This is a genomic window from Bradyrhizobium sp. WSM2793 (assembly GCF_000379585.1).
GTDB lineage: Bacteria > Pseudomonadota > Alphaproteobacteria > Rhizobiales > Xanthobacteraceae > Bradyrhizobium.
Genome location: NZ_KB902824.1, coordinates 1 through 55476 on the forward strand (window position 1 = coordinate 1; position 55476 = coordinate 55476).

General features: G+C 64.0%; 57 protein-coding genes, 1 tRNA gene and 1 riboswitch (1 of these 59 only partly in view). Of the genes, 30 read left to right on the forward strand and 28 right to left on the reverse strand.

What is annotated here, in order from left to right:
* Positions 1–389 precede the first annotated feature (389 nt).
* Positions 390–1142, reverse strand: coding sequence for an SDR family NAD(P)-dependent oxidoreductase (locus A3AS_RS0137500; RefSeq protein WP_026202769.1), 753 nt, complete (start codon positions 1140–1142; stop codon positions 390–392).
* Positions 1143–1168: 26 nt separating this feature from the next.
* Positions 1169–1810: a pyridoxamine 5'-phosphate oxidase gene (pdxH, locus tag A3AS_RS0137505; protein WP_018322567.1), complete on the reverse strand. Its 642-nt coding sequence runs from the start codon at positions 1808–1810 to the stop codon at positions 1169–1171.
* Between the two features lie 113 nt (positions 1811–1923).
* Here pdxH and A3AS_RS0137510 point away from each other — a divergent pair, with 113 nt between their 5' ends.
* Both A3AS_RS0137510 and A3AS_RS0137515 read left to right on the forward strand, forming a co-directional pair.
* Positions 1924–2331 carry an RT0821/Lpp0805 family surface protein gene (locus A3AS_RS0137510; RefSeq protein WP_018322568.1) on the forward strand — a complete coding sequence of 136 codons (408 nt, stop codon included), beginning with the start codon at positions 1924–1926 and terminating at the stop codon, positions 2329–2331.
* A gap of 109 nt (positions 2332–2440) precedes the next feature.
* Complete coding sequence (locus tag A3AS_RS0137515) at positions 2441–3403, forward strand: DnaJ C-terminal domain-containing protein (protein WP_018322569.1); 963 nt, start codon at positions 2441–2443, stop codon at positions 3401–3403.
* A gap of 321 nt (positions 3404–3724) precedes the next feature.
* On the opposite strand, the gene A3AS_RS0137520 is transcribed toward A3AS_RS0137515, so the two are convergent.
* Complete coding sequence (locus tag A3AS_RS0137520) at positions 3725–4495, reverse strand: anti-sigma factor (protein ID WP_018322570.1); 771 nt, start codon at positions 4493–4495, stop codon at positions 3725–3727.
* A 106-nt stretch (positions 4496–4601) separates the two neighbouring features.
* Positions 4602–5090, reverse strand: coding sequence for an RNA polymerase sigma factor (locus tag A3AS_RS0137525; protein ID WP_018322571.1), 489 nt, complete (start codon positions 5088–5090; stop codon positions 4602–4604).
* A 173-nt stretch (positions 5091–5263) separates the two neighbouring features.
* Here A3AS_RS0137525 and fabI point away from each other — a divergent pair, with 173 nt between their 5' ends.
* The 4 genes from fabI to A3AS_RS0137545 all read left to right on the forward strand — a co-directional run bounded on the left by fabI (position 5264) and on the right by A3AS_RS0137545 (position 9234).
* Positions 5264–6079, forward strand: a complete 816-nt coding sequence (fabI, locus tag A3AS_RS0137530; protein ID WP_018322572.1) for an enoyl-ACP reductase FabI — start codon at positions 5264–5266, stop codon at positions 6077–6079.
* A 12-nt stretch (positions 6080–6091) separates the two neighbouring features.
* Complete coding sequence (locus A3AS_RS0137535) at positions 6092–6691, forward strand: histidine phosphatase family protein (protein WP_026202770.1); 600 nt, start codon at positions 6092–6094, stop codon at positions 6689–6691.
* 183 nt (positions 6692–6874) lie between these two features.
* Complete coding sequence (aroC, locus tag A3AS_RS0137540) at positions 6875–7963, forward strand: chorismate synthase (RefSeq protein WP_018322574.1); 1089 nt, start codon at positions 6875–6877, stop codon at positions 7961–7963.
* An 80-nt stretch (positions 7964–8043) separates the two neighbouring features.
* Complete coding sequence (locus A3AS_RS0137545; protein WP_018322575.1) at positions 8044–9234, forward strand: adenylate/guanylate cyclase domain-containing protein; 1191 nt, start codon at positions 8044–8046, stop codon at positions 9232–9234.
* 21 nt (positions 9235–9255) lie between these two features.
* Here the strand turns inward: A3AS_RS0137545 and A3AS_RS0137550 are convergent, their stop codons facing one another.
* From A3AS_RS0137550 to A3AS_RS0137575, 6 genes are all read right to left on the reverse strand, one after another.
* Positions 9256–10017 (reverse strand): hypothetical protein, encoded by a 762-nt coding sequence (locus tag A3AS_RS0137550; RefSeq protein WP_018322576.1) that lies wholly within the window; start codon positions 10015–10017, stop codon positions 9256–9258.
* A 78-nt stretch (positions 10018–10095) separates the two neighbouring features.
* Positions 10096–10401 (reverse strand): ATP-dependent Clp protease adapter ClpS, encoded by a 306-nt coding sequence (gene clpS / locus A3AS_RS0137555; protein WP_018322577.1) that lies wholly within the window; start codon positions 10399–10401, stop codon positions 10096–10098.
* Between the two features lie 43 nt (positions 10402–10444).
* Positions 10445–10786, reverse strand: a complete 342-nt coding sequence (locus tag A3AS_RS0137560) for a DUF190 domain-containing protein (RefSeq protein WP_018322578.1) — start codon at positions 10784–10786, stop codon at positions 10445–10447.
* A 2-nt stretch (positions 10787–10788) separates the two neighbouring features.
* Positions 10789–11211, reverse strand: a complete 423-nt coding sequence (crcB, locus tag A3AS_RS0137565) for a fluoride efflux transporter CrcB (RefSeq protein WP_018322579.1) — start codon at positions 11209–11211, stop codon at positions 10789–10791.
* Positions 11212–11217: 6 nt separating this feature from the next.
* Positions 11218–11607: a fluoride efflux transporter CrcB gene (crcB, locus tag A3AS_RS0137570; RefSeq protein ID WP_026202771.1), complete on the reverse strand. Its 390-nt coding sequence runs from the start codon at positions 11605–11607 to the stop codon at positions 11218–11220.
* A 19-nt stretch (positions 11608–11626) separates the two neighbouring features.
* Complete coding sequence (locus A3AS_RS0137575; protein ID WP_018322581.1) at positions 11627–12835, reverse strand: MFS transporter; 1209 nt, start codon at positions 12833–12835, stop codon at positions 11627–11629.
* Positions 12836–12947: 112 nt separating this feature from the next.
* Positions 12948–13038: riboswitch (Fluoride riboswitch) on the reverse strand.
* Positions 13039–13310: 272 nt separating this feature from the next.
* On the opposite strand from A3AS_RS0137575, the gene A3AS_RS0137580 reads away from it, so the two are divergent.
* Positions 13311–14174: a DUF1194 domain-containing protein gene (locus A3AS_RS0137580; protein ID WP_018322582.1), complete on the forward strand. Its 864-nt coding sequence runs from the start codon at positions 13311–13313 to the stop codon at positions 14172–14174.
* Between the two features lie 167 nt (positions 14175–14341).
* Positions 14342–14977 (forward strand): hypothetical protein, encoded by a 636-nt coding sequence (locus A3AS_RS0137585; protein ID WP_018322583.1) that lies wholly within the window; start codon positions 14342–14344, stop codon positions 14975–14977.
* A gap of 37 nt (positions 14978–15014) precedes the next feature.
* Here the strand turns inward: A3AS_RS0137585 and A3AS_RS0137590 are convergent, their stop codons facing one another.
* Positions 15015–15788, reverse strand: coding sequence for an enoyl-CoA hydratase/isomerase family protein (locus A3AS_RS0137590; protein ID WP_026202772.1), 774 nt, complete (start codon positions 15786–15788; stop codon positions 15015–15017).
* Here A3AS_RS0137590 and A3AS_RS0137595 point away from each other — a divergent pair.
* From A3AS_RS0137595 to A3AS_RS0137605, 3 genes are all read left to right on the forward strand, one after another.
* Positions 15775–16038 (forward strand): hypothetical protein, encoded by a 264-nt coding sequence (locus tag A3AS_RS0137595; protein WP_157644502.1) that lies wholly within the window; start codon positions 15775–15777, stop codon positions 16036–16038. The two genes, A3AS_RS0137590 and A3AS_RS0137595, sit on opposite strands and share 14 nt — an antisense overlap.
* Complete coding sequence (locus A3AS_RS0137600) at positions 16035–16418, forward strand: VOC family protein (RefSeq protein WP_018322586.1); 384 nt, start codon at positions 16035–16037, stop codon at positions 16416–16418. Before A3AS_RS0137595 ends, A3AS_RS0137600 begins: the two co-directional genes overlap by 4 nt.
* A gap of 77 nt (positions 16419–16495) precedes the next feature.
* Positions 16496–17128 carry a hypothetical protein gene (locus A3AS_RS0137605; RefSeq protein ID WP_018322587.1) on the forward strand — a complete coding sequence of 211 codons (633 nt, stop codon included), beginning with the start codon at positions 16496–16498 and terminating at the stop codon, positions 17126–17128.
* Here A3AS_RS0137605 and A3AS_RS50245 read toward each other — a convergent pair.
* From A3AS_RS50245 to A3AS_RS0137615, 3 genes are all read right to left on the reverse strand, one after another.
* Positions 17125–17460 carry a hypothetical protein gene (locus A3AS_RS50245; RefSeq protein WP_371260747.1) on the reverse strand — a complete coding sequence of 112 codons (336 nt, stop codon included), beginning with the start codon at positions 17458–17460 and terminating at the stop codon, positions 17125–17127. The genes A3AS_RS0137605 and A3AS_RS50245 overlap by 4 nt on opposite strands.
* Before the next feature lie 18 nt (positions 17461–17478).
* On the reverse strand, positions 17479–18234 hold the full coding sequence (locus A3AS_RS0137610; RefSeq protein ID WP_371260748.1) for a hypothetical protein: 756 nt from the start codon (positions 18232–18234) through the stop codon (positions 17479–17481).
* Positions 18235–18314: 80 nt separating this feature from the next.
* On the reverse strand, positions 18315–19319 hold the full coding sequence (locus tag A3AS_RS0137615) for a GntR family transcriptional regulator (RefSeq protein WP_244550723.1): 1005 nt from the start codon (positions 19317–19319) through the stop codon (positions 18315–18317).
* On the opposite strand from A3AS_RS0137615, the gene A3AS_RS0137620 reads away from it, so the two are divergent.
* The 5 genes from A3AS_RS0137620 to A3AS_RS0137640 are packed head-to-tail and all read left to right on the forward strand — an operon-like array spanning position 19313 to position 24247.
* Positions 19313–20248, forward strand: a complete 936-nt coding sequence (locus tag A3AS_RS0137620) for a hydroxymethylglutaryl-CoA lyase (RefSeq protein ID WP_026202774.1) — start codon at positions 19313–19315, stop codon at positions 20246–20248. The genes A3AS_RS0137615 and A3AS_RS0137620 overlap by 7 nt on opposite strands.
* Positions 20245–21459: a CaiB/BaiF CoA-transferase family protein gene (locus A3AS_RS0137625; RefSeq protein WP_018322589.1), complete on the forward strand. Its 1215-nt coding sequence runs from the start codon at positions 20245–20247 to the stop codon at positions 21457–21459. Before A3AS_RS0137620 ends, A3AS_RS0137625 begins: the two co-directional genes overlap by 4 nt.
* Before the next feature lie 42 nt (positions 21460–21501).
* On the forward strand, positions 21502–22548 hold the full coding sequence (locus tag A3AS_RS0137630) for an ABC transporter substrate-binding protein (protein WP_018322590.1): 1047 nt from the start codon (positions 21502–21504) through the stop codon (positions 22546–22548).
* Complete coding sequence (locus tag A3AS_RS0137635; protein ID WP_018322591.1) at positions 22545–23393, forward strand: ABC transporter ATP-binding protein; 849 nt, start codon at positions 22545–22547, stop codon at positions 23391–23393. Before A3AS_RS0137630 ends, A3AS_RS0137635 begins: the two co-directional genes overlap by 4 nt.
* Before the next feature lie 2 nt (positions 23394–23395).
* Complete coding sequence (locus A3AS_RS0137640) at positions 23396–24247, forward strand: ABC transporter permease (protein ID WP_020508811.1); 852 nt, start codon at positions 23396–23398, stop codon at positions 24245–24247.
* 10 nt (positions 24248–24257) lie between these two features.
* Here A3AS_RS0137640 and A3AS_RS0137645 read toward each other — a convergent pair whose 3' ends face one another.
* The 8 genes from A3AS_RS0137645 to A3AS_RS0137685 form a co-directional block, all read right to left on the reverse strand.
* Positions 24258–25505 carry a class I SAM-dependent RNA methyltransferase gene (locus tag A3AS_RS0137645; RefSeq protein WP_018322593.1) on the reverse strand — a complete coding sequence of 416 codons (1248 nt, stop codon included), beginning with the start codon at positions 25503–25505 and terminating at the stop codon, positions 24258–24260.
* Positions 25498–26232 carry a TlyA family RNA methyltransferase gene (locus A3AS_RS0137650; protein WP_018322594.1) on the reverse strand — a complete coding sequence of 245 codons (735 nt, stop codon included), beginning with the start codon at positions 26230–26232 and terminating at the stop codon, positions 25498–25500. Before A3AS_RS0137650 ends, A3AS_RS0137645 begins: the two co-directional genes overlap by 8 nt.
* 51 nt (positions 26233–26283) lie before the next feature.
* Positions 26284–26838 (reverse strand): nucleoside 2-deoxyribosyltransferase, encoded by a 555-nt coding sequence (locus A3AS_RS0137655; RefSeq protein WP_018322595.1) that lies wholly within the window; start codon positions 26836–26838, stop codon positions 26284–26286.
* A gap of 187 nt (positions 26839–27025) precedes the next feature.
* The gene (gene dxs, locus A3AS_RS0137660) at positions 27026–28954 is read right to left on the reverse strand and encodes a 1-deoxy-D-xylulose-5-phosphate synthase (RefSeq protein ID WP_026202775.1); all 1929 of its coding nucleotides are present in this window, start codon (positions 28952–28954) and stop codon (positions 27026–27028) included.
* Between the two features lie 606 nt (positions 28955–29560).
* A complete protein-coding gene (locus A3AS_RS0137670) occupies positions 29561–29812 on the reverse strand; it encodes an exodeoxyribonuclease VII small subunit (protein ID WP_008132970.1) in 252 nt (83 codons plus the stop codon).
* 74 nt (positions 29813–29886) lie between these two features.
* The gene (locus A3AS_RS0137675) at positions 29887–30816 is read right to left on the reverse strand and encodes a histone deacetylase family protein (protein WP_026202776.1); all 930 of its coding nucleotides are present in this window, start codon (positions 30814–30816) and stop codon (positions 29887–29889) included.
* Between the two features lie 133 nt (positions 30817–30949).
* The gene (locus tag A3AS_RS0137680; protein ID WP_018322598.1) at positions 30950–32611 is read right to left on the reverse strand and encodes a bifunctional UDP-sugar hydrolase/5'-nucleotidase; all 1662 of its coding nucleotides are present in this window, start codon (positions 32609–32611) and stop codon (positions 30950–30952) included.
* A gap of 185 nt (positions 32612–32796) precedes the next feature.
* A complete protein-coding gene (locus A3AS_RS0137685) occupies positions 32797–33555 on the reverse strand; it encodes an enoyl-CoA hydratase-related protein (RefSeq protein WP_018322599.1) in 759 nt (252 codons plus the stop codon).
* A 205-nt stretch (positions 33556–33760) separates the two neighbouring features.
* Between A3AS_RS0137685 and A3AS_RS0137690 the strand changes: the two genes are divergently transcribed.
* Complete coding sequence (locus tag A3AS_RS0137690; protein ID WP_018322600.1) at positions 33761–34999, forward strand: MFS transporter; 1239 nt, start codon at positions 33761–33763, stop codon at positions 34997–34999.
* Positions 35000–35089: 90 nt separating this feature from the next.
* Here A3AS_RS0137690 and A3AS_RS0137695 read toward each other — a convergent pair whose 3' ends face one another.
* The gene (locus tag A3AS_RS0137695; RefSeq protein ID WP_018322601.1) at positions 35090–36868 is read right to left on the reverse strand and encodes an acyl-CoA dehydrogenase; all 1779 of its coding nucleotides are present in this window, start codon (positions 36866–36868) and stop codon (positions 35090–35092) included.
* A 256-nt stretch (positions 36869–37124) separates the two neighbouring features.
* Here A3AS_RS0137695 and A3AS_RS0137700 point away from each other — a divergent pair.
* Positions 37125–37199: transfer RNA gene (locus tag A3AS_RS0137700), tRNA-Gln, on the forward strand.
* 360 nt (positions 37200–37559) lie between these two features.
* Here the strand turns inward: A3AS_RS0137700 and A3AS_RS0137705 are convergent.
* Complete coding sequence (locus A3AS_RS0137705) at positions 37560–38075, reverse strand: helix-turn-helix domain-containing protein (RefSeq protein ID WP_018322602.1); 516 nt, start codon at positions 38073–38075, stop codon at positions 37560–37562.
* A 242-nt stretch (positions 38076–38317) separates the two neighbouring features.
* Here A3AS_RS0137705 and A3AS_RS0137710 point away from each other — a divergent pair, with 242 nt between their 5' ends.
* Both A3AS_RS0137710 and A3AS_RS0137715 read left to right on the forward strand, forming a co-directional pair.
* Positions 38318–38950, forward strand: a complete 633-nt coding sequence (locus A3AS_RS0137710; protein ID WP_018322603.1) for a 2-hydroxychromene-2-carboxylate isomerase — start codon at positions 38318–38320, stop codon at positions 38948–38950.
* 100 nt (positions 38951–39050) lie between these two features.
* Positions 39051–40250: a CaiB/BaiF CoA-transferase family protein gene (locus A3AS_RS0137715; protein ID WP_018322604.1), complete on the forward strand. Its 1200-nt coding sequence runs from the start codon at positions 39051–39053 to the stop codon at positions 40248–40250.
* Between the two features lie 25 nt (positions 40251–40275).
* On the opposite strand, the gene A3AS_RS0137720 is transcribed toward A3AS_RS0137715, so the two are convergent.
* Entirely contained in the window at positions 40276–40953 is a 678-nt protein-coding gene (locus tag A3AS_RS0137720; RefSeq protein ID WP_026202777.1) for a glutathione S-transferase family protein, read from the reverse strand.
* 1 nt (position 40954) lies between these two features.
* Positions 40955–41698, reverse strand: a complete 744-nt coding sequence (locus tag A3AS_RS0137725; RefSeq protein WP_018322606.1) for an SDR family NAD(P)-dependent oxidoreductase — start codon at positions 41696–41698, stop codon at positions 40955–40957.
* Between the two features lie 227 nt (positions 41699–41925).
* Between A3AS_RS0137725 and A3AS_RS0137730 the strand changes: the two genes are divergently transcribed.
* From A3AS_RS0137730 to A3AS_RS0137760, 7 genes are all read left to right on the forward strand, one after another.
* The gene (locus A3AS_RS0137730; RefSeq protein WP_018322607.1) at positions 41926–43530 is read left to right on the forward strand and encodes a class I adenylate-forming enzyme family protein; all 1605 of its coding nucleotides are present in this window, start codon (positions 41926–41928) and stop codon (positions 43528–43530) included.
* Positions 43531–43547: 17 nt separating this feature from the next.
* A complete protein-coding gene (locus A3AS_RS0137735) occupies positions 43548–44285 on the forward strand; it encodes an SDR family oxidoreductase (protein ID WP_018322608.1) in 738 nt (245 codons plus the stop codon).
* 14 nt (positions 44286–44299) lie between these two features.
* On the forward strand, positions 44300–45481 hold the full coding sequence (locus A3AS_RS0137740; protein WP_018322609.1) for an acyl-CoA dehydrogenase family protein: 1182 nt from the start codon (positions 44300–44302) through the stop codon (positions 45479–45481).
* Between the two features lie 23 nt (positions 45482–45504).
* Complete coding sequence (locus A3AS_RS0137745) at positions 45505–46635, forward strand: acyl-CoA dehydrogenase family protein (RefSeq protein ID WP_018322610.1); 1131 nt, start codon at positions 45505–45507, stop codon at positions 46633–46635.
* A 14-nt stretch (positions 46636–46649) separates the two neighbouring features.
* Positions 46650–47837: an acetyl-CoA C-acyltransferase gene (locus A3AS_RS0137750; RefSeq protein WP_018322611.1), complete on the forward strand. Its 1188-nt coding sequence runs from the start codon at positions 46650–46652 to the stop codon at positions 47835–47837.
* 24 nt (positions 47838–47861) lie between these two features.
* Entirely contained in the window at positions 47862–48875 is a 1014-nt protein-coding gene (locus tag A3AS_RS0137755) for a nitronate monooxygenase family protein (RefSeq protein WP_018322612.1), read from the forward strand.
* A gap of 127 nt (positions 48876–49002) precedes the next feature.
* Positions 49003–49656: a flavin reductase family protein gene (locus A3AS_RS0137760; protein ID WP_018322613.1), complete on the forward strand. Its 654-nt coding sequence runs from the start codon at positions 49003–49005 to the stop codon at positions 49654–49656.
* Between the two features lie 127 nt (positions 49657–49783).
* Here A3AS_RS0137760 and A3AS_RS0137765 read toward each other — a convergent pair whose 3' ends face one another.
* Together A3AS_RS0137765 and A3AS_RS0137770 are read right to left on the reverse strand one after the other, a co-directional pair.
* Entirely contained in the window at positions 49784–50986 is a 1203-nt protein-coding gene (locus tag A3AS_RS0137765; protein ID WP_245283385.1) for a multidrug effflux MFS transporter, read from the reverse strand.
* Between the two features lie 92 nt (positions 50987–51078).
* Positions 51079–52275: an acetyl-CoA C-acyltransferase gene (locus A3AS_RS0137770; RefSeq protein ID WP_018322615.1), complete on the reverse strand. Its 1197-nt coding sequence runs from the start codon at positions 52273–52275 to the stop codon at positions 51079–51081.
* A gap of 160 nt (positions 52276–52435) precedes the next feature.
* Between A3AS_RS0137770 and A3AS_RS0137775 the strand changes: the two genes are divergently transcribed.
* The 3 genes in view from A3AS_RS0137775 to A3AS_RS0137785 are tightly spaced (at most 17 nt apart) and all read left to right on the forward strand, a layout consistent with a single transcriptional unit that may run on beyond the window.
* Entirely contained in the window at positions 52436–53059 is a 624-nt protein-coding gene (locus A3AS_RS0137775; protein ID WP_018322616.1) for a TetR/AcrR family transcriptional regulator, read from the forward strand.
* A gap of 14 nt (positions 53060–53073) precedes the next feature.
* Positions 53074–55395, forward strand: coding sequence for a molybdopterin-dependent oxidoreductase (locus tag A3AS_RS0137780; protein ID WP_018322617.1), 2322 nt, complete (start codon positions 53074–53076; stop codon positions 55393–55395).
* A gap of 17 nt (positions 55396–55412) precedes the next feature.
* Positions 55413–55476: the beginning of an SDR family NAD(P)-dependent oxidoreductase gene (locus A3AS_RS0137785; protein ID WP_018322618.1), read on the forward strand. 641 nt of this gene lie beyond the right edge of the window; 64 of the gene's 705 nt are visible here — the first part of the coding sequence; it begins with the start codon at positions 55413–55415; the stop codon falls past the right edge of the window.

The window sequence follows — 55476 nt, forward strand, 5'->3', positions numbered from 1 at the left end:
GGCAAAACCGTGTGGTCCTGGCCGTCGTTGCTACGGTCAAGTCCTTGCGAAGGTGCGAGCGAGCCCAACCGGGCAGACTGCATCATCCAAATTCGCGGGGCTGCGTGCCACCCACTCGATCTCGTAGGGTGGGCAAAGCGCAGCGTGCCCACGCCTTGTTGTTTTATGGACGGAGATCGTGGGCACGGCGCCATGCGCCTTTGCCCACCCTACGGCACCGCCGCTGGGATTTGCACTGGAGCATCGCAATGACGGTGTGAGGAAAGCGTGCGCCTCACTCCGCTCTCGTGCCCGGACGCAGCGCAGCGTCACTGCGTGCCGCAACGCGTCCGGGACACGAGAGAGCGAGGTTGTCGCCCTTGCTCCGTCACTGCAATGACGCGAACGGACTACACGTGCTGGCCGCCGTTGATGTGGATCTCGGCGCCGTTGACATAGGACGAGGTGTCCGTGCACAGCACGTAGATGATTTTTGCCACTTCGTCGGGCGTGCCGAGGCGGTGCATCGGGATCTGCTGTTCGACGATCTTCTCGGTGCCCGGCGACAGGATCGAGGTATCGATCTCGCCCGGAGCGATCGCGTTGACGCGCACGCCGACGCGGCCGAAATCGGAGGCCATCTCGCGCGTCAGCGCCGCGAGCGCGGCCTTCGACGTCGCGTAGGCGGCGCCCGCGAAGGGGTGCACGCGCGAGCCCGCGATCGAGGTGACGTTCACGACCGAGCCCTTGGCCGCCTTCAATTCCTCGATCAGCCCGCGCGCAATCATGATCGGCGCGAAGAAGTTGACGTGGAAGACATGCGTCCAGGTGTCGAGATCGGTGTCGACCGAGCCGAGCCTGGAGCCGCCCGCGCCCTTCGGCGAGATCGCGGCGTTGTTGACCAGCGCATGCAGCGTGCCGCCCTCCAGCCGGCTGCGGATCTCGCTGATCGCACGCGCGGTGTCCTCGGGATTGCCGAGGTCGACCTGGATGTGGTCCTCGGGCCCCGCGTCCCACGGACAGTCCTCCGGAAACGGATGCCGCGAGCAGGTGATGACGCGCCAGCCCGCCGAGGAGAAGCGGATCACGGTGGCGTGGCCGATGCCGCGGCTGGCTCCGGTCAGGAGCAGTGTACGGCGCGGCGCATTGGACGAATGCGGCATGGACATCTTTCAGGTCGGCCTAAAGTTTAGGGATACATCCGCGTCTTGGACCACTTCTGGCCGGCCGCGTCACGGCGAAATTCGATGCGGTCGTGCAAGCGGAACGGGCGGTCGTGCCAGAACTCGATGCGCGAGGGCGTGATGCGCCAGCCGCTCCAGCCCGGCGGCCGCGGCACTTCGCCGATGACGTATCTGGCCGCGACTTTCGCGATGGCCTGTTCGAAAGCGAAGCGGCTCTCCAGCTCTTGCGACTGCTTGCTCGCCCAGGCGCCGATCTGGGCCTGCTTGGGTCGGGTGGCGAAATAGGCGTCGGCCTCGGCCTCGGTCACCGGCGTCACGTTGCCGCGGATGCGGACCTGACGGCGCAGCGACTTCCAGTGAAAAAGTAACGCTGCCTTAGGATTTGCGGCGAGTTCGCGGCCCTTCTGGCTGGCGATGTGGCTGTAGAAGACAAAACCCTCGGTATCGAAGCCTTTCATCAGCACCATGCGCACGTCAGGCAAGCCGTCGGGGTCGACGGTTGCGAGCGCCATGGCGTTCGGATCGTTCGGCTCGCTCTTGATCGCCTCGTTCAGCCAGGCCTCGAACAGCGCAAATGGCTCGTCGGCGGCGGTGAAATCACCGGATGTTAAGGGTGTCTGGTGTTTCATCGAGGTCGTGTCGGTCATGTCTGGAGTCCGAGTTGCGTCCCGCGGCCCAAAACGCGTTGTTGTCCGCTACCGCCCTATATAGGGCATGGGGACGCGTTGGCCTATCGGCGATCCGGCCGTCCGGCGTTGTCATGACGATCATTGTCATCGGGCTCGGTGCCGGAGGATGCAGCTTTTCCCGCAATGACAAGAGTGCCTACGCCAAGGCCGATGACAGCGACCTCACCGGTTCGATCGCGCGGCCGGCGAAGGACGCCCCGCCCACCGAGACCGATCTCGCCTTCGCCCGCAACGCCGCCTCCGACGTCCTCAGCAAGGGCGACAGGGATTCCAGCCAGCATTGGGAGAATCCGGAGACCGGCGCGCGCGGTTCGGTGACGCCGATCGCGCAGTCCTATGCCGCCGAGGACGGCCGCAGATGCCGCGATTTCCTGGCGAGCTACGTCAACGGGGCGACCGAAAGCTGGCTCCAGGGCGCCGGCTGCCAAAGCACCCGTGGCCGTTGGGAGATTCATACGCTAAAGCCGTGGCGGAGCTAGGATTCGGCGCGCGCCCCTAGTTGCAAAAATGCCACTCTCTTCCCACATGAATCCCTGGTGGGGCGGGGAGCCCTTTGAACAATTCGATTTCTTGAAGGAGACGTGACGGATGCGCGACCCCTATGAGGTCTTGGGGGTGCCGCGGAGCGCCAGCGCTGCCGCGATCAAGAGCGCCTATCGCAAGCTTGCCAAGAAGCATCATCCCGACAGCAACAAGGACGACCCGAAAGCCGCCGAGCGCTTCTCCGAGATCAACTCGGCGAACGAGATCATCGGCGACGAGGACAAGCGCAAGCAGTTCGACCGCGGCGAGATCGACGCCGACGGCAAGCCGCGCTTCCAGGGTTTTCCGGGCGGTGGCGGGCCGCGCGGCCGTGCCGGCCCCGGCGGCTTCGAAAGCTATACGTTCCGCTCCGGCGGCGGCCCCGGCCAGGGCGGCGGCGCGTTCGAGGATATCCTCAACAGCATGTTCGGTGGCGGGATGCGTGGCGCCCGGCCTGGAGCCGGCGGCGCCGGGCAGTTCGAATTCGATACCGGCGGCGTCGGGCTCGATCTCGACGTGAATGTCGCCATGTCCGTCTCGCTGGAAGAGGCGGTCAAGGGCGGCGAGAAGCGCGTCCGGCTGCCGACCGGCAAGGAGCTCAACGTCAAGATTCCGGCCGGCGTCACCGAGGGCCAGCAGATCCGGCTCCGGGGGCAGGGCGAGTCCGCGCAGGGCCATCCGCCCGGCGATCTCCTGATCACCATCAGCATCGCGCCGCACGCCCACTTCAAGGTCGAGGGCGCCGACTTGCGGATCGATCTGCCGGTGACGCTCTACGAGGCGGTGCTCGGGGCCAAGGTCCGCGTGCCCACCCTCGGCAATGCCGTGGAGCTTTCGGTTCCGAAGAACACCTCCAGCGGCCGGACCTTCCGCCTCAAAGGTAAGGGATTGCCGAAATCTGGCGGAACCGGGGATCTCTTCGTCACGATCAGGATTATGCTACCGGACGGGAACGACGCCGAGCTTGAAGCATTGATGGAGAAGTGGCGGGACCAACACCCCTACAATCCACGTAGCGGACTCGGCTAGGGCGCTAGCCGAGGCATCCCGACGATCGGAGCATTCTCTTCCCGAAAGGATGATGCTCAACATACGCCTGAAGCGCGGTTCGCGCTTCGACGCTGACGTTCGAGACGTGTCGGTTGCCCGGCGGGGCAGCCGATAAAAAGGTGCGGCCTCGAGAGGGGGACCAGCGCGGTACCAAAAACCCCAATCGAGGCCGCCCGCGTCGATCGGCGGATCGAACGCTGCTCATTTTCGCGTGATCATCCGGTGCGATAATGAGACGCGCCGATGTCTTCATTCCAAATTTTCAATGACGGAATCTAGGCACCGCCCTCGAGCGGCTGTCTAGGTGCCGTTTTTCTCGGCCTGATCATAGACCGCCTGCGCCACCCGGGTCAGCCGGTCGCGATCACCGCCGCCGCTGACGACGTAGCCGACGCCGCGCTCGGCCCAGAACAACGCGCCGTCCTTGTCCGTTTTGGCGTAGCGCATTTGCGTCGCACCATTCTCGGTCTTGGCGGTGTAGATCGTATAGCGCTCGCCCGAGGCGCCCTCATACATCAGGAACGAGGCCGGGCCGTTCGGACCCGGCAACAGCCGGCCGCCGACGAGCTTCAGCCCGCTCGCCTCCAGGTTCGGCGCGAACACGGTCCAGCCGCAACGCCGGGTCAGCCAGGCCTGGAGGTGGTCGCGCTCGTTGCCGCCGACCTCGACGGGGTGGCGGACCTCCACGACATAGAGGCGGTGGGCGTCGAGCGCGTCCGCTGTAAAGCTCCGGAAGGTGGAGGGGGCATTGGCGGCGCCATGCCCGACCCAGCCGGCGGCGCCGCCGGCGACGAAGGCGACCAGCACCGCCGCCGCGGCGCCGTAGAGCCATTGCCGCGGGCGGCGTTCCAGCCGCTCGAGCTCCAGCCGGGCCGGCACCGGCTCCTGGGCGACGGAATCGTAGCGGGCGTGCAGCATCTCAGCCATGGCGCGCCAGGACTGCACGCGCTCGGCCTCTTCAGGATGGGCGGCGAGCCAGGCCTCGACGTCGGCGCGGCGCTCGGCCGGCAGCTCGCCGTCGACATAGGCGTGCAGTTCGTCCTCGGTCACTGGGATATTGCGGTCGTTCATATCAATCGTCTCTGGCTCTGTGGCCTTAAATGTCGTTCAAAGCTCGACGTCGCGTAGCTCATCTTCGTGCTGCGGGCGGACGACACGCGATGCATCAACCCTGCCATCATTTCACCCGCCTGAGCGTCGGTCGCTCGCCCTCCAGCGAAGCCTTGACGTGGGCGCGGGCGCGGGCCAGGCGCGACATCACGGTGCCGATCGGCACGCCCTGGATGTCGGCGACCTCGCGGTAGCTCATGCCTTCCAGCATCACGAGGAGCAACACCGAGCGTTGCTCCTCGACGAGCGTCGCCAGCGCCCTCTCGATGTCGCGCCCTTCGGCTTCGGTGCCGCTGGCATCCGGGTTGTTCTCCGTCAGCTGCGTGAACTGCGGCCGCCTTGCCAGCGAGCGCCGCCGGTTCTTGTTGAGGTTGGTCAGGATCGTGTAGAGCCAGCTTCTGACGTCGCCTCCGAGAAACAATCGCTCCGAACGCAGCGCCCGCACCAGCGTGTCCTGCACCAGATCGTCGGCCGCATCCGCGTCGCGCGTGAGCGCCCGGGCGTAGCGGCGCAACGCCGGGATCATGGCTTCCACACTCTGGCGAAACGCACTCATTGCGGTCTTGACGTCCTGGTATCAGGCGCGAGCGCCTATAGCGATCATAACACCCGAACGGAACGGCTATTCCGGCGCTCGAAACAGCGTTAACGCGGCGTATTAGGGCTGTACCGCAGGGGAGGGCTGGTGTACCTCCAGACCTCACCAAGAGTTCGACGGGACGTTCAAAAATGGCGCAGAATTCGGGTCTGATGCAAGGAAAGCGCGGAGTGGTCCTCGGCGTTGCCAACAACCGCTCGATCGCCTGGGGCATCGCCAAGGCGTGCCACGCCGCCGGCGCCGAGCTCGCCTTCACCTATCAGGGTGATGCGCTGAAGAAGCGCGTCGAGCCGCTCGCTGCCGAGATCGGTGGTCTCGTGCTCGGCCATTGCGATGTCACGGATGCCGCGACCATCGATGCTGCGTTCGGGGTGCTGAAGGAGAAATGGGGCAAGATCGACTTCCTGGTGCACGCGATCGCCTATGGCGAGCAGCTCGACGGCCGCTACGTCGACACCACGCAGGAGAATTTCTCCAAGTCGATGCTGATCTCCTGCTACTCGTTCACGGCGGTGGCGCAGCGCGCCGAAAAGCTGATGACCGACGGCGGCTCGCTGATCACGCTCAGCTATTACGGCGCCGAGAAGTGGATGCCGCATTACAACGTGATGGGCGTCGCCAAGGCGGCGCTGGAGGCCAGCGTGCGCTATCTCGCCGCCGATCTCGGCGAGAAGAACATCCGCGTCAACGCGATCTCGGCAGGTCCGATCAAGACGCTCGCGGCGTCCGGCATCGGCGACTTTCGCTATATCCTGAAGTGGAACGAGGCCAACGCGCCGATGCGGCGCAACGTGTCGACCGAGGACGTCGGCGGCAGTGCGCTGTATTTCCTCTCCGACCTCTCGCGCGGTGTCACCGGCGAGGTGCATCACGTCGATTCCGGCTATCACGTGCTCGGCATGAAGCGCCCGGACGCGCCGGACATCTCGTTCGGCGGCAAGGACTAGCTTAAATCCGGAATTCCCGTGCCCACGATCTATTATCTTCGCCATGGTGAGACCGAGTGGAATGCGCTCGGGAGGCTTCAGGGCATTAAGGACGTTCCGCTGAACGCGCGTGGACGCGGTCAGGCCGTGCAGGCCGGCAGCATTCTCGCCGACCTATTCAAGCGCGAGGGTCGCGACAAGGCGGCGTTACCCTATGTGTCGAGCCCGCTCGGCCGCGCGCGCCAGACCATGGAACTTGCGCGCGGCAAGCTGGAGCTGCCAGTTGCCGGATATGCGCTCGATGATCGCCTGCGTGAGATCGGCTATGGAGTCTGGGAAGGTCTGACCCTGGCCGAGAGCGAGGCGAGGGATCCTGACGTGTATGCCCGGCGCCTCACCGACAAATGGTCGGTCGGCCCCGCCGGCGGGGAGACCTACGCCGATGTCCAGGTCCGCGTACGGGCCTGGTACGACCAGCTGCGGACCGACACCGTTGCGGTCGCCCATGGCGGGACCTGCCGGGCCCTGATGGTTTCACTCGGCCTGGAGACCCCCCTCAGTGCCGCCGAGCTCTATATCGAGCAGGGCGCCGTCTACGTGTTCCGGGACGGGCGGCTGGAGAAGTTTAGCTAGTCCCATCCGCCGTCATTCCGGAGCGGTGCGAAGCACGAACCCGGAATCTCGAGATTCTCAGGTGCGCAAGGGCGCACCGAAGTTCGCCCTTCGGGCGCCCCGAATGACCGAGTGTGTTTGACCCCGGTGTTCCCCCGCGTTACCACCACAAGTCAGAACTGACTTACGCACCAGCGAGAAGCGATGTCCTTCAACACCTTCGGCCACATGTTCCGCGTCACGACCTTCGGCGAGAGCCATGGGGTGGCGATCGGCTGCGTGGTCGACGGGTGTCCGCCCATGATCCCGCTGACCGAGGCCGACATCCAGCAGGACCTCGATCGCCGCCGGCCGGGCCAGTCGCGCTTCACCACCCAGCGCCAGGAGCCGGACCAGGTCAAGATCCTCTCCGGCGTGATGGCGCATCCGGAGACCGGCGTGCAGGTGACGACGGGTACACCGATCGGGCTCCTGATCGAGAACACCGACCAGCGCTCGAAGGACTATTCCGAGATCAAGGACAAGTTTCGCCCCGGTCACGCCGACTTCACCTATGAGGCCAAATACGGCCTGCGCGATTATCGCGGCGGCGGCCGCTCCTCGGCGCGCGAGACCGCGACGCGCGTTGCCGCCGGTGCCATCGCGCGCAAGGTGCTGCCCAACGTGAAGGTGCGCGGCGCGCTGGTGCAGATCGGCCCGCACAAGATCGACCGTGCGAAGTGGGACTGGGACGAGATCGCCAAAAATCCGTTCTTCTGCCCGGACAAGGACAAGGCCGCGTTCTTCGAGACCTATCTCGACGGCATCCGCAAGAGCGGCTCCTCGATCGGCGCGGTGATCGAGGTGGTCGCCGAAGGCGTGCCGGCCGGCCTTGGCGCGCCGATCTACGCCAAGCTCGATTCCGATCTGGCGGGCGCGATGATGACCATCAACGCAGTGAAGGGTGTCGAGATCGGCGCCGGTTTCGGCGCGGCGGAGCTCACCGGCGAGGAAAACGCCGACGAGATGCGCACCGGCAATGACGGCACGCGCTTTTTGTCCAACCATGCCGGCGGCGTGCTGGGCGGCATCTCCACGGGGCAGCCGGTGGTGGTGCGTTTCGCGGTGAAGCCGACCTCCTCGATCCTGCAGCCGCGTCTCACCGTCGACCGCAAGGGGGCCGACACCGAGATCTTCACCAAGGGCCGCCACGACCCGTGCGTGGGCATCCGCGCCGTCCCTGTCGGCGAAGCCATGATGGCCTGCGTGCTGGCCGACCACTTTTTGCGCGACCGCGGACAGGTCGGGCGCTAGGGCCGAGTCGGGCGTTCATGCCGCGGTACCAGCCGACCGCGCAGCTTGACGATCCCGCAACTTCGTTCGCAAATGCGGCTATGAACAGCTCCGAGCTTCAGCGCATCTGCGACTGGCTGATCGACGGCGCCTGGGCGGCTCAGGAGTCGGCCGTAGGGATTGCCGATTTCTGCGAACGTCTTGTCGCGGCCGGCCTGCCGCTGACGCGTTTCGGCATCTTCATCCGTACGTTGCATCCCGAAGTCTTCGGCCGCAACTTCATCTGGCGGCAGGGCGAGGAGGTCGAGGTCGGCACCGTCGATTTCGATATCCTGGACACGCCCGAATTCGCCGCGAGCCCGCTCCGCATCGTGTTCGAGCAGGGGATCGAGGTCAGGGGGCGCGTCGGCGATCCCGACAATACGCGCTTTCCGATCGTCAAAGACATGGACGCCGAAGGAGCGACCGACTACATCGCGGTGCCGATGCCGTTTCTCGACGGCTCGGTCCACGCCACGAGCTGGGTGACGCGGCATCCCGGCGGCTTCAGCGATGACCATATCGCAGCGATCCGGTCCATCGTGACGCCGCTGGCGCGCGTCAGCGAGATCATCACCCTGCGCCGTACCGCCGAGATGCTGCTCGACACCTATGTCGGCAACCGCGCCGGCGCGCGCATCCTCGGCGGCCAGATCCGCCGCGGCCACAACGACACCATGCAGGCCGCGATCTGGCTCTCGGACCTGCGCGGCTTCACCGCGCTGTCGGACCGGCTGCCACCCGAGACGGTGGTCGAGATCCTCAATCACTATTTCGACTGTCAGGTGACCGCGATCCGCGGCCATGGCGGCGAAGTCCTGAAATTCATGGGCGACGGCCTGCTCGCGGTGTTTCCGATCGACGAATATGTCGGCGATGCCGCCCACGTCTGCACACGCGTGCTGGAAGCGGCGCGCGAATCCCGCGCCAGCGTCGAGGCGCTGGCCTTTCCGGTCGGCGACGCCGTCGAGCGTTTCCGCTTCGGCGTCGCGCTGCACGTCGGCAACATCCTCTACGGCAATATCGGCGGCGGCAACCGCCTCGACTTCACCTGCATTGGTCCCGCCGTGAACCTTGCCGCAAGGCTCGAGAAGATCACGGGCCGCCTGGGGCGGACCGTCGTGGCCTCGGAAGGTTTTGCCAATGTCTGCCGCCACGACTGGCGCGAGCTCGGCGAGTTTCCGATCGCGGGATTTTCCAAGGCTCAGCGCGTGTATGGGCTTGGCGAGGAAACGCCGGTGGTGATGGCCTAGCGGACGGCACCGTCGGCGAAACTAGTCAGCGCGCACATATGACTGCCTCAGCCCAAGCGTCAGGATCGTCAGAGTGATCCACAGCCGCAGCATCGCAAAGCTGAAGATGAAGACGAAATAGATCAGGTTCTTGCTGAACTGGCTCGCTGACGAGGTCTGCCAGAAATTCCAGATCGCGCTCCGCACCGCTTCCTGTCCGTAGGCGAGGGCGACGTTGATGACACCGAGCGCGATCAAGGCGGCGCCGAGCCACAGCCCGCGCCGTGCGAACTCGCCGATGGCGCCGAACAGGGCGACCCTGCCGTCATCGCGCTCGGCACGGACGATCATGAGCAGCACGATGGTGGCGATCCATGCACTCCAGAAGCGCCCGGGATGGGTGAACTGGTCGAACGCCATGCCATCGAGCCCCGCCAAGAGATGATACGAGGCCTCAAAGCCGGCTAATCTGGCGCTGAGCGCCGCCGCGATCATCACGAGCATGATCCGCCACAGGATCGAGAAGGACAGCTTGAACTGCTCGCCCAATGTCAGCGCGCCGAGCGAGGACTGGCCACCCGCCGCCTCGATCGATTGTTGCGCCGTTGCGAAGAAGGCCAGGAGCACCGAAATGTCGGCAATAATGATGGCCGGCAGCGCCACGGCGCCGCCGCCGAACGCGATTACCCGCATCGCAGCCGCCAGGATCAGCCAGGGCAGGGCGTGCAGGATCTTGAACGGACCGAACGAGGTTTCTGGGCGGGCCGGCTTGAGCGCGAGCTGTTTGCGCAGTGCAACTGTCATCTCACCGTGGTGACACAGGAGATTGAACCTGCGGTAGCGGGGATCGGTAAAATTGACCGGAAGCGGGCAAACGACGCCCTATTCCTCCGGCTCGGTCGTGAACAGCAGTGGATAGCCCTTGGCGCGGCCGGCATCGGTGGCGCGGGTGGCCTTGGTCTCGGCGACGTCCCTGGTGAACACGGCGACGACGCAGGCGCCGAGCTTGTGCGCGGTGATCATCACCTTGTAGGCCTGATCCTCGGTCATGCGAAATTCGGCCTTCAGGATCATGGTGACGAATTCGCGCGGCGTGTAGTCGTCGTTGATCAGGATGACCTTGTGCAGCTTCGGCCGCTCGACCTTGGTCTTGGTCCGCGTCTTCGGCTTGGTGACAGTGTTGTTCATTCCGCCTCCCGGACACGCGGGCTCGGGTTCCCTGCCGCAGCGATCAGCTTGCGGCCTTCGCACCATATTGCAGGACCTGCACCTTCTCCAAGGTGATCAGACCGCTCGACATCATGCCATCCAGGATGGGCAGGAATGCGTTGATGTTGTCCTCGCTGTCGACGATCTCGATCAAGAGCGGCAAATCTTCCGAAAGCCGCAGGATCTTCGAGGTGTGCAGCCGGCTCGACTTGCCGAAGCCCATGGGGCCGCGCAGCACGGTGGCGCCGGCAAGGTGTCGCTCGCGCGCGGTCATCACGATCGCTTCATAAAGCGGTTTGCCGTCGAAATGGTCGCTCTCGCCGATGAAGATCCGGAGCGAAACTGCCTGATTGGGGATTTGCATGGTCAGCTCCTCGTCAAGCGGTTGTAGCGGCTCGCCATCATATGCCCTGCCCATACCGACACCAGCCAGCAGATGACGGACGCCGCGATATAGGCGAGCGCGGTGTATTTCATGCCGCTGTGGAACAGGCGGAAGGTCTCCAGGCTGAAGGTCGAAAAGGTGGTGTAGCCGCCGCAGAACCCGGTCATGACGAATTGCCGGTGCTCGGGCCGCGCCAGCATGCGGCCGTCGGGGCCGGTCAGCGTCGCGTAGAAGCCGATGATCAGTGAGCCCGTCGCGTTGATGAACAGCGTCGCGAAGGGAAAGCCCGGCCCGGTGTCGAGCGCGAGCCCGACGAGATAACGCGTCAGGCCGCCGACGACGCTGCCGGCGGCAACCCAGGCATAGAGCACCGCAGTGCGCCAGCGCTCGGCGGGAGCGTTCATCGGCCTCTAGCCTCCCAGGCCGTCCGCAAGGAGGAAACCGCAACTGACGGCGGCAAGGCAGAGCCCGACCGAGAACACGACATTGCCGAGCGCATGCATCGCCTCGCCGTTACGCGCGAGTGTCAGCGTCTGCAGGCTGAACGAGGACACCGTGGTGTAGCAGCCGAGAAATCCCGTCACCGCGAACAGCCACGGATTGGGCGTGGCAAAGGCCGAGCCGGGATGGGTCGCCAGCGCGCCGAGAATGCCGATCAGGAAGGCGCCGGTGACGTTGATGGTCATGGTGCCCCACGGAAACGTCTCGCCCAGCCGCCGCGCGATCACGCCGGAAATGAAATAGCGCGCGCAGCCGCCGAGCACGCTACCGACCATGATCGCGATTGCTCCGCTCAGCACGATGAACGACCTCCCATCCTCATTTGTCCTCCGCTGCCAGACCGTTGCCGACGGCCAAGAGTCCCACGAGCGAGACCAGTGCGAAGCCGAGCCCCGCAAAGAAGGTTCCTGCCGGACCATAGGCGTCCCACAGCGCGCCGGCGATCACGCTCGCGGCCAGCAAGGCAAGGCCGGTGAACAGGTTGAAATAGCCGAACGCGGTGCCGCGCAGGCTGGGCGGCGCGGCGTCGGCGACGAGGGCCGAGAGCAATCCTTGCGTCAGTCCCATATGCAGCCCCCACAGCACGACGCCGAGTGCGAGGCCGCCAAGGCTCGGCAGCAGCGCCAGCGCGAGATCGGCACAGGCGAGGAAGACGAGCCCGAGCGCGAGCAGGCCGGTCCGGTTGATCCGGTCCGAGAGCACGCCGGCCGGATAGGCCGACAGCGCGTAGGCGATGTTCATCAGCACAAGCACCGCCGGCACCCACATCGCATTGAGCCCGATGTTCTGTGCCCGCAGGATCAAGAAGGCCTCGCTGAAGCGGGCGAGGGTGAAGACGACGCCGACGGCCACGACGCGCCAATAGACCGTGCCGAGCTGCCGCATCGCGGCGAGATTGAGCGGATTCCCCGCAGGCTCCCGGCTCGGATCCGGCTCCGGCTCGCTCACCGCGAATGCGATCAAGCCGAACGACAGGAAGGCCGGCAGCACCGCCACCCAGAACACCGCGGCAAAATTGTCTGCCGTCCACCACATCAGGCCGATCGCCACGAGCGGCCCAAGGAAGGCGCCGATGGTGTCGAGCGATTGCCGCAGGCCAAAGCTCGCCCCGCGCAGGCCGCGAGGTGCGATATCGGCGATCAGCGCATCGCGCGGCGCGCCGCGTATGCCCTTGCCGACACGGTCGATGAAGCGGGCGGCCACCAGCCATCCGACGCTGGGGGCAAGCGGGAACAACGGTTTGGTGAAGGCCGCGAGCCCATAGCCGAGCGCTGCGAGCAGCTTGCGGCGGCCGAGCCAGTCGGACAACGCGCCGGAGAAGATCTTCGTGATCGAGGCCGTCGCCTCCGCGATGCCCTCGATGAAGCCGACGGTGAGCGTCGAAGCGCCGAGCACGGTGACGAGATAGACCGGCAGGAGCGCGTGGATCATCTCGGAGGAGATGTCCATCAGCATCGAGACGAAGCCAAGCACCCAGATCCCCCTGGGCAACCCGCTACGTGCAGCAGTCGGTGTCGTCGTCGTCACGTCGTCGCCGTCTCCTTCGCGTTCTCCTGGCCAAAGGCCAGACAACAAAAAACCCGCCACCGGCGGGTTTGTCCATGCTCCCGCCGAAGGCAGAGGCTCAATGATTGCCCCTCCTCAAGCAGGAGTCATCAGCCCACTACGGTCCAGGATTCGGGTTCAAGGCCGCCGGGCGGTTATCGGGGGACTCCATCCCCATCTGTCTGGCCAACCTAGCATGGAAATCGTGCCGGACAAGTAGGCGGGACGCTCTGTCCCGCGGCTCGTCGTTCCGGCTTTGCGCATCGCGAGCCCGATGATGCGAGCAATCTGGCGCGTTCCAGCGGCGCGAGCGCGGCAACACGGCGGCAGCTTTGCGCAAGGGCGTGCACATACCCAACCCGCAGCTTCCTAACCTGAATGTGAAGCGCAAGCGATCTTCGCCCTTTGCGGCTCGGCGATTGCATGTCACCATCGCGTCATACGACGGGAGACTGCGATGCGCTTGCTGTTCTCGATCGGGGCTGTGCTGGTTGCCGGCATGTTTGCCGGAGGGGACGTCGCGGGCATCGCGGCACCAGGACCAAAATTTGAACCGCCAAAGAACGAGCCGCAGCGGCTTGCGGCCGACAGGGACGCGCAGACGGTCGACGTCGAGCTGGTCCTCGCCGTCGATGTCTCTTACTCCATGGACATGGACGAGCTCGCGATCCAGCGCGAAGGCTATGCGCAGGCGATCCAGTCGAAGGAATTTCTTCAGGCGCTGAAGCTCGGTCCGAACGGTCGGATCGCGGTGACCTATTTCGAGTGGGCCGCCTCGAGCGACCAGAAGATCATCATTCCCTGGCGGCTGGTCGACGGACCGGAGACGGCCGATGCGGTTGCCGCCGAGATCATGAAGACGCCGATCCGGCGCGCCTCGCGTACCTCGATCTCCGGCGCGATCACGTTCGCGATGCCGCTGTTCGACGAGGATCCCTATCGGGGCCTGCGCCGTGTGATCGACATTTCCGGCGACGGCCCCAACAACAATGGCGGCCCCGTCACGGTGGCGCGCGACGCCGCGCTGGAGAAGGGCGTCGTCATCAACGGCCTGCCGATCATGGTCAAGGAGCCGTCCTATTCGACCATGGATATCGATAATCTCGATTTCTATTACGAAGACTGCGTCATCGGCGGTCCAGGCTCCTTCGTCATAACGATCAAGGACCGTGACAAGTTCAAGGAGGCGATCCGCACCAAGCTGCTGATGGAGGTCGCCGGCCGCACGCCGGAGCGCCCCGTGATGCGGGTCGCCGACAAGGAGCCGCGCGTCAATTGCCTGATCGGCGAGAAGATATGGTCGGACCGCTGGGGGCGCTGAAGCCCCCGGGCTGAGACCTTTTGCCCATCCAACCGGCAGTTGAACTTAACGGCTCGTTAACCGGTGCATGGCCCTAATCGGTCGGTTTCTGTCCGTTTCAGTCGGCGTCCCGATATCGCTGAAGCCAAACGAAGTGGGTCTGTCGGGCCCGTCTTCCGAGCAATCATATGGCCGTCATCTCATCCAGCACCAGCCAGATTTCTCCCGCCAATGAGCGGCTGTATCACCAGAGCGCGCTGCTTGGTGACTGGAAGGGCAATTGGGTGGGCAACAACCAGCCCGTCGGCTTCAAGGTCGTGAACATCCGCGGGGCCCGCGCGCAGGTCGAGTACACCCATAACGGGCACACCGAGCGCGGCTTTGCCGAGGTCCAGGGCACGCTCATCACCTTTGGCGGGGTGACGGTCGGCACCAAGGACGGCAAGAACATGGTGATGCTGTTCTCGTTCGGGGGCGCTGGCAAGCAGACCGCCAATCTCGAGAAGCAGGCCCCGCCGGCTTCCGACAGCCGTCTCATGGGAAGCTGGGGCGGCTATTCCAGCGCCAACGGCAAGAGCGCGAGCTTCAAGGTGCTCGCGGTCAATGGCAAGGAAGCCCAGGTCAGCGTCACCACCGACGGCGTCACCCGCCAGGGCACCGGCTACGTCTACAAGAACGTCATCATGTTCGGGCAGACGCAGATCGCGACCGATGACGGGCAGAACGGCAAGGTCATCTACCAGGTCGGCACGAAATCCTTCATGGTGCCGGTCACGAAATATCCGCCGGCCGATTCATCGTCCTCCGTCGACAGGACCGCTTGAACGCGCGGCGACCCGACACGCGCGGGGCCTGCTGTCCTCACCATTTCGGCGCCCGCTTCTCCACGAACGCCCTCAAGCCCTCCTGCGCCTCATCCGACGTCGCGACGTTGCAGAAATCGTCCACGGCGCTCGCAATGCTGCGGCGATAATCGAGATCGATCTGGCGCATGAAGGCGGCGCGGCCCATCCGCAGCACCGTGGCCGATTTGCCGGTGAACTGCGCAGCGAGCTTCGCCACCTCGGCCTCGAGCTCCGCATCCGCGACGACGCGGTTCACCACGCCGAGCTCGCGTGCTTCCATGGCGCTGAAGATCCGGCCGGTGAACAGCAGCTCAAAGGCGCGGTGTCGTCCCACGATGCGCGGCAGATGCGCGTAGTGGATCGCGGGAATGACGCCGACGTCGATCTCGGGATAGCCGAACGTCGCGCTCTCGGCTGCCAGCACCACGTCGCAGGACACCGCCATGGTCATGCCTCCGCCGCGCGCCGCACCGCCGACCGCGGCGATCGAGGGTTTTCCGAGCCCGTACTGGGCATCGTAAAGGCCGATATAAAGCGCCTGGAGGAATTCCCGGATCTCGGCGCCGGATCTGCCAAGCAGGATGTCGAGGTCGAGGCCCGCCGAAAAACGTTTTGCAATTGCGCTCGCCAGCACGACAACGCGCGCGCCGTCATCGTCCGCAGCGCGGCGGAAGGCGGCGACAACTGCGCGGATCATCTCGAGGCTCAGCGCATTGACAGGCGGGCGGCGCAGCGTGATGCGGGCGATGTTGCCAACGCATTCGTACGCGACGGGATTGTCAGAGGTCACCGAGTTCTCCATGCTTCATTGGGGCAGCACCTTCAACTCCCGCTCGACCTTGCGCAAGACTTTCGCGGGCGGCCGCAAGGGCGCCATCGCCGATCAGCCGCGCCAGACATTCGGCCCGCAGATGCGGGATCGTCAGCGGCAAGAGCGCGGCTTCCTGACCAGCTTACGTTGCGGCGCGGCCCGTGCAAGACCTCGGGCGCGCATGCTAGGCTGCGCTCTGGAGATTGCTCGCGACGGAGAGGACAGATGACCGACGAACATCCCATGATGGCCGGCTCGGCCACCGTTTTCGTCGTCTCCGACATCGCCGCGAGCCTCGCCTATTACCGCGACGTGCTCGGGTTCGAGGTCACCTTCGAATATGGTGAGCCGCTGTCCTACGCCTGCCTCTGTCGCGAGGAGGTCGCCCTGCATCTGCTGGCAGCGGCCAGGACGAAACGCTTGCCCGGGCAGGGCGGCCTCTGCATTTTCGTCCGCGACGTTGACCTGCTCTATGCCGAATTGTCCGGCCGTGGCGCCAGGCCCATCAACCAGCCGGAGGATCGCGATTACGGCATGCGCGATTTCGACATCGTTGATGCCGACGGCAATCAGCTCACTTTCGGCATGGGTATCCCGGAACCCGGCTGAGGCGATGCCGGCGCTGCCTCGCTGGCATTCCTCATCGCCGGAGGGTATGATTTGCGAGGTTTTCGAAGGTTATCCGAATGTCCCGCCTTGCAGCTTCATGCGGTCTTGCAGCTATCGTCGCCGTGCTCTGGCTCGGCGGCACCTCCGTTCATGCGCAAGTTGCACCGCTGAGATATGTCATACCGGGCGGACCGTTTGGCTTTGGCGGCAGCGATGGCCAGGGCTCCGATCCTTACGGCAATTTTCCGAGCTTCAATGCCGGTGACGCAGGCGGGCGCACCAATTTTGCGAACGGCTTCTTCGTCGGTAGCCAGCGCGGCAACCTCAATTGGAGCGGCCTCAGTCAGACCGGACTTGGTCAGAGTGGATTTGGTCAGAGCGGTTTTGCCGGCAATTTCAGCGCGCTCTCGTATGACAGCACCCAGTTCGGCTACACCACCAAAACCTTGGGCGACATGCCCGTCACCTTTTTTGCCGGTTTCGACACGCTGAAATATGGCAATGGCATCGGCAGCTCGGTGGCGCCGCTGACCTCGGGTGCGGCCCCCGGCACCAGCGCATTTGCGGGCGTCGAGTTCAAACCGACCTCCAACCTCAGCCTATCGTTCGGCGCCGGTTTCATCCAGCAGGACTCGGGTCGCATGGACAGCGATATCAGATCGAACATGCTGCCCGGCGAGTCGCCGGCCCTGAGTGGCCTTCGGCGTTAGGATCGCATCACCAGTTCAGGCGGACGCCGCAGCGATTTCGGCAGGTCTGGGCCGTACCCGAAACGCATCACGATATCGGGGCGCCGCTCGCCGAGTCCGAGTGAGGCCGCGAATTGCGGCCTCAGCGCCGCCACCTCGACCGGCTGGTTGACGAAGGCATATTTCAGTCCCAGCGCGGTCGCCTGCAAGCCGAAGCGCTGGCAGGCGCGCCCCACTGCAATCCAGCGCGGTGTATCGCTGCGATTGGCCCCGAGCACGACGACGCCCGCAGAGCTGACGAGCTGTTCGCGGTACTTCTTGTTTTCGCCGCTCTCCGTGAAGAAGAGTTTCATAAGCGGCCGCGCCAGCCACTACGGCAGGGACGGGTTTCCCGAGGCGGGTGAGAACAACCCGTCCATGCTCGCGAGCGCCTCCGTCTCGTTGAAGCGAATCCAGTTCACGAGCTCGCGCATGAAGGCCCTGTCGCGCATCTGCGCGGCGTTGCCTTCGAGCACGTAGTCGGCGACCTTCGCGATCGCGGCGTGCTCGGTCAGCAGGATGGTTGTGACATCAGGTTCGCGACAGGCGTTCTCGAGCCGGCGCAAGGTCTCGGGCGGGGCCGGCCTGCCGTCGAACGTCGCGCGCGTGCATTGCCGTACCGGAATCGCGGCCGCCAACGCCGATGCGGCGGGCGGTGTTTCCTCGAGCGTGATCACGATGCGGTCGCCGTCGATGACCGGGTCGGCGCGCCAGCCCAGCGTGGATGCAGCGAGGATGAGGTTTTCGGCGGCGCAGCCGAGGCTGACGAAGAGGTGATGATCGTCCGGATCGACAGCCGGACAGCGGCGCGAAAAATCCGGCGCGATCGTGATTTCGTTGCCGTGCGCGGAGAAGACCCACGGCTGGGTGTTATGGCTATTGGCGGCGAGGGTGGCAAAGCGCACGAGCTCGCGATCCCGCGGCACGGCCTGCAGTGGAGCCCGCGACGTCGTCACCGCCGCGTCATAGGTCATCGTTGCTCCCGCGGCAGGGAAGCCGCCGATCGCAGCCGCGGGAAACCCGAGCGCGGCCGCGATGAACTGTCGCCGGTCAACCACAAACGTCCGCTCCATGCCTTTGCGCAGCATGCCTCTAGCAGCAACGGGCCCCAGAACGATTGACCGGAATCAAGATCAGATGACCGGTCCACGCAATTCTGGTTTGGGCATCACGACAAGCCCGCCACCAGCGGCCTTTGCAGGTGCCTGGCCATCAGTTCCGCCGCCTCCGTGTAACGTCGCGTTTCCAGGACGTCGAGCAGGCGCAAATGCTCGCGCACGTGCCGGCGCATGCCGTCGCGGTCGGCGAAGCTGCGATAGGCGAACAGGCGTCTGATCGAGTTCACGCGCTTGAGCGCTTCGAGAAAAAAGGGATTGCCGGCGCCGCGGATGATGTCTTCGTGGAATTCGCAGCCGGAGTGAAAGATCTCGCCGATCGTCATCTTCTCGATCTCGCCTTCGAACACGCGCTGTTGGCGCTCGCGCAGGCGTGTGATCACCTCCTGCGGCAGCGTAAAACCCGGCTGCGCGATCGCCGCCGGCTCGATCACCGCGCGAAACGCCTTGGCCTGTGCTTGAGCTTCGGGGCTTGAGACCGTCTCTGCGAAACGCCAGCCATAGCCCGGCAGGCGTGCGATCCAGCCCTCGGCAGCGATCCTGTCCAGCAGCCGCTGCAGCTCGGCCCGCGTGACGTCATAGCGGCGCATCAGCTCCGCCTCGGTAACGTCGGTCGGCAGCCGGCTCGCGAGCACGTCGCCTGCGACGGACGCATAAACCTGCTCGTTGCGCCTCACTGCCGCGAGCGCCGGTTGGGCTGCGCCGCTGGTGGGATTCTTGGCCAGCACAAAACCGCGATGCGGCTCGCCGCGCGCCAGCCCCGCTGCTTCCAGCGCCTTCAGGCCGAGCCGGATCGGCGCGCGCGAAAGGTCCAGCGCGTCGGCAAGCCTTTGTTCGATCAGGCGGTCGCCGGCCTTCATGCCTTCGCGCCGGGCCAGCGCCATGATGAGCCCGGCAAGGTGTTCGGCGCGTTCGGAACCGTTCTTGTCGGTGCGTTGTCGGGAACTGTCTGATGAGCTCATTGCACTGCACGCGAGATTTAGGGCTTGACAGACTGTCCCACGGATTGTTCTTTTATGCAACAATATACAATCGACCCAGGGAGAGCCCGATGGCACGCGCGCCGGATGTCCATATTTGCGAGGTCGCTCCCCGCGATGGTCTGCAGAATCTCGACATCTTCGTTCCGACAGAAGCCAAATGCGCGCTGATCGACACGATCGCCGCTGCCGGCGTGGGCGAGATCGATGCCGGCTCGTTCGTGCCGCCAAAGGTCGTGCCGCAATTCGCCGACGTCGATACGGTGATGACACACGCGCTCACGCACAAATCGGCGACCATCGGTGCGCTGGTGCCGAACGTGAAGGGCGCCGAGCGCGCCATCGCCGCCGGTGTCAACGCCGTCTACTTCGTGATCTCCGCCAGCGAGACGCATAATCGCGCCAATGTGCGCCGCACGGTCGATGAGCAGATCGAGGGATTTCGCGCGGTCCGCGCCGCGATCGACGCCCGGCCCGTGGGCCAGCGGCCGCAATTGATGGGCGCGATTGCGACCGCCTTCGGCTGCTCGCTGGAGGGCGAGGTGAGCGAGGCAGCCGTGTGCCGGGTGGCGCGCGCTTTTGCCGAGGCCCGTGCCGACGAGATCGGCCTTGCCGACACCGTCGGCTATGCCACCCCGAAATTGATCGGGCAGATCATCCAAGCCGTGCGGGGTGAGGTCGGGTCGCAAATGACGCTGCGGCTGCATCTGCACGACACGCTCGGTGCGGGCCTTGCCAATGCCGTCGCCGGTCTCGAAGCCGGCATCCGCCGTTTCGACGCTGCGGTGTCCGGCCTCGGTGGCTGCCCCTTTGCTCCCGGTGCGCGCGGCAACATCGTCACCGAGGACCTCGTGTTCATGCTGGAACGCATGGGGCTCTCCACCGGCATCGACCTCGACCGTCTGATGCAGACGCGCGAGATCCTCGCCCGCCATATCCCGGCAAAACATTTGACGGGGCATCTGCACGAGGCAGGCATTCCCAAAGTCCTGCGGAGCGCGGCATGACCACGGCTGCACATGAGACGGCATCGGAGCTTCGCCCGCTCGCCGGGCTTCGCGTCATCGAGTTCAGTCAGATGGTGATGGGGCCGAGCTGCGGCTTGATCCTCGCCGATCTCGGTGCCGACGTGATCAAGGTCGAGCCGCCCAAGGGCGACCGCACCCGCACTTTCAAGGGGCCAGCCGCCGGCTTCTTCGCCACCTACAGCCGCAACAAGCGCAGCATCGCGCTGGATACGTCGACCGCGGACGGCCAGAATGTCGCACGCAGGCTGATCGAGAACAGCGATGTCCTGATCGAGAATTTTCGGCCGGGCCTCTTGAAACGGATCGGCCTCGACTACGAGAGCGTCGCGGCGTTTGCGCCCCGCCTGATCTATTGCTCGCTCAAGGGCTATCTGCCCGGCCCGTACGAGAACCGCCTCGCGCTCGACGAAGTGGTGCAGATGATGGGTGGCCTCGCTTATATGACCGGCTTGCCCGATCGTCCCATGCGCGCCGGGGCCTCGGTCAACGACGTCATGGGCGGCATGTTCGGCGTGATCGCGATCCAGGCCGCGCTCGCCGAGCGGCAGCGGACCGGCCGCGGCCGTTACATCCAGAGCGCGCTTTACGAAAACAACGTGTTCCTGATGGCGCAGGCCATGATGTGCGAGGTGGTCAGCGGCCAGCCGTCGATCCCGTATTCCATCAAGGACAGTCCGTGGCCGGTCTACGATCTCTTCGACACCAGGGACGGCTCGAAGCTGTTCGTCACCATCGTCGGCGAAGAGCAATGGGCGGCGTTCTGCCGCGCCTTCGATCGTGACGCCTGGCTCGTTGATCCGCGGTTTGCGACGAGCAATGACCGCGTCGATCATCGCGGCTGGCTGATCCCGGAAATCGCGAAGATCTTCAAGCAATGGGACAAGGCCGATCTCGCCGCGCGCCTCGAGCAGCTGGATCTGCCCTACGCGCCGGTCAACAAGCCCGGCGATCTCTTCGATGATCCGCATCTCAACCAGTCGGGCGGCCTGACCGATATTCGGCTGCCCGATGGCGGCGAGGCCAAGACACCGCTGTTGCCGATTTCCATGGACGGAAGGCGACTGCCCAACCGCTACGATCCACCTGGGATCGGTGAGCACAGCGGCGAGATCCTGCGCGAGATCGGCATGTCTCCGGAAGACATCGAGGCGCTGCGACAAGCAGGGACGATCAAGTTCGCGCCGTCCTGACCGATCCGCGTAATCGAACAAAAAACGAGGGAGGAGGAGCACATGAGCATTACCAGGCGCCAGGCGCTGATCGCGGGCTCCGCATTGGCCGGAGCATCGCTGTTGCCGGGGCGATTGCTTGCGCAGAGCAAGCAGGTCTCCCTTGCGTTCGGACCAGTGTCGCCGGTCTACGCCATCGGCATGATCGCCGAGCTGAAGGGGTACTTCAAGGACGAGGGGCTCGATTCCAAGCTCATCACCGGCAATGCCGGCACGTTCGGACGCCAGACGCTGGCGGCGGGGCAGGCGCTGTTTGCGCACGGCGATGCCAGTCACCCGCTCCAGCTCGGCGCGCGCGGCAAGCCCTGCAAAATCCTGCTCGCCACCGAGATGGTGTGCTCCTACGCCAACATCATGGTCCGGCAGGACCTCCACGACAGCGGCATCAATTCGGTCGAGAAGCTCGCCGACTACAAGCGGCCGGACGGCGCCAAGCCGATCGTTGCCGCCACCGCGATCGGCTCGGGCACCTGGGTGTTCGGCACCTATGTGTTCGAAGCGCGCGGGCTCGGCGACAAGGTGAACTGGGTCGCAGGCGGCGGAACCAACACGATGTTCCCCTCGCTCCAGACCAAGCAGTTCGATGCCATCATGGCGCCGCCGAGCTGGATCGTCGAGGTCGAGAAGAAGGGCTTTGGCAGGACGATTTACGACACGTCCAAGCCGGGCGTGTTCGAGAAGGATTTCGGCGGCACGCTGCCCGTGCTCGTGATCTACACGCTCCAGGACACGGTGGAGCAGGACAAGGCGTTGGTGCAGGCCTACGTCAATGCGATCTACCGCGCGATGGCGTTCGTGAAGGCGGCGCCACTCGCGGAGGTGCAGGCGCTGGTCACGCCGAAATATTTCTCGGGCATCGATCCCGACGCGGTCAATGCCGAACTCGGCTTCGACAAATCGACCTGGGCCTATGACGGCGTCATCGACAAGACTGCGTTCGAACGCGGCGCCAAGCCCTGGTACCGCAAGGGCACGGATATTCCAGAGACCAAATACGAGGATGTCGTCGACATGAGCTTCCTCCAGGCCGCCAGGGCGAAATACAAATGATCGCCGCGACGGGCCAGGGCCTTGCGCTCGCGCGCGACGAGGATCACACAGCGGCAGCGCGCGTCCGCATTGCCGTGCAGGGGCTTGCCAAGCGCTTCAACGCGTCCGGCCGCGAGTTCGTGGCGGTGGATGACGTCTCATTCGAGGTCAAGCAGGGCGAGTTCGTTGCGCTGCTGGGTCCATCCGGCTGCGGCAAGAGCACCATTCTCAACATGGTCGCGGGCTTGTTGCCGCGCTCGGGTGGACGCATCCTGATCGACGAGGACGCGGTCGAGACCGGCACGGTCAACCCCAGGGTCGGTTATGTCTTCCAGCGCGATACGCTATTTCCCTGGCGAACCGTGGAGCAGAACATCGGCTATGGGCTGGAGATCGCCGGGTTGCCGAAGACCGAGCGCGCCAGCCGCGTCGCTTCGGCGGTCGAGAAGGCCGGGCTCTCGGGCTTTGGTCAGAGTTTTCCACGCATGCTGTCCGGCGGCATGCGCCAGCGCGTCGCCTTGATGCGCACGCTGATCCTGGAGCCCGAGATCCTGCTGATGGACGAGCCGTTCGGTGCGCTCGACACCCACACCAAGCTGGAGATGCACAAGACGCTGCTGGAGATCTGGGAACGCGAGCGGCAGACGGTGCTGTTCGTGACGCACGATCTCGGCGAGGCGCTGACGCTCGCGAGCCGCATCATCCTGCTCTCGGCCCGGCCCGGGCGTCTCAAGGAAGATTTCGACGTCGCTATCCCGCGGCCGCGTGACCCCGTGGCCGTGCGCGAGAGCGCCGAATTCGGCCGCCTCTATTCTCACATCTGGCACTCCCTCGGCGAAGAATTCCGCCGCACCAGGGTCGATTGACCATGTCTAACAACCGCGCCGTGATCCTGTTCTGGCAATTGGCCATTCTCGCAGCCGTGCTCGTCATCTGGCAGTGGGGCTTTGAATGGAGCAAGGCGTTGCTGCCGAGGGCTTACGTGCCCAAAATACTAGATCCCTATTTTGTCGCCAAGCCGTCGCTGATCTGGCAGAGCTTTCTGCGGCTCGGCTGCTTCGCTGACGCTGGCGGCTTTGCCGCCTGTATCAGGGGCAACGACAACAATCTTTGGCTCGCCACGCTCGTCACGCTGAAGAATACCTGGTGGGGCTTTCTGTTCGGCTCTGCGAGCGGCATCGCCGCTGGCCTCATTCTCGGCCGCTCGGATTTCCTTGCCCGCGTGTTCGGACCCTACATCGTGGCGCTCAACTCGATACCGCGCATTGCGCTGGTACCGCTCGTCATCCTGATCTTCGGCCTTGGCGATCTCTCCAAGATCGCGACCGCCTGGCTCGTCGTGTTCTTCGTGGTGTTCTTCAACACCTTCGAGGGAACGCGGGCGGTCGATCGCGACCAGATCGCTGCCGCCCGTCTGCTCGGCGCCAGCGAGTTCACCGTGCTGCGTACGGTCGTGATCCCGTCCGCGCTCGCCTGGGTGTTCGCTTCGCTGTTGCCGGCGGTGTCTTTTGCGCTGATCGGCGTCATCGTTGGCGAGTTCATCGGCGCCGAGCGCGGCCTCGGCAAGCTCATCATCGAGGCGGAGGCGCGGGCCAATGCCAGCGAGATGATGGTGGCCATCTTCGTCATGATGTTCGTCGGCATCCTGCTGGCGATCGCGGTGCGCTCGCTACAGTCCTATTTGCTCCGATGGCAGCCGCAATTCGAGCCATCGGCATAGCGGCCTGACCTCAACGGCTGAACCGCGCCACCAGCTCCACATGCGGCGTGTGCCGGAACTGATCGACCGGCACCACCGCCTCCAGCCGATAGCCGCCGTCGATCAGCAGCCGCGCGTCGCGGGCAAATGTCGCGACGTTGCAGGACACCGCGATCACGACCGGCACCTTGCTCGCGGCGAGCTTAAGCGCCTGCGCCTGTGCGCCCTGGCGCGGCGGATCGAATACGACGGCGTCGAAGTCACGTAGCTCGGGCGGCACCAGGGGGCGGCGGAACAGATCGCGCGGCTCGGCCTTGATCGGCTTCAGGCCCGGCGTGCGCGCGGCTTTCGCCAGCGCTGCGACAGCGCCGGCGTCGTTGTCATAGGCGATGACGCGGGCCTTCTCTGCGAGCCGCAGAGCGAACGGACCGACACCGCAGAAAAGGTCGAGAACCTCCTTGGCCTTGCCGATGCGCTCGGCGACGAGCGCTGCCAGCGTCTCTTCGCCCGCCACGGTCGCCTGCAGAAACGAGCCCGGCGGCAGCGTCACCTCGGCGCGGCCCATCTTTATTGTCGGCGCCAGGCGTTGCAGCACCAATTCGCCATGCCGCGTCAGCCGCGCCAGGCGGTGCTGCTCGGCGACGCGCGAGAGCGCGGTGACGAGCGCCGTCGGCAGCGGGCCGGAGCCGCGCACGTCGACATCGAGGCCGTTGGCGGTGGCGGTGACCTGGATGTCCAGCGGCTTGGTCACCGGCATCCTGGACGTCAAAGGCTCGGCGAGCGCCCAGGCGGCATCGAGCGCGCCATCGAGTGCGGGATCGAGGATCGGGCAGCGATGGATCGGGATGACGTCGTGTGAGCTCGTCGCGGAGAAACCAACCTTGAGGATGTCATGCGTGCCGAAGCGGCTATGCAGCGTGACGCGGCGGCGGCCGGCACCATGGGCATCGACCAGCGGCGACACCTCGCAATCGATGCCGGCCTGGGCCAGCGTCTCCACCACGATGCCGCGCTTCCAGGCGTGATATGGCTCAGCCGCCCAATGCTGGATGGCGCAGCCGCCGCAGACGCCGAAATGCGGACAGAACGGCTCGATGCGCTCGGGGCTTGCGACGTCGACTGCGAGCAGCTTGCGGCGATCGGGATGGTGGCCCACGACGTGATCGACCTCGACGGTCTCGCCGCCGAGCGTGTAGGGCACGTAGATCGCTTCGCCGGCGTCGAGGCAGACGCCGTCGCCGCGATGGCCGACATGATCGATCCTGATGCGCTCAACCACGACGCGCGCCCAGGAAGAATTCGATATTGCCGTCGCCGCCGGTGATCGGCGAGGGGAATATCTCGATGTCGGTGCAGCCGAGCGAAGCGGCAAAGGCGGCGATGTCGTCGCAGATTTCCCGGTGCACGGCGGCGTCGCGGACGATGCCCTTCTTGTTGTGCTTCCTGTCAGCCTCGAATTGCGGCTTGATCAGCGCCAGCAGGCTCATCGGCGCTGCCGCCAGCGACAGCGCCACCGGCAACACGGTCTTCAGCGAGATGAAGCTGACGTCGATGACGACGACATCGGGCCGTGCCGGCAGCCGCTTGCCCTCATAGCTGCGGATGTCGGTCTCTTCCATCGACACGATCTTGGGGTGGTCGCGCAGTGAGGGATGCAACTGGCTGGTGCCGACGTCGATGGCGAACACCAGGCTCGCGCCGTTCGCCAGCAGCACCTCGGTGAAGCCGCCGGTGGAGGCGCCGACGTCGAGGCAGACATGATCCTCGATCTCGATCGGATACCGCTCCAGCGCGCCGGCGAGCTTGACGCCGCCGCGGGAGACATAGGGGTGCGCGGACTCGGCCTGGATCACGGCGTCCTCGGCAATCGTCTCCGACGGTTTGGCGACCGGCTTGTCGTCGGCGGTGACGAGCCCGGCCTCGATCGCCGCGCGCGCCCGCGCCCGGCTCTCGAACAGGCCGCGCTCGACCAGCAATACATCTGCGCGCTTGCGGGCAGGGGACATCACGCTCTCTTGGTACGGGTCTTGGGACGCTTCTTGAGACGATTGATCTGCTTATGTAGCGATCAATCGCGCGGCTGCCATCCGGACGCAAGCCTCGAACGCGGCCAGATCGTGCCAGACGTCGATCGGCATCGCGGCCGGCGTCACCAGCGGACAGCCGTGCAGCTCCAGCGCATGGATCATCATGAGATTGTCGACGAGGCCGAAATCCTCGACCGTCAGTCCCTGCGCGTCGACCAGCCGCCCATCCTCGGAGGTGACCTCCATGAAGCGGCCGACACGGTCGGCATAGGCGGCGCCGTCGTTGGAATAGGCCAGACAGAATTTGCGGCGGCCGGCCATGTAGCCGAGCTCGTAGACGGTGCCGGGATCGGCGCCGGCGCCACGGAACGGGGTGAGGTTGGCAATGATGGCGTCGGCCGCATCCATCATCGCCTCGTTGCCGTAGAAGATCTGCCGCGCGGCATCGGGCGCGGTGAGATCGATGGCGTTGTCGAGGGGATAGAGGCCGGTGAGCCCGTGCGCGGCGCAAATATCGACCTTGCGCCGGCCGATCTCGATCGCATCCGGCAGGAACACGTCGGGGCCTGCCAGATAGATTCTCATGGCTGACTGCTTCGGAGAAATTCAGGCGAGCCGCGAACCGCGGCGAAAACTGCGCTCCCTCTCCCGCTTGCGGGGGAGGGTTGGGGAGGGGGTGTCTCGGCAATCGAGAACCCCCCAAGAGGCGAAAACCCTCACCCGGATCGCTTCGCGATCCGACCTCTCCCGCAAGCGGGAGAGGTGTACCACCTCAGGCCAGCTTGACCGTCTCGGCCTTCACGTCCTTGCCGAGCGCCTCGAACACCTTGGCGACGATGCCCTTGGCGTCGAGACCGGCGCGGCCGTACATCGCGGCCGGCGTGTCGTGGTCCTGGAACACGTCGGGCAGCACCATCGAGCGGAACTTGACCATGCCGGTGTCGAGCACGCCCTGATCGGTCAGGTACTGCGCGACATGCGAGCCGAAGCCGCCGACCGAGCCTTCCTCGATCGTGATCAGGATCTCGTGGTCGCGGGCAAGCTTGAGCACCAGCTCGGTGTCCAGCGGCTTCATGAAGCGCGCGTCGGCGATCGTGGTCGACAGGCCGTGGGCTGCGAGCTCGTCGGCCGCCTTCTCGCATTCGGCGAGGCGCGTGCCGAAGGAGAGCAGGGCGATCTTGCTGCCCTGGCGAATCACGCGGCCCTTGCCGACCTCGAGCGGGATGCCGACCTCGGGCATCTCGATGCCGCGGCCTTCGCCGCGCGGATAGCGCAGCGAGCTCGGACGGTCGTCGATCGCGACCTGGGTCGCCACCATGTGCACGAGCTCGGCTTCGTCCGCCGCCGCCATGATCACCATGTTCGGCAGGCAGCCGAGATAGGCGTTGTCGAACGAGCCGGCATGCGTGGCGCCGTCGGCGCCGACGAGGCCGGCACGGTCGATGGCGAAGCGGACGGGCAGGTTCTGGATCGCGACGTCATGCACGATCTGGTCGTAGCCGCGCTGCAGGAAGGTCGAATAGATCGCGCAGAACGGCTTGTAGCCTTCGCTGGCAAGACCGGCGGCGAAGGTCACCGCGTGCTGCTCGGCGATACCGACGTCGAAGGTGCGATCGGGGAAGGCCTTGTTGAAGATGTCGACACCGGTGCCCGACGGCATCGCCGCGGTGATGGCGACGATCTTGTCGTCCTTCTGCGCTTCCTTGACGAGGCTCTGGCCGAACACGTTCTGGTAGGCCGGCGCATTCGGCTTGGCCTTGGCCTGGGTGCCGGTTGCGACGTCGAACTTGACGACGGCGTGGTACTTGTCGGCGGACGCTTCCGCCGGGCCGTAGCCCTTGCCCTTCTGCGTCACGACGTGGACCAGGATCGGGCCGGTCTCCATGTCGCGGACGTTCTTCAGGACGGGCAGCAGATGGTCGAGATTGTGGCCGTCGATCGGGCCGACATAGTAGAAGCCGAGCTCCTCGAACAGCGTGCCGCCGTCCATCATGAAGCCGCGGGAATATTCCTCGACGCGGTTGGCGCGGTTGGCGATGATCTTGGGCAGTCGCTTGTTGATCTGCTTGGCCGCATCGCGCAGCGTGCGATAGGTCTTGCCGGAGTAGAGCCGCGACAGATAGGCGCTCATGGCACCGACCGGCGGCGCGATCGACATGTCGTTGTCGTTGAGGATGACGATCAGGCGCGAGTTCATCGCACCCGCATTGTTCATGGCCTCATAGGCCATGCCGGCCGACATCGCGCCGTCACCGATCACGGCGATAACGTTGTTCTTGCCGCCGGAGAGGTCGCGCGCCACCGCCATGCCGAGGCCGGCGGAGATTGAGGTCGAGGAATGGGCCGCGCCGAACGGATCGTAATCGCTCTCGCTGCGCTTGGTGAAGCCGGACAGGCCGCCGCCGGTGCGCAGCGTGCGGATGCGGTCGCGCCGGCCGGTGAGGATCTTGTGCGGATAGGCCTGATGGCCGACGTCCCAGATCAGCCGGTCGCGCGGCGTGTCGAAGACGTAATGGATCGCAGTGGTGAGCTCGACCACGCCGAGGCCCGCGCCGAAGTGACCGCCGGTCACCGAGACGGCATCGATGGTCTCCTGCCGCAGCTCGTCGGCAACCTGGCGAACCTGCTCGATCTTGAGCTTGCGCAGGTCTTCCGGCGTCCGGATGGTGTCGAGAAGCGGCGTTTTACTGTATGCGTTCACGGCGATTTCCAATTTGTCAGCGCCGGAAGTTCATTCCGGTGCGCGATGGGTTTGCACAATATCGGCGCAGCGCGAGTCCTCAAACCGTCGGAGCCACCTGCATGGGGCAAGGCCCCGTCTTCAAGCTTAGGTAAGCTTAAGTGCGCTCCGGTTCAGTCTCTGTGATCCCTGTCACTTAGATCGGCTTCGTCCGTCCCAGCCAATTTCATTAGCAGTTTGAAGCGCTTGTCGTCGGAATTCTCTGCCCACGCAAGGCTTGCAAAAAGCCACACTCCGCGCAGCTTTACACCAAAGCTTGGGCCAAAGCCAACCCGCAGGACCGATTGGGGGTATGCAGATGCAACCGGCGGGCCAGAGTGGTTAACCGTGGCCCGGGACAATGGGTTCCAGCCTTGCCGGGTCCCCTGGCAGGCTTTTCCGCCTGAATGAGATCTTTTTTTGTCCCGAGGGACGGATTTCCGGACGGATGGCATCGATCCGGCTGCACGGAACCGTGCTGGTTGGCGGGATCGCGCCGTGCGTTCATGAAATCATGGCGGCCACGCTCCCGTGATGACGTTTCGGGGCCTGCCCTCGGAAAGGCTGAGCGGGAACTCTCGGCTTTCCCTACTGCACGTCCAGCGGCGCGGTGCCGGTGGCCTGGCCGCTGGCATCGGTGGTGATCTTGTCGACGCGCGCCTCGGCCTGACGCAGCAATTCCTCGCAGCGGCGCTTCAGCGCCTCGCCGCGCTCGTAGATCGTCACGGATTCCTCGAGCGGCACCTTGCCGTCCTCGAGCCGCTTCACGATCGTTTCGAGTTCCTCGATCGCGCGCTCGAAGGTGAGCCTGGAGACGTCGACTTGAGTATTTTCGGCCATATCCGTTTCCGATTGCCCGATTCGCTTTCCTTGCAGTGAAGGCGGGTTTTGCGGGCTTAATGTGGCGGGCGTCGTCAGGCGCCCATCAGGGCGCCGACATGCGCCGTAACAGATTCTTTCAGTCCCTGCAGGTCATAGCCGCCCTCGAGCACCGAAACAACGCGCCCTCCCGCGGACTTGTCGGCGAGATCCATCAGCTTGCGCGTCACCCAGGCATAATCCTCCGCGCGCAAATTCAGCGAGGCCAGCGGATCGCGATAATGCGCGTCGAAGCCGGCGGAGATGATGAGCAGCTCGGGGCTGAATTTCTCGAGCTGCGGCAGAATCAAATTCTCGAACGCGGAGCGGAATTCCGGCCCGCCGTCCTCGGAGGCGAGCGGCGCGTTGACGATGGTGTCGTGGTCGCCGCGCTCGCCCGTCGCGCCGGTGCCTGGAAACAGCGGCATCTGATGCGTCGAGCAGTACATCACGGTCGGGTCTGACCAGAAGATGTCCTGCGTGCCGTTGCCGTGGTGCACGTCGAAATCGACGATGGCCGCGCGCTTGATGCCGTATTTGCGCTGGGCGTGGCGCGCGGCGATGGCGACATTGTCGAAGAAGCAGAAGCCCATCGGCTTGCCGATCTCGGCGTGATGGCCGGGCGGACGCACCGCGACGAAGGCGTTACGATGCTCGCCCGCCATCACCGCTTCGGTCGCCGCCACCGCGCCTCCGACACCGCGCATGACCGCTTCCCACGTGCCAGGGGACATCGAGGTGTCGCCGTCGATATAGACCTGCCCGCTGCTCGGTGCGATGTGGCGCAGCTCGGTGACGTAGTGCTCATTGTGGCACAGCGTGACGAGATCGAGATCGCCCTCCGGCGCCTGGTCGCGCACCAGGAACTGGAAGCGCTCATGCGACAGCGCTTCCTCCACCGCACGCAGGCGATCCGGCCTTTCAGGATGTCCCGGCGGCGTGACATGGTCGAGGCAGGCCTTGTGGGAAAGGAGAAGCGTGCTCATCAGGTCGGCCTCATGGATCCGGGCTTTCGACGTCGCTTGGCGCATCCGGCGCCAAAACGCAATGCAAATCCCAATCTATGCGTTTGAACGGGAATGGCAAAGGGTCGTCCGGTTCTGGCCCGTTTGATCCGGATCAATTCACGCGCAGGATGCGACTCAGCGGCAGCGGGCCGATCGGACCGTGCGCCCGGAAGAACGCGAACAGCGCGTCCGCGTCGTAGCCGCCATATTGCGGCGCCGTGCCTTGTTTGGCGACGGTAAAACCATCGCCGCCGACTGCGAGGTAATCGTTGAGGGTGACGCGGTAGCCGCTGGCCTGCTCGATCGGCTTGCCGCCCAGTGTCATCCTGTCGGCGATCACGCGCTCGCCGAATGGCTTCGACGCATCCCAGGCATAGCTGAACCCGTTCGACACCTGGAGAATCCGCGGCCGCTTCGGGTCCAGCCATTGCTGCTCGAGCATGTCCTTGAGCTGACTGCCCGTCAGCGTCATCGTCACGAGGCGGTTGCGGAACGGTTGGCTGGCGAACACGTCGCCGAACGTGATCGCGCCGTTTTCCTTCGGGACGATGTCGGTGCGGATGCCGCCCGGATTGGTGAGCGCGATGACAGCGCTGCCATCCTTGGCGTCCCTGGTCGCGGCAAGCTGCGCGTCCGCGATGATGTCGCCGAGCGCGCTTTCACCGGCCTCGTTCGGCACGCGCGACAGCGTCTGCGTCACCGATCCGGCCGGCCGGTTGGCGATCGGCGCCGAGAGCCTGTCATAGGCCTCGATCAGCGCGGTCTGCTCGGCGTCCTTCGCCAGCGAGGCATTGGCGACGATGACGTTCTCGGCTTTGGCGCTGACGATGTCGCGGGTTACAGGATCGAGCTTGAGGTCGATCGCGGTGACCAGCGTGCCATATTTGTCGCCGCTGGTGACGAGCCGTCCGTCGATGTCGCAGACATAGGCGCGGTGGGTGTGGCCGCTGACGACGACGTCGACGGCGCGGTCGAATTTTTTGACGATGTCCACGATCGGCCCGGTAATGGCAGGGCATTCATTGTAGTCGCCGGCGGGCTCGCCGCCCTGGTGGATCAGCACCACGATCGCCTCGACGCCGCGCGCCTTCAGCTGGGCGACCTGCGCATTCACCGTCTCGGCTTCGTCGCGGAATTCGAGCCCGGCGATGCCAGCAGGCGAGACGATGCCCGCGGTCTCCTTCAAGGTCAGCCCGATGAAGGCGATCGGGACGCCGTCGAATTCCCGGATATCGTACGGCGGCAGCACGCTGTTGCCCGTCGCGGTCTCGATGGTGGACGCGGCGAGATAACGGAATTTGGCGCCCGTGAACGGATGCGGCCCCTGGCAGCCGTCGACCGGATGACAGCCGCCGTTCTGCATCCTGAGCAGCTCGGTCTTACCCTCGTCGAACTCGTGATTGCCGACCGAACTGATCGCAAGCCCCATCAGCGAAAGCGCCTCCACAGAAGGCTCGTCGTGAAACATCGCCGACAGGAACGGGCTCGCGCCGATCAGGTCGCCGGCGGCGACGAAGATCGTGTTCTTGTGTCCCTCGCGCAGCTGTTTCACCAGCGTCGCCATGTATTCGGCGCCGCCGGCCGCCACCATTACCTTCCTGGCTCCGTCCTCGGGATCATTGATGCGGATGCCGCCCGGCGGCGGACGCAGATTGCCGTGAAAATCGTTGATCGCGAGCACGCGCAGCTCGACCGGCGCGGCGGTCTGGGCCGAGGCGGGGAGGGCGGAGGCGACAGCGAGGGCGGCAAGGATGGATCGTAAGGCATTTCGCATGGGACCAAGATTAGTCGGTCCACGCGAAGATTTCACGAAGCATTATCGTAACCGTGCTGGACTTCTCCCCAACCTCAGTATCGTAGGGTGGGCAAAGCGAAGCGTGCCCACGTCTTAAGGCGTGGGCACGGCGCAAGTGCGCCTTTGCCCACCCTACGATACTGGACTCGCGGAGAGAGAGCCCGCTACTTCTTCTTCCGGTTCGCAAACGCATTGAACGACGCCACCGCTTCCTCCGACTTGAGCCGCTCGCCGAACAGATGGCCTTCCTGGTCGATGCGGCGGGTGAGCTCTTCGGCCGGCGCGCGCAGCAATTTGCGGGAGGTTGCGACCGCCTCGGCCGGCAGCCGGCAGATGTCGCGCGCCACCTTGCGCGCCTCGACCTCGGTATGTCCGGGCGACACCACGGTGTTGACGAAGCCTGCCGCGTGCGCCTCCGCGGCGGAAAAAGTCCGCCCCATCACCAGCATGGCAAAGGCGCGCTGATATCCCATCGTGTTCGGCATCAAGAGGCTGGCGGCGCCGACCGGCACCAGCCCGAGATGGATGTAGGGCGCGGAGAAGGTCGCAGCGTTCGAGGCCAGCACGTAGTCGCAGTGAAACAGCATCACGGTGCCCATGCCGATCGAGGCGCCGTCGACGGCGGCGATGATCGGCTTGACGTTGAGGGCGAGCGAATAGAGAAACTTCGCGCCTTCCGACAACGTCTCGGGGCGCGCGGTGTCGGCGTGCATGAAATCGTCGATATCGTCGCCGGCGGTGAACACGCCTGAGCCGCCGGTGATGATCATGCAGCGGATGTCGGGGTTGTTCTGCGCGGTATCGATCGCGTGGCTCATCTCCCGATACATATCCTGGGTGATGGCATTCTTCTTGCCCGGACGGCGCAGGGTGATGACACGCGTTCCGCGCTCTTCGGTGACGACGATATTGCCATTCGGCATGAGAGCCCCCTGCGCTCGCCGCGATGCTCGCCGCTTCGCGAGTCTCGCCGAGCATCAGCCTACATGATCCGGCAGGCGTGCCAATGCGCTGAGTCAACCTTTTCGGAGCCAACGCATCGCAACAATTGGCTACAATGTTTCATTTGAAAAACCAGTGGTTGTGGTGCACGATCCCGCGGTTCCATGTGATCCGATTGCCCGATTGATGATTGCCGCAACCCGCATCGACGAATCCTCGCTGCACTACCGCGGCTGGCGCGTCGTGCTGGCCTGCTTCCTGATGGCCTTCTTCATGTTCGGCTTCGGCCTGTATGGCCAGGGCGTCTATCTCGCCGAGCTGCAGCGCGCCCATGGCTGGCCGGGCACGCTGGTCTCCGCCGCCAGCACGTTCTCCTTTCTCCTGACCTCCGTCCTCGTCATCTTCACCGATGATCTGCTCGCGCGCATCGGCTTGCGGTCGCTGATCCTGTGCGGCCTGGCGGCGCTCGGCGCCTCGACGGTGCTGCTGGCGCTGATGCAGACGCCCTGGCAGCTCTATCTCGCCTATGCGCTGATGTCGGTCGGTTGGACCGGCATGGGCACCGTGGTGATCGCGACCGTGCTGAACTCCTGGTTCGAACGCCGGCGCGGGCTGGCGCTCAGCCTCGCATTCAACGGCGCGACCTGCGGCGGCATCATCCTCGTTCCGCTGCTGCTGTCGCTGACCGGCAGCATCGGCTTTCGCTCCGCCATGCTGGCGGCCACGCTCGCGATGATGGTGCTGGTGCTGCCGGTGGTCGTGACCTTCATCGGCTGGCCTGCCGGGACCTCGCCGGCTTCGGGCGGACGCCCTTCAGGTGAGAGCACGGCCGCGCCAAGCCATTCCCGCAAGACGCTGCTCGCCAACGCGGCGTTCTGGACCATGGTCTTGCCGATCGCGATCGCGCTGCTGGCGCAGATGGGATTCATCATCCACCAGGTGACGTTTCTCGAGCCCCTGATCGGCCGCTCGGCCGCAGGCGGCGCGGTCACCATCATGGCGGCGATGGCGGTGGTCGGCCGCCTGTCGCTCGGCCTGTTCGTCGACCGGCTCGATCCCCGGCTCGCCTGCGCGGCGTCGATGACGAGCCAGGCGGCGGCGCTGTTCGTTCTCGTGCAGAGCACGAGCCCGACGGTGCTGCTGGTGTGCTGCGCCGTCTACGGCTTCTCGATCGGCAACATGATCACGTTCCCGCCCTTGATCATCCAGCGCGAGATCGGCGCCGCCGCCTTCGCCGCCGCAATGGGATTAGGCACCTCGATCAGCGGCGTCGTCAGCGCCTTCGGACCGGGCATCGTCGGCCTCGTGCGGAGCTTGACGGGCAATTACACCGCGGCTTTCGCGATGTGCGTCGTGCTGGATCTCGTGGCGGCGGGCGTCGTGTTGTGGCGGCCGGGGAGAAGCGCGAAGGCCGTGGCCTCGTAGCCCGGATGGAGCGAAGCGTAATCCGGGATTCGTGCCATGAGCGACGACGGCCCCGGATTGCGCTGCGCTCCATCCGGGCTACAAGGTCCGTTACCCCAGCAACACTGCATCCGCCGCCGCGACCGATTCCGCGCTCTCGGTCACGGTGCGCTCGAGCGCGCCGGCCTGCACACTGATGTTCTCGGCGAAGAAGCGTGCGAGCGAGACGTAGCGTGGCGCATCGGTGAGGCCGTCGGCCTTGGCGGCGAGTGCTTCGGAGGCGAGCAGGCAGCCGCCGAGCGTCGAGCCGAACTGCTGCAGATAGGGTGTCGCACCGGCAAGCGCCTCGTTCGGCGCGGACGTCACGCGCTCCAGCAGCCATTTGCTGGTGCGGGTCAAGGCCTCCAGCGCTTCGCGCAGCTTGACGCCCGTGGTGCCAAAAGCCGGATCGTTCGACGCTTCGACTTTCTTGACCGTCGCTGCGAGCTCGTCGAGCAGCGCCCAGACAGCAGCGCCGCCATTGGCCGCGAGCTTGCGCGTGACGAGGTCGATCGCCTGGATGCCGTTGGTGCCCTCGTAGATCGCGGTGATGCGGGCATCGCGATAATGCTGGGCCGCACCGGTCTCCTCGATGAAGCCCATGCCGCCATGCACCTGCACGCCGAGATAGGCCACCTCGTTGCCGATGTCGGTGGAATAGCCCTTGGCCATCGGCGTCAGCAGCGCCGCGCGCGCGGCGGCATCGGCGCGCACCTTGGGATCCCTGGCGCGCGTCGAGACGTCGATCGCGACCGCGGTCGCATAGCAGATGGTGCGCGCGGCAGCGGTCTGCGCCCGCATCCGCATCAGCATGCGCTTGACGTCGGGATGCACGAAGATCGCGTCCGAGCCGTCGCTCTTGCTGCCGACGGCGCGGCCCTGCTTGCGCTCCTGGGCATACGACAAAGCCTGCTGGTAGGCGCGATCGGCGACGCCGACGCCCTCGAGGCCGACGCCGAGGCGGGCCTGGTTCATCATCGTGAACATGCAGCGCATGCCCTGGTTCTCTTCGCCGACGAGGAAGCCGATGGCGCCGCCATGATCGCCCATCGTCATGGTGCAGGTCGGGGAGGCATGCATGCCGAGCTTGTGCTCGACGCCGCTCGCATAGATGTCGTTGCGCTGCCCGAGCGAGCCGTCTGCATTGACCATGAACTTGGGCACGAGGAACAGCGAGATGCCCTTGGTGCCGGCGGGCGCATCGGGCAGACGCGCCAGCACGAAATGCACGATGTTGTCGGTCATGTCGTGCTCGCCATAGGTGATGAAGATCTTCGTCCCCTTGATGCGATAGGTGCCGTCGGCCTGCTTCTCGGCGCGGGTTCGCAGCGCGCCGACGTCGGAGCCGGCCTGCGGCTCGGTCAACTGCATCGTGCCGGTCCATTCGCCGGAGACGAGCTTCTCGAGATAGATCTTCTTCAGCTCACTGCTGCCATGCGCGTCCAGCGCCTCCATCGCCGACGCCGTCAGCAGCGGGCAGAGGCCGAAGGCGAGGTTCGAGGCGCTCCAGATCTCGGTGCAGGCGGCGTTGATCGCGATCGGCAGGCCCTGGCCGCCGAAATCTTCGGGGCCTGACACCGCGTTCCAGCCGCCCTCGGTCCAGCGCTTGTAGGCGTCCGGCCAGCCCGGCGCGGTCGTCACCTTGCCGTCGCTGAGCTTGATGCCGTGCTCGTCGCCGACCTTGTTGAGCGGGGCCAGGACGTCGGTTGCGAACTTGCCGGCTTCCTCCAGCACGGCCGCGGCGATGTCGGCGTCGAAATCGCCGTAATGACCGGCCTCCACGGCAGCCTTGAGGCCGGCGCCGTGATTGAGCGACAGCAGCATGTCAGAAATCGGCGCGCGGTAGGTCATGGCTCACTCCCGTGGACAGGTCTTGGCGCCCTATTCCCATGAAATGGGGGAGGTCTCAATGGGGCGGGAGGGGCCGGACGGTGGCGGTCAGAACGGGGCCGTCGCGGGCCCATAAAGAGAGTGTAGCGGGGCCGATCCCGGGGCTGTGGTATTTTGCCCCTCCAGGCGGTTGAAATGCTGCGCCGCTCCCTATAGACCGGCTGCGACCAAGGGAATCTGCGGTAGCCAGTTCTTCCGCCGGCCCCAGGTCGCCTGTTGGGGCGTAGCCAAGCGGTAAGGCAGCGGATTTTGATTCCGCCATTCGGAGGTTCGATCCCTCCCGCCCCAGCCAGCATACAAGCTGTTGAGTTCGTTGGGTAAGCAGCTCCATTCCTGCCAAATTTTTTTGGCGCGTTTGGAAATTGAGCTTCTAATGCTCGGTCCAGAATCGAACTAAGCAACGTCCTGCATCACATGGATAATATTGGGGTCTCTCCGTCGCTTTGATCGCAATATAAACCGCAGAGGCTACTCGGGGAGGCCTCTTACGCGCTGTCGTAGAACAGAGGGTTATGGCGAGCAAATCGGATAGTCAGTCGAACCGATGCGCTTCTGCACCAGGGGGCGTCAAGCTGTAGTTCACCCAGCCGATGGCGCAGAGTTAGCCGCTGTGGCGCTGCGGCCGTTGCGGGAGAAACGCGGCTAGTCGCCGCTACGCCGCTTTCCTGCGGGGCTTCGGCTTTGCTTTTTTGTCAAGCAAGACCCCCTCTGGAGCCGGGCGCGCGCCTGGACCAGGGTGGACATGAACTTCCTTGGCTGAAAGCGGCTCGCCGCATTCCGAACACACCATCACCGGATCGAACGTCTTTCCGCACTTGCGGTGCTCATGCAGCAGGGGACGTCCGCGTTCGTCGACCATGTGGGTGTCGCCCCAATGTACGAGCGCCATCATGATCGGATAGAGGTCGAGGCCCTTTTGCGTCAGGATATACTCGTGGCGTTTAGGCGACTCCTGATAGGGAATGCGGCGCAGGACGCCCTGCCGGACCAGCTTCTTCAACCGCTCGGCGAGCAAATGCCGTGTGATTCCAAGCGCTGACTGAAAACCCTCGAAGCGGCGCGTGCGCAGAAAGCATTCGCGGAGAATCAGAAGAGTCCAGCGGTCACCAATCACACCGATGGTGCGAGCCATCGAACACGGCTCTTCCTCAAGTTCATCCCATTTCATTCTGCTCTCCGGTCGGCCGGCGGCTGTTCCGCCCGAATCAGGGGAAGCGGCAGGCGCCGCTCACACCATTCTAGATAGGTACTAAAGTGGATACAATACCCCCGCCGGTCGTCCGAAACGCCGTGATTTCAGAGCGGATTTGACAGTTCAATTTTAGAACTATAGAAATGAGTGACAGCCTGCGTTCGGCCTAGAAGATCACCCAAATCTGACCACCATTGCGCTCTGCGGGAGGAGCTGACATGTCGCTCAAAGTTGAATTCCTGTTCGATTTCGGCAGTCCGAATGCTTACCTCGCGGAACTGGCCCTTCCGGGAATCGAACGGCGCACCGGCGTGAAATTCGAATATGTCCCGATCCTGCTCGGCGGCATCTTCAAGGCGACCGGCAACATGTCCCCGTTCGATTCCCTTCGTGGCATCAAGAACAAGCCGGAATACCAGGCTCTGGAGACCCAGCGCTTCATTCGCCGCCATAACGTGACGAAGTTTCGTCCCAATCCGTTCTTTCCGGTCAATACGCTGATGTTGATGCGCGGTGCCGTCGCGGCGCAGTTCGAAGGCGTGTTCGAGCCGTATTTCCGCGCGGCCTATCACCACATGTGGGAGGAGCCGAAGAAGATGGATGACCTTGAAACTTTCCGAAAGGCATTCATCTCCTCAGGCGTCGATATCGACCGGCTGATTGCGCGTGCACAGCAGGATGACGTCAAGAAGCGGCTGATTGATCGGACCACCGACGCGGTCAACCGCGGCGCATTCGGCTCGCCGACTTTCTTCGTTGGAAATGAGATGTTCTTCGGCAAGGACCAGCTTCGCGATGTGGAGGAGTCGATCGTCGAGCAGATCGGCCAGCCCGTTTCGAAGACGGCCTAAGGCCAGAGCCTGGAGCCTTGCAGAGCCGGGCAGACGTCCGCGCACCTGCATGACGAAACCTCAGTCGACCTTATAACAAAGTCAATTCAGGGAGAATGTGATGCCCGGTCCCCTCAACGGCGTTCGCGTCCTCGATTTGACAGGCGTAGTGTCGGGTCCTTTCGCGACCATGTTCCTGGCGGATCAGGGCGCGGACGTCCTGAAAATCGAGCCGATCGGCGGCGACATTACCCGGCGCAGCCGTGCCACGATTGATAAGGATGGCGAGTTCTCCGCGCTATTCATTTCTTCAAATCGTGGCAAGCGCTCGCTGTCGATTGACGTCAAAAGCGCAGCCGGCCGTGAGGTTCTCGCCAAACTGGTCGCGCAAACCGATGTCCTGGTGCAGAATTTCCGGCCGGGCACTATGGAGCGTCTCGGTCTCGGCGTGGAAGAGTTGCGCCAGCGACATCCGCGCCTGATCTATGTCTCGATCAGCGGTGTTGGTGACACCGGACCCTATGTGAAGAAGCGTGTTTACGATCCGATCATTCAGGGCCTCTCGGGCTTTGCCGATATCCAGTCGCAGCCGGTCACGAACCGTCCGCAGATGATCCGAACCATCGTATGTGACAAGACTACCGCGGTGTTCACCGCCCAGGCGGTAGCGGCAGCACTCTATGCCCGCGAGAAGACAGGGCAAGGTGATCACATTCAGGTCGCTATGTTGGATGCGATGATCTCGTATTTGTGGCCGGAAGGTATGATGCAATACACGGTGGTGGGCGCCGAGGCCACTGCTGCCGATCCTAACGATCGGCCTGATCTCGTGTTCAAGACCAGCGACGGCTACATCACCGCCGGTACGATTTCCGATTCCGAATGGCAGGGTTTTTGCCGCGCCACCGGCGACCCCGAGCTTGCCAAGGATCCCCGGTTTGCGACGCCATCGGCGCGCTCGGTCAACGCCACGGCACGCATCAACAAAATGGCCGAATATATCAGCCAGCACACCACCGCAGAATGGCTGGAGCGTCTGGATGCCGCCGACGTCCCCTGTTCGCCGATCCTGCGGCGGGGCGAGATCATCGACAATGAACAGGTGGTCGCGCGCGATATCATTGCCGAGTTCGATCAACCGAAAGTGGGGCGGGTGCGGCAACCTAAGCCAGCAGCGCGTTTTGCGATCAACGAGGCCGCGATCGGTGGGCCCGCTCCCAGGGTGGGCGAACACTCCCGCGACGTGTTGCACGAGCTGGGCTACGACGACGACGCCATCGACAAGATGGTCGCCGAGCGCAGCGTGCGCGTCGCGGTCTAACCGCGAAGCCCGTTGGCGACGTATTTTAAACCTTCGCCGGCGCCGGCGTGATCGGTGCCATCGGAACATTCGCCGCAACGGCTCGCTGAAAGGCTTCCCGTTTCCTGATGCGTTCGAGATAGGGTTGAGCGTTGTCGCAAATGCCGACGCCATAGGCGATGGCCCACTCCAGGCAGGTCGTGAGCAGGATGTCTGCGCTCGTAAACTGGTCGCCCATCAGGAATTGCCGGCCATCTGCGAGCGCGACTTCGACATGGCGCAACTGCTGGCGGAAATACTCGCCGGCCTGGGCAACGACCTCGGGTGCAATGCCGTAGATCGGTCCGAGCGCGTCGGCCCGATGGCGGCGCATCACGTAAAGGCTGGTGGAATCCAGCTCCGCGACGATAAAGAAGCACCATTCCAGCCACGCGGCATACTCGCGCGGGGCTTCCGGAATCAGCGATCGTTCCGGCGTGGAATACATGCGCGACAGGTAGGCAACGATCGCTGCGCTCTCGCCGATACAGAAGTCGCCATCCTGAAGCAGCGGGATCTTCTGGCGCGGATTGAGCTTCGAGTATTCTGCGGTCTTGGTTTCGCCGGTTCGCGGGCCAATGGGCTTTGTTTTATAGGCTAAGCCCAGTTCGTGCATGGCCCAATGCGGACGAATGGTGCGACTCGTTCCAACGCCCCACAGGGTCAGGTTTGGTGTCGCATCCATATTACCATTTCTCCACGGACGGACGGAGATCGAGCTCGTGGGTCCAGCCATCTTTGCTTTGCTGGTGGGTGAACCAATAGGCTTCGGCAATGGAAGACGTCTTGGTCAGGCTATCCGGCGGAATATCGCTTGCTTCGATTCCCTTCGCTGCCTTCATGCGTTGGTGAATCGCCTCGCTATCAACGCCAGCGTCGATCAGGAGATGCACGACGTGAATGTTCTTCGGTCCAAGCTCGCGCGCCATGGCCTGGGCCACTGCTCGAAGTCCGAACTTCGCCGATGAAAATGCTGCAAACCCCGAGCCACCACGCACGCTTGCCGTCGCACCCGTAAAGAAGATGGTGCCGCGTCCGCGCGACAGCATCACGCGGGCAGCCTCACGTCCAACCAGGAAGCCACCATAGCAGGCGAGTTCCCAAGCTTTGAAGAACAACTTCTCCGTCGTGTCGAGCAGAGGCTTGTTGACGTTCGAGCCGGCATTGTAGAGGCAAACCTCGACAGGCCCGTGCTCTTTCTCGACCCGCGCGAAAATGCCTTGGACTTCTACTTCCTGGCGCGCATCTACGCTGAATGCGTGAACGTCATGCCCCGCGGCCCTCAACTCGGCCACTAGTCCCTGCGATTTGGAGCCATCGCGCCTGCAGATGCAAACCGTATAGCCGCCTCGGGCAAAACGCCGGGCGACCGCCGCGCCAATGGCATCGCCTGCGCCAACAAGTATCGCTACACCGCGGCTCGCCGCCATCCTCGATCCTCCCTTTAAGTTCTTATTTGATACTGTAGACTAGCTGTCGGATGATGCGTTGTAAACGGCGGTTTTATGAGCCGCGCAAAACCATGCTCAGAGATGGATTGTCCGTTTGACTCCGGTCCGACGACGATTTATTGATTGACGAGTTCTAAAACAGAACGATAAACCGAAGCCAAGTGTGCCGCATTGCAAAGTTGGCATGGTCGGTCGGGAGGTCAGTCGTGCTGGAGCTTTCAGAGACGATCAGTGGCGACGAGATTGCTGTCGGCTTGCCGAGCCGAATCCATGAAGTAACGGCAGGACCGGTTGCCAGAGCGCCCGACCGGATTGCGCTGGTCGAGGACGGGGCTTCCTGGAGCTATCGAGAACTGGAGCGGCGCGTTGACGAGATCGCCACCGTGCTCCCGTCGCTGGGGATCAGGGCCGGCGATCGGATGATCATTGTCAGCGAGAACTGTATTGCGCTTGCTGCTTTGCTGCTGGCGACAAGCCGGCTCGACGCCTGGGCGATTGTCGCCAACCCGCGCTTGTCGGCGCGCGAACTGGACCAGATCCGCGATCACAGCGGCGCCCGGCGGATGTTTTTCACGTCCGGTATTTCGAAGGAGGCCGCTGCTCACGCCTCACGCTACGGCGCCGAGAATCGGCGAATTGGCCCGCTAGCGGAAATTGGGGTTGGCCCGATCAACGAAAGTGCGACAGTCCAGCCCGTGGAGACCGATCCAGCAAGGCAAGTCGCGGTTTTGATCTACACGTCAGGGACGACGGGGACTCCCAAGGGCGTGATGCTCTCGCATGACAATCTTCTGATCAGCGCAAAGACCACCGCGTATTTCCGCAGGATGAACGAGGACGACAAAATCTATCTTGTGTTGCCGATCTCGCATATCGTCGGCATCTCGCTCCTGATCATGACGCTGATGGTTGGCGGCACGGTGCGGATGGTCAGCAAATACGATCCTGCCGCGACCGCAAAGGCCATCGCGGAGGAGGGCGTCACCATCCTCAATGGCGTGCCTGCCACCTATCAGCGCCTGCTGGAGTACAAGAGCGTATCAGGCGTGGAACAACTGTCCCGAGGCTCGTTGCGCTTGATTGCCGTCGCCGGCGCGCCGCTGGATTTGAACCTGAAGTTGCGTGTGGAAAAAGAGTTCGGGCTTCCGTTGCTCAACGGCTACGGGATCACCGAATGCTCGCCGGGAATATCAGGCGTACGTTTCGATAGGCCACGCTCGGATCAGGCTGTTGGAACGCTGCTGCCTGGTGTGGAAGCGCGGGTGCGAACCATCGAAGGATTTCCGACTGTATCCGGTGAAGTCGGCGAGCTGCATGTTCGCGGGCGCAACGTGATGCTGGGGTACTATCGTGCCCCCGAGCTCACCGCGAAGGTGATTGACAGCGAGGGCTGGTTCAATACCGGCGATCTCGCACGTTTCGACGGCGATTGTCTGTACATCGTCGGCCGCACCAAGGAAATGATCATTCGTTCCGGTTTCAACGTCTATCCCGCGGAGGTCGAAGCAGTCCTCAGTTCACACAAGGACGTCGTGCAATCCGCTGTGGTCGGTCGTGCCGCGGACGGCAATGAGGAGATCGTGGCCTTTGTGCAGTTGCTGCCAGGATCCCGCGCGACACCAGAGACTCTGATGCATTTTGTCCGCTCTCAGCTTACTTCTTACAAGCGGCCGTCCGAAATTGTCATCCTCGATGCCTTGCCGGCGACATCGACCGGCAAGATACTCAAGCACAAGCTCGCGGAGAGCTTGCGCGAAGGTGGCGCAGCCCCTGCGGTGCAGACGCCCGAATTCCGCAGGCAACATATCTAACTTACCGGGAGGACATCTTGCAAAAGAGAAACGCAACCGTGGCCGTCATCGGCGCCGGAGACTTCATCGGCGGCGAGATCGCCAAAAAATTCGCCGCAGAAGGCTTCACGGTCTTCGCCGGCCGTCGTAACGGCGAAAAATTGGCTCCGCTCGTCAGGGATATCGAGGCCGCCGGCGGAGAGATTCACGCACGCTCGCTCGACGCTCGCAAGGAAGACGAAATCATCTCCTTCCTCAACGATGCGGACAAGCACGCGCCGCTGGAAGTCTGCATCTTCAACATCGGGGCGAACGTCAATTTCCCAATTCTGGAAACCACAGAACGCGTTTTCCGCAAGGTCTGGGAAATGGCCTGCTATTCCGGCTTTCTGGCCGGTCGCGAGGCGGCCCGCCTCATGCTTCCGCGCGGGGGTGGCAACATCTTCTTTACCGGGGCGACCGCCTCGCTCCGAGGCGGCAGCGGGTATGCTGCTTTCGCAAGCGCCAAGTTTGGCCTTCGTGCGGTCGCGCAAGCCATGGCCCGCGAGCTTGGCCCGAAAAATATTCACGTCGCGCATCTCATCATCGATTCCGGCGTGGACACCGAGTGGGTTCGGCAACGCCGGCTGGAGGCTCTCGGGCCCACCGCGCTGGATGATCCGGACGCCTTGATGCCTCCGTCCTCCGTCGCAACTTCGTATTGGCAGCTCTACCAGCAGCCGAGAAGCGCATGGACGTTCGAGCTGGAGATCCGTCCCTTCGGCGAGAAGTGGTAGCGGAGCCTGCTGCGATGGAGCTCAAGCTTTCCCGCGAGGACGCCGCGTTTCGTGACGAGGTGCGCAGTTTCATTGCGGAGAACTATCCGCCGGAAATGCGCGTTCCAAATCCGGAGACCGACCTGACCAAGGAGCAATCGCTGCTGTGGCACCGGATCCTCCACAAGAAGGGTTGGATCGCCCCGCTCTGGCCCAAGGAGTACGGCGGCCCGGGCTGGTCCGTCACGCAGCGCTTCATCTTCGAGCAGGAGACCTCGCGCGCCGGCACGCTGCCGCCGCTCGCCTTCAGCGTCACCATGGTCGGGCCGGTGATCTACACGTTCGGCAACGCGGCGCAGAAGAAAAAATTTCTGCCGCGGATCCTGTCCGGCGAGGATTGGTGGTGCCAGGGCTATTCGGAGCCTGGCTCCGGCTCGGACCTCGCAACCGTCAGAACCAAGGCCGTGCGCGACGGCGACCACTACATCGTCAACGGTCACAAGACCTGGACCACGCTGGCGCAGCATGCCGACTGGATCTTCTGCCTCGTGCGCACCGATCCGAGCGCGAAGCCGCAATCAGGCATCTCCTTCCTGCTGATCGACATGAAGTCGCCCGGTGTCACCGTGCGGCCGATCATCACGATCGATGGCAGCCACGAGGTCAACGACGTCTTCCTCGAGAACGTCCGCGTGCCCGCCGAGAACCTGATCGGCGAGGAGAACAAGGGCTGGACCTACGCCAAATTCTTGCTCGGCAACGAGCGCACCAGCATGGCCGGCATCGGCCGGTCCACCCGCTACATCAACAAGCTGAAACAGATCGTGAAGGCCGAAATACCGGCCGAGGATCCCGCGCATCTCGAATTTCTGCGGGGCATTGCCCGCATCGAGCTTGACGTGCTGGCGCTGGAGGCGACGGAGCTGCGCGTCGTCGCCCAGATGGCGCGCGGCATAGATCCTGGCCCGGCCGCCTCGCTTTTCAAGGTCCGCGGCACCGAAATCTTCCAGGCCATCACCGAACTCACCCACCGCGCCATCGGCAACTACGGCCTTGCCATCCGCGAGCATCCGGTCAGCGCCAACCGCTTCATGCCCGGCCCCGACTACGGCCATACCGCGTCGGAAAAATATCTGAACGCGCGCAAGCTCAGCATCTACGGCGGATCCAACGAGATCCAACGCAACATCATCGCCAAAGCCGTGCTCGGGCTCTAGCCACGGCGGATCGGGAGGATCGGATGGATATTCAGTTCACGGAAGAGCAGGAATTGCTGCGATCCAGCGTCCAGCGCCTGTTGCGCGACCAGTACGATTTCGAGGCGCGGCGCAAGATCGTGGCAAGCGAGGAGGGCTTCAGCCGAAAGCAATGGGACGCTTTCGCCGCGCTCGGCCTTCTCGCTGCACCGTTCTCCGAGGGCGCTGGCGGTCTCGGCGGCGGTCCGCTGTCGACCATGATCGTGATGCATGAGTTCGGCCGTCACCTCGTGGTCGAGCCGTTCGTCGAGACGGTGGTGCTGGCCGGCGGATTGATCGAGCACGTGGGCACGCCCGAGCAGCAGCAAAGCTTCATCCCTGAAATCATCGACGGCTCGAAAATCTGGACGCTGGCCTGGACGGAGAAGGCATCGCGCTTCGATCTTGCCAATGTCACGACGAGGGCGCGGCGCGAGGGGAGCGACCACATCCTGACCGGCGCGAAGACCATGGTGATCGCCGCACCTTGGGCCGACTATCTAATCGTCTCGGCGCGGACCTCCGGCGACGATCGTGACCGCGGCGGCGTCAGCCTCTTCGTGGTCGATCGCCGCGCCGCCGGCGTCGATCTCCAGAGCTTCAAGACCATCGATGGCCGTTGGGCTGCCGAGCTCGGCCTGCGCGAGGTCCGCGGGCAATTGCTGGGCGCAGAAGGCGAGGGTGTTGCCGCGCTGGAAGCCTGCCGTGACCGTGCCATCGGCGCGCTCTGCGCGGAAGCAGTCGGCGCCATCGGCGAGCTGAACTCGGCGACGCTGGAGTATTCGAAGACGCGCAAGCAGTTCGGCACCACCATCGGTTCCTTCCAGGTGCTGCAACACCGAATGGTCGACATGTTCATCGCACATCAGGAGGCGCTTTCCCTGATGCAGCATCTGAGCCTCAGCCTCAGCGCTGGCGATGCCGGCCTGTCGCGGCTCGCCTCGGGTGCCAAATCGAAGATCGGCTATGCCGGCAAGTTCGTCGCCGATCAGGCGGTGCAGCTTCACGGCGGCATGGGAATGACCGACGAGCTCAACGTCGGGCACTATTTCAAGCGTATCTCCTCCATCAACATCCAGTTCGGCGATCCCGCGTTCCATGTGCTGCGTTACGCGCAGCTGGACGCGGCCGCGTAAGCAGCGAGGCAGGCATGACCACTGAAGCAGTCATCGTTTCCACCGCCCGAACGGCCGTCGGCAAAGCGTATCGCGGCGCACTCAACAACACGGACGGCCCCACCATGGCTGGGCACGTGATGGCCGAAGCCGTGAAGCGCGCCGGCATCGCGCCCGGAGAAGTAGAAGACGTGGTCATGGGCTGCGCGATGCAGCAAGGCACCATGGTGATGAACGTGGCCCGCAAGGGCGCGATCCGCGCCGGCCTGCCCATCACGGTAGCCGGCACCACAATCGACCGGCAATGCGCGTCCGGTCTCCAGGCCATCGCGGTCGCCGCGCGCTCGGTGATGCTCGACGGGGTCGAGGTCGCGATCGGCGGAGGCATCGAGTCGATCAGCCTCGTGCAGAACGAGCACATGAACAAGTTTCACGCCGTCGACGACGAGCTGATGGCGATGAAGCCCGAAATGTACATGTCGATGCTCGATACCGCCGAGGTCGTTGCCGAGCGCTACAAGATCGGCCGCGACAAGCAGGACGAATACAGCCTCGAGTGCCAGCGCCGTGTCGGCGCCGCCTTGCAGGCTGGCCGCTTCAATGACGAGATCGTGCCGTTCACGACCAGGATGGCGCTGTTCAACAAGGACACCAAGGAGGTCACCTACGAGCAGGTGACGCTCACAAAGGACGAAGGCCCGCGTCCGGAAACCACCGCCGAAGGCCTCGCCAAGATCAAGCCGGTGTTCGAGGGCAAGACAATCAGCGCGGGAAATGCCAGCCAGCTTTCGGACGGCGCTTCGGCCTGCGTGATCATGAGCGACAAGATTGCAGCCAGGAAGGGTCTCAAGCCGCTCGGCATCTTCCGTGGCTTCGTCGCTGCCGGCGTCGAGCCGGACGAGATGGGCGTCGGACCAGTCGCCGCGATCCCGCGCCTGCTCAAGCGCCATAACCTCAAGATCGACGACATCGACCTCTGGGAGCTCAACGAAGCTTACGCGGTGCAGGTGATCTATTGCCGCGACAAGCTCGGCATCGATCCGGACAAGCTCAATGTCAATGGCGGTTCGATCGCGATCGGTCATCCCTACGGCATGACCGGCTCGCGCCTCACCGGCCATCTCCTGATCGAGGGCCGGCGGCGCAAGGCAAAATACGGCGTCGTGACCATGTGCATCGGCGGCGGCATGGGCGCGGCCGGCCTGTTTGAAATCATCCACTGAGCGGCAAACGCGGGGAGATCATTCGTGAAGACAGCGATCACTGAACTGTTCGGCATCGAACATCCGATCATCCAGGGCGGCATGCATTATGTCGGGTTCGCCGAGCTGGCAGCCGCGGTGTCCAACGCTGGCGGCCTCGGCATCATCACCGGCCTGACCCAAAGGACGCCCGAACTTCTGGCCAAGGAGATCGCGCGTTGCCGGGACATGACGGACAAGCCGTTCGGCGTGAACCTGACGTTCCTGCCGACCTTCAGTGCGCCACCTTATCCGGAATACATTGCGGCGATCAGGGAAGGCGGCATCAAGGTCGTTGAAACCGCCGGTCGCAGCCCCGAGCAGTACATGCCGGCCCTAAAGGCGGGTGGCATCAAGGTGATCCACAAATGCACGTCCGTTCGGCACTCACTGAAAGCCGAGCAGATCGGTTGCGACGCTGTCAGCGTCGACGGCTTCGAATGCGGCGGGCATCCCGGCGAGGACGATATGCCCAACATGATTCTGTTGCCGCGTGCAGCTGAGGAACTGAAGATACCGTTCGTTGCCTCCGGCGGCATGGCCGACGCGCGCAGTCTGGTTGCGGCCTTGGCGATGGGCGCCGCCGGGATGAACATGGGCACGCGCTTTATCGCCACCAAGGAAGCGCCGGTGCACGAGAACGTCAAGAAGGCCCTTGTCAAGGCAAACGAGCTTGACACGCGCCTGGTCATGCGGGCGCTGCGAAATACCGAGCGGGTTCTGAACAACAAGGGCGTCGAGAACTTGCTCGAGATTGAGCGGGAGAGGGGCAAGAGCCTCAAGATCGAGGACATCCACGATCAGGTTGCGGGCGTTTATCCCAAGGTGATGATCGACGGCGATATGGATGCGGGCGCCTGGAGCTGCGGCATGGTCGTGGGACTCATTCACGACATCCCGACTGTGAAGGAACTGATCGATCGCATCATGGCGGATGCGGAAAGAATCATCCGGCAGCGCCTGACTGGTTTCCTCGACGGCGCCGGGCAGCGGCCGGCTGCGGTTCGGGCGATGGCTTAGCCGGGGAGGACATACCGCTTCCGGACGTTCTGACGGAGGCTATGCGCGCGCATGGTCATGCGTGCGTCGATCTTTGTTGAAGCTCAACGGGCCAGATCGACGGCCTTCGGCAGCTTCGGGGGCATTTATGGACCAGGCCGACTTCCACTACTACGAGCCTTCGAAAGGCCACGGGCTCCGGCATAATCCGTTCAATGCGATAATCGCGCCGCGTCCGATTGGGTGGATCTCATCGCGCAATGCAGCCGGTCGATTGAACTTGGCCCCCTACAGTTTTTTCAACGCGTTCCTCTACGATCCTCCGATCATTGGATTTTCCTCGATTTCCTGGAAAGACACCGTCAAGAACGTCAGCGAGACGCGCGAATTCGTCTGGAATCTGGTCACCATGGATCTCGGCGAGCGCATGAACGTGACAGCGACGCCGCTCGATCACGGCGTGAGCGAGTTCGAAGCAGCCGGTTTGACGCCGATACCTGGACGCCACGTTGCTGTGCCGCGGGTGGGCGAGAGCAGGGCCGCCATGGAATGCAAGGTCGTCGAGGTCTCTCAGCTGGCCAACGCACGCGGAGAAAAGGTCGAAGGATGGTTCGTGCTTGGTGAGGTCGTCGCGGTCTACATCGACAAAACGTTGATCGAGGACGGCGTCTACAACACGGCACTTGCGCGTCCCATTCTGCGCGCCGGCCGGGGTGGAGATTATCTCGAGGTCAGGACCGAGAACATGTTCGAGATGAAGCGCCCAGCGGGCAGCAGTAAGCCGGAATTCCACGGGACATGATTGCGCTGGAAACAGGCTCAATTGTCGGGCCGGCCATGCCTTGCCGCGTTTTGCCCGACAGGCCTAAGCCCGACTTCGCAAAGCCGATGAGTGACTGAACGGAAACGCGTCCGGAGTCATACGCCCATCAAGACCCCGGGCCCCGCGCGTACAGGCCAAGAGCCAGCAGGGAGAACGCGCTCATCACGACGCCAAGCGCAAACATTGCTTCATGTGACACTGTGGCAGCAAGCCATACGCCGATTGCCGCGATCATCATCTGCAAGAAACCCAGCAGCGCCGAGGCCGCGCCGGCTTTCTCGCCGAATGGAGACAACGCGCGCGCCGTGGCCAACGGACCGACAATGCCCATGCCGAGGAGATATACGCTCATCGCGCCTAGAAAGGGCAAGAAAGTCGGGTTGATCAGCGAGATGAGCAGGATCGCAAGGCTGCTGGCGGCCGTAGCGCACAAACCTGCCCGGATCGGACCATCGAGCCCGTAGCGTGGTGCCAATCTTGTGGCAAGCATACCCGCGGCGAATACGATGAAGACGGTGCCCGCAAAGAAGAGCCCGAGCTGGATCGGCGTGAAGTGCAACGCTTCGATGAATAGGCGCGGCGCAGCGGAAAACATCGAGAACAAGCCGCCCATAGTGAGGCTCGAGGCGGCCGCGGGGGCAGCGAAGCGACGCTCTCCAATCAGACCGGCATAGGTCCTGCCGACGATAACTGGATTGAACGGCGTGCGGATCGAATTGTGGGTTTCGCCAAGAACGATGGCGTAGGCAACGGCGCTGACGGCGGCAAAGGCCGCGACCAGCGCGAATTCGGCGCGCCAGCCCAGGCTGTGGTCGAGGGCGCCGCCAAGCAGCGGCGAGAACCCGGGAGCTGCGGACATCACGATCATGATGAGCGCCATCGCGCGTGCCAGTGCCGCGCCACTGAACATGTCGCGGGCGATGGCGCGAGACAGCACTGACGTCGCGCAAGCACCTGTTGCCTGCACGACGCGGCCGACCAGGAGATTGGGCAGGTCAGTTGCCAGGCCGCACCAAACGCTGCCAGCGAAGAATACGGCGAACCCGATCAGGACCGGCCAACGTCTTCCGTAGCGATCCGAAAGCGGTCCAACCAGGAGTTGGCCAACCCCGAACACCGCAAGAAAGACGGTGATGGCGGACGTGACCGCTACACTCGTGACATTCAATGAGATCGCAATTTGAGGCAGCGACGGCAGCAAGATGTTGGTCGCGAGCGTTCCCATCGCGGCCAGCACGGAAAGGATCGCGATCGGCAGGACGCTGGAGCTAGGAATGTCCCGCGACGCGGTGTTCGTCATATCAGCCATGGATATTCCTCGTCGCGGGGATGGGCAGATCAAGTGGCGAGTGACGCGGTTCGCGCCGCTCGCCGAGTCCGTCTCGTCCGTCAGCCGTGATATCAGCGGACGACGCGCTCGATCGCGATGGCGGTAGCTTCGCCGCCGCCAATGCAGAGCGACGCGACGCCGCGCTTGAGGTTTTGCGCTTCGAGCGCGTGCAGCAGCGTCACAATCAGCCGCGCGCCGGTGGCACCAATGGGGTGACCTAGCGCGCAGGCGCCGCCGTTGACGTTCAGCTTCTCCCTGGGGATGCCGAGATCCTTCTGTGCCGCCATCGCGACGACCGCAAATGCCTCATTGATCTCGAACAGATCGACGTCGCCAACGCTCCAGCCGACCTTGTCCAATAGCTTGCGAATAGCGGGGATCGGGGCCGTCGTGAACCATTGTGGCTCCTGGCTGTGGGTGGCATGGCCCTTGATCTCGGCGAGCACCGGAAGGCCGTCGCGATCGGCCAGCGAGCGTTTCGCCAAGATGAGCGCCGCAGCGCCGTCAGCATTAGCGGAGGAGGCGGCGGGCGTGATCGTGCCGTTGGCGCGGAACGCGGCTTTCAGCCCGGGGATTTTGGCGGGATCGACTTTGAGCGGATGCTCGTCATTTGAGATGATCCGGGGCCCGGCCTTCTCGGTCAACGTGATCGGAGCAATCTCAGCCTTGAACGCGCCGCCTTCAACCGCCTTGCGGGCGCGGGTCAAGGTCTCGATCGCGTAGTCGTCCTGGTCTTTGCGGGTGAATTGATAGGCCTCCGCCGTGGCCTCGCCAAAGTCGCCCATCGAGCGTCCGGTCTCGTAGGCGTCCTCCAACCCGTCCATCATCATGTGGTCGATGATGCGGTCGTGGCCAGCGCGATAGCCGCCACGCGCCTTGGCCAGCAAATAGGGCGCGTTGCTCATGCTCTCCATGCCGCCAGACAGAACGATCTCGGCGGAGCCCGCATTGATGATGTCGTGAGCCAGCATGGTGGCCTTCATGCCGGAGCCGCAGACCTTGTTGATGGTGGTCGCGCCGGTGGCATCCGGCAATTTGGCGCCGCGCGCGGCCTGGCGTGCCGGCGCCTGGCCCTGTCCGGCTGGCAACACGTTGCCCATGAACACCTCGTCGATCCGCTCGGGCGCCAGTTTGGCTCGCTCGAGAGCAGATCCGATCACATGGGAGCCGAGCTTGTGGGCACTGAGTGGCGAGAGCTCGCCCATGAAGCGGCCGAGCGGCGTACGGGCCGCGGAGAGGATGACGACGGGATCGGAAGCGGCGGCCATGGCGAATTCTCCTGTTGACACTTCGTTATATGACGATAGTCATATAACATGGGCGACATTGCAATGAAATATTGCCGTCGCTTCAAAAGCGTGGTCCAGAAGCGCTGGTGGATGGGATCGGTCGAACAGCCGGTCACCGAGCAGCTTGCACGGAGGGGAGATGCGTTACGTAGGAGACCATAGGCGCCGGACCCACAGCCGGATCGTTGAAAGTGCCTCCTACGGCTTGCGTCAAAACGGCGCCGAGGGACTTAGCGTTGTCGAGTTGATGAAGCTCGCCGGTCTTACGCACGGCGGGTTCTATAACCATTTCGAGTCGCGTGCCGCGCTTGTTGGCGAGGCAATTGCGTTTGCGATGGATCAAACGGCCGAGCGGTGGAAAAAACTGGCGAACCGGAAGGCGAACGAGGATCGTTTCGAGACGTTGATCGCCGATTATCTCAGTTCCCGCCACCGCGACAATCCCAGACAAGGCTGCGCGCTTCCAGCCCTGGCCGCTGATGTCGCTCGATCGAGCCCGAGGGAGCAACGGGCGCTTGCTTCCAAGCTGGAGAAGATGATCGACATCCTGGTCGAAGTGCTTCCCGCCGAGGGTCCTCAACAGGCACGCCAAATCGCGACGAGCACCATTGCGACCATGGTTGGATCGATCGTGCTATCGCGTGCTGTCGGCGCCGGGAAGCTTTCTGACGATATTCTCGACGCCGGACGGATGACTGTCTGCGGCCGGACTCACAAGCGACAGCGCAGAACAGCAAAGGCGATGAGCTGCGACAAACCATAATCTGGGAGGTGCCCATGACGGCCGGCAAGTGGCTCAAGACAGCCTGCAACCTGTGTTACGTAAACTGCGGCATCGAGGTCTGGTTGAATGAGGGGCGCCTCGAGAAGGTACGAGGCGACCGTTCAAACCCGAAGTCGCAAGGCTATCTATGCAACAAGGCGGCACGCATTCCCTATTATGCGCATCACAGGGATCGGCTCACGACCCCGCTGCGTCGTCGCGCCGATGGCGGCTTTGATGAAATCGAGTGGGACGTCGCGATCGCAGAAATCGCGGAGCGGCTTCGAGACGTAGTCGACAGGTATGGCGGCAAGAGTATTGCCCTTTATGGCGGCGGCGGGCAGGGCAACCACGCCGGCGGTGCCTACGCCAGTGGCTTGTTGCGTGCGCTGGGCTCGCGCAGCGTCTTCAACGCGCTTTCGCAGGAAAAAACCGGCGATTTCTGGGTCAATGGCCACATGTTCGGCAGCCAAACCTGCCACACGTCAGAGGACGTCCATCATTGCGATCTCTTGCTTGTCATCGGGGCAAATCCCTGGATCGCGCACGGCTTCCCCAATGCGCGCGACCATCTCAATCAGATCCGCAAGGATCCCGCACGCAAGCTGATCGTCATCGACCCCCGCCGAACCGAAACCGCAGAGATGGCGGATCTGCATCTCGCGGTTCGCCCCGGTGCCGATGCGTTTCTCCTTGGCGCGCTGCTGGCCACGCTCGTCCGGTCCGACCGAATCGACCACGCGTTCATCGAGGCGCACACGATCGGCTTCGCGGAAGTGAGGCAAGCACTATTGAACATCCCGGTTCAGGAATGGGCGGCCGCCGCCGATATCTCGATCGCGGAGCTGGAGAGCTGCGCCGCGATGATCGCAGCCGCGAAGGCCATGGTCGTTCGGGTTGAACTCGGCATCCAGCAAGGCGTTAACTCGACACTTAACTCCTATCTTGAAAAGCTCTTGATCATGCTTTCCGGCAATTTCGGCCGTGAAGGTACCAACCAATTGCATAGCTGGCTTCAACCGCTGTGGGGAAACTCTCCGAACCAGACATTCGCGCCGACCGGCGACGCGATCATTGGGGGCTTGTTGCCGCCCAACATTTTCCCCGAAGCGGTACTCAAGGATCATCCAGAGCGGTTGCGCTGCGCCTGGATCGACAGCTCCAATCCCGCCAACACCGCCGCAAATACCGTGGCGGTGGAACGCGCATTGCAATCGCTAGAGCTATGCGTTGTGGTCGACGTTGCGATGACCGAAACCGCACGGCTCGCGCACTACGTTCTCCCGGCCTCCACACAATACGAAAAGACCGAATTTACTCTGTTTAACTTCGAATTTCCGACCAACTATTTTCATGTCCGCGCCGGTGTTCTGCCGCCACTTGCCGGCACCTTGCCGGAGCCCGAGATCTATACGCGGCTTGCGATCGCCCTGGGGCTTCTGCCGGGTGACAATGTCCTCGCGCCGCTGCGGGAAATAGCACGGCGCTCGCGATCTGAATTCGCCGCGGCCTTTCGTGCTTTCATCGCGGAGAACCCTGCGGCAGTGCCTGCCCTGGTGCTCTACCATACGCTGGGGCAGACGCTTCCGGACGGTACCGCGGCCGCGGCGCCGATGTGGAGCGCGGCACAGGCTTGCGCGAAGCGATCGCCGCAAGCGGTGCGGCGGGCGATCGGCGCATCCGAGCAGGTGGCGGACCATCAGCTCGGAGATCTCCTGTTCGACACCATCGTGGCCTCCCGGCAAGGCACGGCGGTTACACGGCACGAGTATGACGAGGTCTGGTCACTGATCGGCCATTCGGATCGCAAGGTTCGGCTGCTCGTCCCGCAGATGCTGGAATGGCTGGCGCGTCTCGATCCGCAAGCCGCTAGCGCGCCAAAGGAGTTCCCGTTCGTGCTGGCGGCTGGTGGCCGCCGCATGTTCAATGCCAACCAGATATTTCGCGATCCCGCGTGGCGTCGCGACGACCCGGACGGCGCCCTGCTGATCAATTCGAGCGATCTGAGCGAGTTGGGCGCGAAGGATGGTGACTGGATCGCGGTGGAGTCGGCGGCCGGGCGGCTCGTCGTCCGCTGCAAGGTCGATGACGCCATGCGCAAGGGCCAGCTGGCGCTGCCGCACGGTTACGGCCAGGCCTATCCCTCGCCGGACGGTGAACGTCTGATCAACGGACCGCGCATCAATCTGCTCACCGAGAGTGGCAACCGCGATCCCATTGCGGGCACGCCCTACCACAAGAACGTCGCGGTTCGACTGGCCCTGGTGACCGAGCACGAAGCTGCCGCCTGTCAGTCGCAATCCGAGCGAATTCATAAGAGAGCGGCCGGAGAATAGCTCGAAGGGAGCGTCGAATGACCGAGAAACCCATCGCAATCGTGACCGGAGTAGGGCCAGGCACGGGAGCTGCCATCGTCA

Bases quoted from the DNA above. Each gene is read 5' to 3' on its own strand.
- A3AS_RS0137500 (WP_026202769.1), bottom strand. From the start codon at position 1,142: ATGCCGCATTCGTCCAATGCGCCGCGCCGTACACTGCTCCTGACCGGA.
- pdxH (WP_018322567.1), bottom strand. From the start codon at position 1,810: ATGACCGACACGACCTCGATGAAACACCAGACACCCTTAACATCCGGT.
- A3AS_RS0137510 (WP_018322568.1), top strand. From the start codon at position 1,924: ATGACGATCATTGTCATCGGGCTCGGTGCCGGAGGATGCAGCTTTTCC.
- A3AS_RS0137515 (WP_018322569.1), top strand. From the start codon at position 2,441: ATGCGCGACCCCTATGAGGTCTTGGGGGTGCCGCGGAGCGCCAGCGCT.
- A3AS_RS0137520 (WP_018322570.1), bottom strand. From the start codon at position 4,495: ATGAACGACCGCAATATCCCAGTGACCGAGGACGAACTGCACGCCTAT.
- A3AS_RS0137525 (WP_018322571.1), bottom strand. From the start codon at position 5,090: ATGAGTGCGTTTCGCCAGAGTGTGGAAGCCATGATCCCGGCGTTGCGC.
- fabI (WP_018322572.1), top strand. From the start codon at position 5,264: ATGGCGCAGAATTCGGGTCTGATGCAAGGAAAGCGCGGAGTGGTCCTC.
- aroC (WP_018322574.1), top strand. From the start codon at position 6,875: ATGTCCTTCAACACCTTCGGCCACATGTTCCGCGTCACGACCTTCGGC.
- A3AS_RS0137545 (WP_018322575.1), top strand. From the start codon at position 8,044: ATGAACAGCTCCGAGCTTCAGCGCATCTGCGACTGGCTGATCGACGGC.
- A3AS_RS0137550 (WP_018322576.1), bottom strand. From the start codon at position 10,017: ATGACAGTTGCACTGCGCAAACAGCTCGCGCTCAAGCCGGCCCGCCCA.
- clpS (WP_018322577.1), bottom strand. From the start codon at position 10,401: ATGAACAACACTGTCACCAAGCCGAAGACGCGGACCAAGACCAAGGTC.
- A3AS_RS0137560 (WP_018322578.1), bottom strand. From the start codon at position 10,786: ATGCAAATCCCCAATCAGGCAGTTTCGCTCCGGATCTTCATCGGCGAG.
- crcB (WP_018322579.1), bottom strand. From the start codon at position 11,211: ATGAACGCTCCCGCCGAGCGCTGGCGCACTGCGGTGCTCTATGCCTGG.
- A3AS_RS0137580 (WP_018322582.1), top strand. From the start codon at position 13,311: ATGCGCTTGCTGTTCTCGATCGGGGCTGTGCTGGTTGCCGGCATGTTT.
- A3AS_RS0137585 (WP_018322583.1), top strand. From the start codon at position 14,342: ATGGCCGTCATCTCATCCAGCACCAGCCAGATTTCTCCCGCCAATGAG.
- A3AS_RS0137600 (WP_018322586.1), top strand. From the start codon at position 16,035: ATGACCGACGAACATCCCATGATGGCCGGCTCGGCCACCGTTTTCGTC.
- A3AS_RS0137605 (WP_018322587.1), top strand. From the start codon at position 16,496: ATGTCCCGCCTTGCAGCTTCATGCGGTCTTGCAGCTATCGTCGCCGTG.
- A3AS_RS50245 (WP_371260747.1), bottom strand. From the start codon at position 17,460: ATGAAACTCTTCTTCACGGAGAGCGGCGAAAACAAGAAGTACCGCGAA.
- A3AS_RS0137610 (WP_371260748.1), bottom strand. From the start codon at position 18,234: ATGCTGCGCAAAGGCATGGAGCGGACGTTTGTGGTTGACCGGCGACAG.
- A3AS_RS0137620 (WP_026202774.1), top strand. From the start codon at position 19,313: ATGGCACGCGCGCCGGATGTCCATATTTGCGAGGTCGCTCCCCGCGAT.
- A3AS_RS0137625 (WP_018322589.1), top strand. From the start codon at position 20,245: ATGACCACGGCTGCACATGAGACGGCATCGGAGCTTCGCCCGCTCGCC.
- A3AS_RS0137630 (WP_018322590.1), top strand. From the start codon at position 21,502: ATGAGCATTACCAGGCGCCAGGCGCTGATCGCGGGCTCCGCATTGGCC.
- A3AS_RS0137635 (WP_018322591.1), top strand. From the start codon at position 22,545: ATGATCGCCGCGACGGGCCAGGGCCTTGCGCTCGCGCGCGACGAGGAT.
- A3AS_RS0137640 (WP_020508811.1), top strand. From the start codon at position 23,396: ATGTCTAACAACCGCGCCGTGATCCTGTTCTGGCAATTGGCCATTCTC.
- A3AS_RS0137650 (WP_018322594.1), bottom strand. From the start codon at position 26,232: ATGTCCCCTGCCCGCAAGCGCGCAGATGTATTGCTGGTCGAGCGCGGC.
- A3AS_RS0137655 (WP_018322595.1), bottom strand. From the start codon at position 26,838: ATGAGAATCTATCTGGCAGGCCCCGACGTGTTCCTGCCGGATGCGATC.
- A3AS_RS0137670 (WP_008132970.1), bottom strand. From the start codon at position 29,812: ATGGCCGAAAATACTCAAGTCGACGTCTCCAGGCTCACCTTCGAGCGC.
- A3AS_RS0137675 (WP_026202776.1), bottom strand. From the start codon at position 30,816: ATGAGCACGCTTCTCCTTTCCCACAAGGCCTGCCTCGACCATGTCACG.
- A3AS_RS0137680 (WP_018322598.1), bottom strand. From the start codon at position 32,611: ATGCGAAATGCCTTACGATCCATCCTTGCCGCCCTCGCTGTCGCCTCC.
- A3AS_RS0137685 (WP_018322599.1), bottom strand. From the start codon at position 33,555: ATGCCGAATGGCAATATCGTCGTCACCGAAGAGCGCGGAACGCGTGTC.
- A3AS_RS0137690 (WP_018322600.1), top strand. From the start codon at position 33,761: ATGATTGCCGCAACCCGCATCGACGAATCCTCGCTGCACTACCGCGGC.
- A3AS_RS0137695 (WP_018322601.1), bottom strand. From the start codon at position 36,868: ATGACCTACCGCGCGCCGATTTCTGACATGCTGCTGTCGCTCAATCAC.
- A3AS_RS0137705 (WP_018322602.1), bottom strand. From the start codon at position 38,075: ATGAAATGGGATGAACTTGAGGAAGAGCCGTGTTCGATGGCTCGCACC.
- A3AS_RS0137710 (WP_018322603.1), top strand. From the start codon at position 38,318: ATGTCGCTCAAAGTTGAATTCCTGTTCGATTTCGGCAGTCCGAATGCT.
- A3AS_RS0137715 (WP_018322604.1), top strand. From the start codon at position 39,051: ATGCCCGGTCCCCTCAACGGCGTTCGCGTCCTCGATTTGACAGGCGTA.
- A3AS_RS0137720 (WP_026202777.1), bottom strand. From the start codon at position 40,953: ATGGATGCGACACCAAACCTGACCCTGTGGGGCGTTGGAACGAGTCGC.
- A3AS_RS0137725 (WP_018322606.1), bottom strand. From the start codon at position 41,698: ATGGCGGCGAGCCGCGGTGTAGCGATACTTGTTGGCGCAGGCGATGCC.
- A3AS_RS0137740 (WP_018322609.1), top strand. From the start codon at position 44,300: ATGGAGCTCAAGCTTTCCCGCGAGGACGCCGCGTTTCGTGACGAGGTG.
- A3AS_RS0137745 (WP_018322610.1), top strand. From the start codon at position 45,505: ATGGATATTCAGTTCACGGAAGAGCAGGAATTGCTGCGATCCAGCGTC.
- A3AS_RS0137750 (WP_018322611.1), top strand. From the start codon at position 46,650: ATGACCACTGAAGCAGTCATCGTTTCCACCGCCCGAACGGCCGTCGGC.
- A3AS_RS0137760 (WP_018322613.1), top strand. From the start codon at position 49,003: ATGGACCAGGCCGACTTCCACTACTACGAGCCTTCGAAAGGCCACGGG.
- A3AS_RS0137765 (WP_245283385.1), bottom strand. From the start codon at position 50,986: ATGGCTGATATGACGAACACCGCGTCGCGGGACATTCCTAGCTCCAGC.
- A3AS_RS0137770 (WP_018322615.1), bottom strand. From the start codon at position 52,275: ATGGCCGCCGCTTCCGATCCCGTCGTCATCCTCTCCGCGGCCCGTACG.
- A3AS_RS0137775 (WP_018322616.1), top strand. From the start codon at position 52,436: ATGCGTTACGTAGGAGACCATAGGCGCCGGACCCACAGCCGGATCGTT.
- A3AS_RS0137780 (WP_018322617.1), top strand. From the start codon at position 53,074: ATGACGGCCGGCAAGTGGCTCAAGACAGCCTGCAACCTGTGTTACGTA.